General features: G+C 73.6%; 49 protein-coding genes. 25 read left to right on the forward strand and 24 right to left on the reverse strand.

The window, feature by feature from the left end; all coding sequences use genetic code 11:
* The first annotated feature begins 117 nt into the window (after window positions 1-117).
* Window positions 118-1,146, forward strand: a complete 1,029-nt coding sequence (locus tag HF519_RS11835) for an alpha/beta fold hydrolase (protein ID WP_169412965.1) — start codon at window positions 118-120, stop codon at window positions 1,144-1,146.
* Window positions 1,147-1,246: 100 nt separating this feature from the next.
* Window positions 1,247-1,891 carry a class I SAM-dependent methyltransferase gene (locus tag HF519_RS11840; protein ID WP_169412966.1) on the forward strand — a complete coding sequence of 215 codons (645 nt, stop codon included), beginning with the start codon at window positions 1,247-1,249 and terminating at the stop codon, window positions 1,889-1,891.
* Window positions 1,892-1,954: 63 nt separating this feature from the next.
* Here HF519_RS11840 and nthB read toward each other — a convergent pair whose 3' ends face one another.
* On the reverse strand, window positions 1,955-2,614 hold the full coding sequence (gene nthB, locus HF519_RS11845) for a nitrile hydratase subunit beta (RefSeq protein WP_169412967.1): 660 nt from the start codon (window positions 2,612-2,614) through the stop codon (window positions 1,955-1,957).
* Window positions 2,611-3,222 carry a nitrile hydratase subunit alpha gene (gene nthA, locus HF519_RS11850; RefSeq protein WP_312860057.1) on the reverse strand — a complete coding sequence of 204 codons (612 nt, stop codon included), beginning with the start codon at window positions 3,220-3,222 and terminating at the stop codon, window positions 2,611-2,613. Before nthA ends, nthB begins: the two co-directional genes overlap by 4 nt.
* Window positions 3,223-3,283: 61 nt before the next feature.
* Here nthA and HF519_RS11855 point away from each other — a divergent pair, with 61 nt between their 5' ends.
* On the forward strand, window positions 3,284-4,261 hold the full coding sequence (locus HF519_RS11855; protein ID WP_169413008.1) for a pyridoxal-phosphate dependent enzyme: 978 nt from the start codon (window positions 3,284-3,286) through the stop codon (window positions 4,259-4,261).
* 251 nt (window positions 4,262-4,512) lie between these two features.
* Here HF519_RS11855 and HF519_RS11860 read toward each other — a convergent pair whose 3' ends face one another.
* Both HF519_RS11860 and HF519_RS11870 read right to left on the reverse strand, forming a co-directional pair.
* Window positions 4,513-4,869 carry a DUF5335 family protein gene (locus tag HF519_RS11860; RefSeq protein WP_169412968.1) on the reverse strand — a complete coding sequence of 119 codons (357 nt, stop codon included), beginning with the start codon at window positions 4,867-4,869 and terminating at the stop codon, window positions 4,513-4,515.
* Between the two features lie 706 nt (window positions 4,870-5,575).
* On the reverse strand, window positions 5,576-5,803 hold the full coding sequence (locus HF519_RS11870) for a hypothetical protein (RefSeq protein WP_169412969.1): 228 nt from the start codon (window positions 5,801-5,803) through the stop codon (window positions 5,576-5,578).
* 97 nt (window positions 5,804-5,900) lie between these two features.
* On the opposite strand from HF519_RS11870, the gene HF519_RS11875 reads away from it, so the two are divergent.
* Both HF519_RS11875 and HF519_RS11880 read left to right on the forward strand, forming a co-directional pair.
* On the forward strand, window positions 5,901-6,575 hold the full coding sequence (locus HF519_RS11875; protein WP_312860058.1) for a UdgX family uracil-DNA binding protein: 675 nt from the start codon (window positions 5,901-5,903) through the stop codon (window positions 6,573-6,575).
* Window positions 6,576-6,958: 383 nt separating this feature from the next.
* Complete coding sequence (locus HF519_RS11880; protein ID WP_169412971.1) at window positions 6,959-7,381, forward strand: STAS domain-containing protein; 423 nt, start codon at window positions 6,959-6,961, stop codon at window positions 7,379-7,381.
* An 84-nt stretch (window positions 7,382-7,465) separates the two neighbouring features.
* Here HF519_RS11880 and HF519_RS11885 read toward each other — a convergent pair whose 3' ends face one another.
* The 4 genes from HF519_RS11885 to HF519_RS11900 all read right to left on the reverse strand — a co-directional run bounded on the left by HF519_RS11885 (window position 7,466) and on the right by HF519_RS11900 (window position 10,462).
* Window positions 7,466-8,521, reverse strand: a complete 1,056-nt coding sequence (locus HF519_RS11885; protein ID WP_169412972.1) for an iron-containing redox enzyme family protein — start codon at window positions 8,519-8,521, stop codon at window positions 7,466-7,468.
* Window positions 8,454-8,735: a CDGSH iron-sulfur domain-containing protein gene (locus HF519_RS32835; protein WP_169412973.1), complete on the reverse strand. Its 282-nt coding sequence runs from the start codon at window positions 8,733-8,735 to the stop codon at window positions 8,454-8,456. The genes HF519_RS11885 and HF519_RS32835 overlap by 68 nt, the downstream gene beginning before the upstream one ends.
* The gene (locus HF519_RS11895) at window positions 8,725-9,378 is read right to left on the reverse strand and encodes a HemK2/MTQ2 family protein methyltransferase (RefSeq protein WP_211169906.1); all 654 of its coding nucleotides are present in this window, start codon (window positions 9,376-9,378) and stop codon (window positions 8,725-8,727) included. The genes HF519_RS32835 and HF519_RS11895 overlap by 11 nt, the downstream gene beginning before the upstream one ends.
* 115 nt (window positions 9,379-9,493) lie before the next feature.
* Entirely contained in the window at window positions 9,494-10,462 is a 969-nt protein-coding gene (locus HF519_RS11900; protein WP_169412974.1) for a DUF8129 domain-containing protein, read from the reverse strand.
* 1,086 nt (window positions 10,463-11,548) lie between these two features.
* Here HF519_RS11900 and HF519_RS11905 point away from each other — a divergent pair.
* Window positions 11,549-11,881: a DUF2795 domain-containing protein gene (locus tag HF519_RS11905; protein WP_169412975.1), complete on the forward strand. Its 333-nt coding sequence runs from the start codon at window positions 11,549-11,551 to the stop codon at window positions 11,879-11,881.
* A 43-nt stretch (window positions 11,882-11,924) separates the two neighbouring features.
* On the opposite strand, the gene HF519_RS11910 is transcribed toward HF519_RS11905, so the two are convergent.
* Both HF519_RS11910 and HF519_RS11915 read right to left on the reverse strand, forming a co-directional pair.
* Window positions 11,925-13,274, reverse strand: coding sequence for a phosphoribosyltransferase family protein (locus HF519_RS11910; RefSeq protein WP_169412976.1), 1,350 nt, complete (start codon window positions 13,272-13,274; stop codon window positions 11,925-11,927).
* 424 nt (window positions 13,275-13,698) lie between these two features.
* On the reverse strand, window positions 13,699-14,322 hold the full coding sequence (locus HF519_RS11915; RefSeq protein ID WP_211169907.1) for a DsbA family protein: 624 nt from the start codon (window positions 14,320-14,322) through the stop codon (window positions 13,699-13,701).
* Window positions 14,323-14,615: 293 nt separating this feature from the next.
* On the opposite strand from HF519_RS11915, the gene HF519_RS11920 reads away from it, so the two are divergent.
* The 3 genes from HF519_RS11920 (at window position 14,616) to HF519_RS11930 (ending at window position 16,280) form a co-directional block, all read left to right on the forward strand.
* Window positions 14,616-15,146: a ferritin-like domain-containing protein gene (locus HF519_RS11920; protein ID WP_169412977.1), complete on the forward strand. Its 531-nt coding sequence runs from the start codon at window positions 14,616-14,618 to the stop codon at window positions 15,144-15,146.
* An 81-nt stretch (window positions 15,147-15,227) separates the two neighbouring features.
* A complete protein-coding gene (locus tag HF519_RS11925; protein WP_169412978.1) occupies window positions 15,228-15,950 on the forward strand; it encodes a hypothetical protein in 723 nt (240 codons plus the stop codon).
* A gap of 54 nt (window positions 15,951-16,004) precedes the next feature.
* Window positions 16,005-16,280: a hypothetical protein gene (locus HF519_RS11930; RefSeq protein WP_169412979.1), complete on the forward strand. Its 276-nt coding sequence runs from the start codon at window positions 16,005-16,007 to the stop codon at window positions 16,278-16,280.
* Window positions 16,281-16,720: 440 nt separating this feature from the next.
* On the opposite strand, the gene HF519_RS11935 is transcribed toward HF519_RS11930, so the two are convergent.
* Window positions 16,721-17,536, reverse strand: coding sequence for an aldo/keto reductase (locus HF519_RS11935; RefSeq protein WP_169412980.1), 816 nt, complete (start codon window positions 17,534-17,536; stop codon window positions 16,721-16,723).
* A 712-nt stretch (window positions 17,537-18,248) separates the two neighbouring features.
* On the opposite strand from HF519_RS11935, the gene HF519_RS11940 reads away from it, so the two are divergent.
* The 4 genes from HF519_RS11940 (at window position 18,249) to HF519_RS11955 (ending at window position 20,731) form a co-directional block, all read left to right on the forward strand.
* Window positions 18,249-18,437, forward strand: a complete 189-nt coding sequence (locus HF519_RS11940; protein ID WP_169412981.1) for a hypothetical protein — start codon at window positions 18,249-18,251, stop codon at window positions 18,435-18,437.
* Window positions 18,438-18,720: 283 nt separating this feature from the next.
* Window positions 18,721-19,419 carry a hypothetical protein gene (locus HF519_RS11945; protein WP_169412982.1) on the forward strand — a complete coding sequence of 233 codons (699 nt, stop codon included), beginning with the start codon at window positions 18,721-18,723 and terminating at the stop codon, window positions 19,417-19,419.
* A 95-nt stretch (window positions 19,420-19,514) separates the two neighbouring features.
* A complete protein-coding gene (locus HF519_RS11950) occupies window positions 19,515-19,997 on the forward strand; it encodes a DUF7144 family membrane protein (RefSeq protein ID WP_211169908.1) in 483 nt (160 codons plus the stop codon).
* A gap of 239 nt (window positions 19,998-20,236) precedes the next feature.
* Complete coding sequence (locus tag HF519_RS11955) at window positions 20,237-20,731, forward strand: DUF1269 domain-containing protein (RefSeq protein WP_169412983.1); 495 nt, start codon at window positions 20,237-20,239, stop codon at window positions 20,729-20,731.
* A 10-nt stretch (window positions 20,732-20,741) separates the two neighbouring features.
* On the opposite strand, the gene HF519_RS11960 is transcribed toward HF519_RS11955, so the two are convergent.
* From HF519_RS11960 to HF519_RS11970, 3 genes are all read right to left on the reverse strand, one after another.
* A complete protein-coding gene (locus HF519_RS11960; RefSeq protein ID WP_169412984.1) occupies window positions 20,742-21,320 on the reverse strand; it encodes a potassium channel family protein in 579 nt (192 codons plus the stop codon).
* Window positions 21,321-21,329: 9 nt separating this feature from the next.
* Entirely contained in the window at window positions 21,330-22,685 is a 1,356-nt protein-coding gene (locus tag HF519_RS11965; protein ID WP_312860059.1) for a diacylglycerol/lipid kinase family protein, read from the reverse strand.
* A gap of 172 nt (window positions 22,686-22,857) precedes the next feature.
* Window positions 22,858-24,204: a chloride channel protein gene (locus HF519_RS11970; protein ID WP_169412986.1), complete on the reverse strand. Its 1,347-nt coding sequence runs from the start codon at window positions 24,202-24,204 to the stop codon at window positions 22,858-22,860.
* Window positions 24,205-24,378: 174 nt separating this feature from the next.
* Between HF519_RS11970 and HF519_RS11975 the strand changes: the two genes are divergently transcribed.
* Window positions 24,379-25,821 (forward strand): DUF2252 domain-containing protein, encoded by a 1,443-nt coding sequence (locus HF519_RS11975; protein ID WP_169412987.1) that lies wholly within the window; start codon window positions 24,379-24,381, stop codon window positions 25,819-25,821.
* A gap of 92 nt (window positions 25,822-25,913) precedes the next feature.
* Window positions 25,914-27,092, forward strand: coding sequence for an AI-2E family transporter (locus tag HF519_RS11980; RefSeq protein ID WP_169413012.1), 1,179 nt, complete (start codon window positions 25,914-25,916; stop codon window positions 27,090-27,092).
* Between the two features lie 16 nt (window positions 27,093-27,108).
* Here the strand turns inward: HF519_RS11980 and HF519_RS11985 are convergent, their stop codons facing one another.
* Both HF519_RS11985 and HF519_RS11990 read right to left on the reverse strand, forming a co-directional pair.
* Entirely contained in the window at window positions 27,109-29,730 is a 2,622-nt protein-coding gene (locus HF519_RS11985; protein WP_169412988.1) for a winged helix-turn-helix domain-containing protein, read from the reverse strand.
* A gap of 84 nt (window positions 29,731-29,814) precedes the next feature.
* On the reverse strand, window positions 29,815-31,461 hold the full coding sequence (locus HF519_RS11990) for an MFS transporter (protein WP_169412989.1): 1,647 nt from the start codon (window positions 31,459-31,461) through the stop codon (window positions 29,815-29,817).
* 161 nt (window positions 31,462-31,622) lie between these two features.
* On the opposite strand from HF519_RS11990, the gene HF519_RS11995 reads away from it, so the two are divergent.
* Window positions 31,623-31,994 carry a hypothetical protein gene (locus HF519_RS11995; RefSeq protein WP_169412990.1) on the forward strand — a complete coding sequence of 124 codons (372 nt, stop codon included), beginning with the start codon at window positions 31,623-31,625 and terminating at the stop codon, window positions 31,992-31,994.
* Window positions 31,995-32,096: 102 nt separating this feature from the next.
* Here the strand turns inward: HF519_RS11995 and HF519_RS12000 are convergent, their stop codons facing one another.
* Genes HF519_RS12000 through HF519_RS12010 form a run of 3 tightly spaced genes read right to left on the reverse strand, consistent with a single transcriptional unit; the run spans window position 32,097 to window position 33,655 of the window.
* The gene (locus HF519_RS12000; protein WP_169412991.1) at window positions 32,097-32,864 is read right to left on the reverse strand and encodes a DUF2267 domain-containing protein; all 768 of its coding nucleotides are present in this window, start codon (window positions 32,862-32,864) and stop codon (window positions 32,097-32,099) included.
* A 34-nt stretch (window positions 32,865-32,898) separates the two neighbouring features.
* A complete protein-coding gene (locus tag HF519_RS12005) occupies window positions 32,899-33,270 on the reverse strand; it encodes a PRC-barrel domain containing protein (RefSeq protein ID WP_169412992.1) in 372 nt (123 codons plus the stop codon).
* Between the two features lie 7 nt (window positions 33,271-33,277).
* Window positions 33,278-33,655, reverse strand: coding sequence for a DUF2267 domain-containing protein (locus tag HF519_RS12010; RefSeq protein WP_169412993.1), 378 nt, complete (start codon window positions 33,653-33,655; stop codon window positions 33,278-33,280).
* A 196-nt stretch (window positions 33,656-33,851) separates the two neighbouring features.
* On the opposite strand from HF519_RS12010, the gene HF519_RS12015 reads away from it, so the two are divergent.
* The gene (locus HF519_RS12015) at window positions 33,852-34,262 is read left to right on the forward strand and encodes a YccF domain-containing protein (RefSeq protein ID WP_169412994.1); all 411 of its coding nucleotides are present in this window, start codon (window positions 33,852-33,854) and stop codon (window positions 34,260-34,262) included.
* Between the two features lie 184 nt (window positions 34,263-34,446).
* On the opposite strand, the gene HF519_RS12020 is transcribed toward HF519_RS12015, so the two are convergent.
* A complete protein-coding gene (locus HF519_RS12020) occupies window positions 34,447-35,460 on the reverse strand; it encodes a glycosyltransferase family protein (protein ID WP_169412995.1) in 1,014 nt (337 codons plus the stop codon).
* 112 nt (window positions 35,461-35,572) lie between these two features.
* Here HF519_RS12020 and HF519_RS12025 point away from each other — a divergent pair, with 112 nt between their 5' ends.
* From HF519_RS12025 to HF519_RS12045, 5 genes are all read left to right on the forward strand, one after another.
* Window positions 35,573-35,896, forward strand: a complete 324-nt coding sequence (locus HF519_RS12025) for a WcbI family polysaccharide biosynthesis putative acetyltransferase (protein WP_169412996.1) — start codon at window positions 35,573-35,575, stop codon at window positions 35,894-35,896.
* A gap of 196 nt (window positions 35,897-36,092) precedes the next feature.
* Window positions 36,093-37,157 carry a glycosyltransferase gene (locus tag HF519_RS12030; protein ID WP_211169909.1) on the forward strand — a complete coding sequence of 355 codons (1,065 nt, stop codon included), beginning with the start codon at window positions 36,093-36,095 and terminating at the stop codon, window positions 37,155-37,157.
* 7 nt (window positions 37,158-37,164) lie between these two features.
* Window positions 37,165-38,193: a glycosyltransferase gene (locus tag HF519_RS12035; protein ID WP_312860060.1), complete on the forward strand. Its 1,029-nt coding sequence runs from the start codon at window positions 37,165-37,167 to the stop codon at window positions 38,191-38,193.
* Window positions 38,190-39,011: a glycosyltransferase family 2 protein gene (locus HF519_RS12040; protein ID WP_169412998.1), complete on the forward strand. Its 822-nt coding sequence runs from the start codon at window positions 38,190-38,192 to the stop codon at window positions 39,009-39,011. The genes HF519_RS12035 and HF519_RS12040 overlap by 4 nt, the downstream gene beginning before the upstream one ends.
* Before the next feature lie 247 nt (window positions 39,012-39,258).
* The gene (locus tag HF519_RS12045) at window positions 39,259-39,438 is read left to right on the forward strand and encodes a hypothetical protein (RefSeq protein ID WP_169412999.1); all 180 of its coding nucleotides are present in this window, start codon (window positions 39,259-39,261) and stop codon (window positions 39,436-39,438) included.
* 15 nt (window positions 39,439-39,453) lie between these two features.
* On the opposite strand, the gene HF519_RS12050 is transcribed toward HF519_RS12045, so the two are convergent.
* From HF519_RS12050 to HF519_RS12060, 3 genes are all read right to left on the reverse strand, one after another.
* Window positions 39,454-40,170, reverse strand: coding sequence for a type 1 glutamine amidotransferase domain-containing protein (locus HF519_RS12050; protein WP_169413000.1), 717 nt, complete (start codon window positions 40,168-40,170; stop codon window positions 39,454-39,456).
* 127 nt (window positions 40,171-40,297) lie between these two features.
* Window positions 40,298-40,894 (reverse strand): O-acetyl-ADP-ribose deacetylase, encoded by a 597-nt coding sequence (locus tag HF519_RS12055; RefSeq protein ID WP_169413001.1) that lies wholly within the window; start codon window positions 40,892-40,894, stop codon window positions 40,298-40,300.
* Window positions 40,891-41,670 carry a 5-formyltetrahydrofolate cyclo-ligase gene (locus HF519_RS12060; protein ID WP_169413002.1) on the reverse strand — a complete coding sequence of 260 codons (780 nt, stop codon included), beginning with the start codon at window positions 41,668-41,670 and terminating at the stop codon, window positions 40,891-40,893. Before HF519_RS12060 ends, HF519_RS12055 begins: the two co-directional genes overlap by 4 nt.
* 185 nt (window positions 41,671-41,855) lie before the next feature.
* On the opposite strand from HF519_RS12060, the gene HF519_RS12065 reads away from it, so the two are divergent.
* A complete protein-coding gene (locus HF519_RS12065; protein ID WP_169413003.1) occupies window positions 41,856-42,863 on the forward strand; it encodes a LacI family DNA-binding transcriptional regulator in 1,008 nt (335 codons plus the stop codon).
* 346 nt (window positions 42,864-43,209) lie between these two features.
* Here HF519_RS12065 and HF519_RS12070 read toward each other — a convergent pair whose 3' ends face one another.
* Window positions 43,210-44,844 (reverse strand): catalase, encoded by a 1,635-nt coding sequence (locus HF519_RS12070; RefSeq protein ID WP_169413004.1) that lies wholly within the window; start codon window positions 44,842-44,844, stop codon window positions 43,210-43,212.
* Window positions 44,845-44,983: 139 nt separating this feature from the next.
* Between HF519_RS12070 and HF519_RS12075 the strand changes: the two genes are divergently transcribed.
* Window positions 44,984-45,667 carry a hypothetical protein gene (locus HF519_RS12075; protein ID WP_169413005.1) on the forward strand — a complete coding sequence of 228 codons (684 nt, stop codon included), beginning with the start codon at window positions 44,984-44,986 and terminating at the stop codon, window positions 45,665-45,667.
* An 8-nt stretch (window positions 45,668-45,675) separates the two neighbouring features.
* The gene (locus HF519_RS12080; RefSeq protein WP_169413006.1) at window positions 45,676-46,623 is read left to right on the forward strand and encodes a LysR family transcriptional regulator; all 948 of its coding nucleotides are present in this window, start codon (window positions 45,676-45,678) and stop codon (window positions 46,621-46,623) included.
* Window positions 46,624-46,737: the final 114 nt, after the last annotated feature.

The raw sequence follows: 46,737 nt of genomic DNA on the forward strand, positions 1-46,737 counted from the left end.
CCCCCGACCCGACGACCCACGAGTAGTACCCGCCCCTTCGGGGCATACCCGTCATGTCGCCGCGTCCGCATGGCGATGCGCGGCGCGCCGCGCCCGGTGTGTGGAGAGGCCGGTCGGATGGCAGCAGTGCTGGTGGACGATCGCGAGGGCCGCGTGCCCGTGCTGCCAGGGCCGCGGCGGGTCGGGTTCGGCCCGCGCCGGCGCCCCGTGCCGGTGGCCCGCCGGGAGATCCGGTTGCACGGCCAGCGGGTGACCTACCTGGAGAGCGGCGCGCCCGGCGCGGGCCCGGTGGTGGTGCTGTTGCACGGGCTGGCGGGCAGCTCGGCGACCTGGTCGACGGTGATGCCGCTGCTGGGCCGGCACGCCCACGTCATCGCGCCCGACCTGCTGGGCCACGGCGAATCCGCCAAGCCCCCGTCCGGCGACTACTCGCTGGGCGCCTATGCGACCGGCCTGCGGGACCTGCTGCTCGCGCTGGAACTCGACCGCGCCAGCATCGTCGGGCACTCCCTCGGCGGCGGCGTCGCGATGCAGTTCGCCTACCAGTTCCCCGAGCTCACCGAGCGGCTCGCGCTGGTCGCCAGCGGCGGACTCGGCCGCGAGGTGACCCCGGCTCTGCGCGCGGCCAGTCTGCCCGGCACGGCCGCTGTCCTGCGCATGCTCACCGCACTCACCCCGGGCTGGGTCGGACGGTTCGCCTACCGCGCGGCCCGCGCGGTGCCGGTCATCCCGACGGCCGATCTGGACGAACTGGCGCGGGCCCTGGCCTCGCTGGCCGACAGCGGAGCACGCGGGGCGTTCGTGCAGACCACCCGCACCGCCCTGACCCTCGCCGGGCAGCGGCTCGGCGGTACCGACCGGCTGTACCTGCTGGCCGGCACGCCCGTCCTGCTGGTCGGGGGCGGGAACGACTCCTGCATCCCGGTCGAGCACACGGTGGCGGCCCATGAGCGCCTTCCCGGAAGCCGGCTCGAGGTGTTCGACGGGGCCGGGCACTTCCCGCACATGGAGCACCCGCAGCGCTTCGCCCGGGTGCTGCGCGACTTCCTCCGGACGACGGAGGCGGCACCGCCCGACCCGGAGGCCCTGCGCCTGCGCCTGCGCACCGGCGACGGGGGCGACGCGCGGGGGGCAGCGACCTCCTGACCGACCTCCTGACCGACCTCCTGACCGACCTCCTGACCCGTTCGGACCCGCAGTACTGTGAGCGACGGACGCGGCCTCCCGGGTCCGGAACGGATGGCACATGCCCGCGGCACCGGCGGACTTCATCCGGGCACACACCCGGCTCGACGTGCCGCCGTGCGTCCCCGAGATCCGACTCCACCTCGCCGACGACGTCGTCGCGCTCTGGGAGCAGACCGAGGCCGAGCTGCGCCGCAGCGGTCTCCCCCCGCCGTTCTGGGGGGCGGCCTGGGCCGGGGGCCAGGCACTCGCCCGCTACCTCCTCGACTCCCCGGAGACCGTCCGTGGCCGCACCGTGTTCGACTTCGCCTCCGGTTGCGGGCTCGCCGCGATCGCCGCGGCGAAGGCCGGCGCGGCCTCCGTCACCGCCAACGAGATCGACGAGTACGCGATCGCCGCGATCGGGCTGAACACCGCGGCGAACGACGTCACTCTGTCCTGCGTGCACGGCGACGTGCTCGACCGGGACCCGCCGGACGCGGCTGTCGTGCTCGCGGGGGACATCTGCTACGACAAGGCGATGGTGGACCGCGTGCTGCCGTTCCTGGAGCGGCTCCGGGAGCGCGGCTCCGAGGTGTTCGTCGGGGATCCGGGCCGGGCGTACCTGCCGAAGGACCGGTTCGAGGCGCTGGCCGTCTACGACGTCCCGGTCCCCGAGATGGAGGGCGTCGAGGTCCGGCGTACCACCGTGTGGCGAGTGCCCTGACGGACCACCCGGCGACCGCCCCCTCCCGCGTGGGGCCTGGATCCGGCTGCGCCCGCCGGCTCGTCAGGCGGCGTCGAGGTAGTTCTCCCACGCGTCGATGGAGACCGTGAGGGTCGGGTCGGCGTCGGGTCCCCACAGCTCGTGGCCGGAGAACCGGACCGTGTAGAGCCACTGCGGCGCTTCGCCGTCCCCGTGCGCGCTGGTGTCGGGGAAGACGAACGCGCCGCGGACCTCCTCGACCACCCCGTGCTTGTCGCGGGCGTAGCGGGGCAGGCGGGTGTGCCCGGCCGGATGCCGGTTGCCGGTGCGCACGCGATCGCCGACCGCGAAGCGCGCCGGGGCGTCCGCCGGCCGGTCGTAGGGAGAGCCCGCCGCGAGCGCCGCCGGGGTGTCGGCCGCGCGCAGGACGCGTCCCACGGGCCTGCCCGGTTCGAGGGACCGTCCGGCGGTCAGCTCCTCCTCGGAGACGAGACCGTGGGAGACGAGCAGCCGTTCCAGGCCCTTCGTCCAGATCTCGTAGTAGCTGGAGGAGAGGTAGTCGGCGGGGTGCAGGCTCTCCCTCGCGTGCCGGCCCGCGTCGATCGACCAGGCGCCGGTCGCACCGGCGGCCAGCGTCAGCGCCAGGGCGCGCTTCTCCCAGTCGGCGTGGAAGCGCACGTCCTCCGGCTCCGGCACCACCGGGCCGAACCCCATGACGCCGCCCAGGTCCTGGGCCCCGTTCACCGGGTCACCCGCGCCGGCTGCCCGGCCAGCCCTGCGCCGATCATGGAGTCGCGGGTGACGAGGTCGGCGAGCTCGGCCTCGGTGAGGTCCTCGGTGTCGTCGGGCCGCATCGGAACGACGAGGTAGCGGACCTCCGCGGTGGAGTCCCACACCCGGATCCGGGTCGACGGGTCGAGGGTGACGCCGAAGTCGGCGAGCACGCCGCGGGGGTCGATCACGGCACGGGACCGGTAGGCCGGCGACTTGTACCAGACCGGCGGCAGCCCGAGGACCGGCCACGGGTAGCACGAGCACAGCGTGCAGACCACGAGGTTGTGCTCCTCGGGGGTGTTCTCCACCGCCACCATGTGCTCGCCCTGCCGGCCCGTGAAGCCGAGAGCGGCGATCGCGGCGGTGGCGTCGCGGCGGAGCCAGACGCGGTAGTCGGGGTCCACCCACGACCTGGCCACGACGGCGGCGCCGTTGCGCGGCCCGACGACCGAGGAGTAGGTCTCGATGATCACGTCGAGGGCGGCGGGATCGACATAGCCCTTCTCGACGAGGATCGACTCGAGAGCCGCGACGCGGTGCTCGATGGCAAGGTCGGATTCCGGGCGGTCACCGTGCACGATCGGGACCCTACCGCCCCTTCACGCAGGAACGGAGAGATCGGTGACGCTGCCCGAGTCGATGCCCAGCAGCCCCGGCCCCGGCGGTACGGTCACGGTCCACGACGTCACCGATGCCGCCGCGCGGATCCGCGGCGTGGCCCACCGCACGCCCGTGGTCCGCTCGCGGACGCTCGAGGGTCTCCTCGGCGCCGAGGTCCACCTCAAGTGCGAGAACCTCCAGCGGATCGGCGCGTTCAAGTTCCGCGGTGCCTACAACGCGATGTCCCGGCTCTCGCCCGCGCAGCTGCGACGGGGGGTCGTCACCTACTCGTCCGGCAACCACGCCCAGGCCGTCGCGCTCGCCGCCCGGGTGCTGGGCAGCACCGCGGTCATCGTGATGCCGGAGGACTCGCCGCCGCTGAAGCTCGCGGCCACCCGCGGCTACGGCGCTGAGGTCGTCACCTACGACCGCTACACCGGTGACCGCGTCGCCATCGGGGAGCGCATCGCCGCGGAGCGCGGTCTCGCGGTCGTGCCGCCCTACGACCACCCGCACGTCATCGCCGGGCAGGGGACGGCGGGGCTGGAGCTGGTGCAGGACGCCGGACCGCTCGACGCGATGGTGGTGCCGGTCGGCGGCGGGGGGCTGATGGCGGGCTGCGCCACCGCCGCGACCGCGTCCGACCCCCGCATCCGCATGATCGGTGTCGAACCCGCGGACGGGGACGACACCCGGCGCTCCCTGGCGGCCGGGCACCGGATCCGCATCCCCGTCCCCCGGACCATCGCCGACGGGCAGGCCGCCGAGACCCCGGGCGAGCTGACGTTCGCCATCAACCAGAAGCTGGTCGCCGACGTCGTGGTCGTGAGCGACGACGAGATCCGTGCGGCCATGGTGTGGGCGTTCGAGCGGCTGAAGCTCGTGCTCGAGCCCAGCGGGGCGACCCCGCTCGCGGCGTTGCTGGCCGGTCGTCTCGACCCGGTGCCGCGGCGCATCGGCGTCGTGCTCTCCGGCGGCAACATCGGTCCGGCCCAGTTCGCGGCGCTGCTGTCCTGAACCGGGCCGCCCCACGCCGTCCAGGTGGTGAACGTCGCCCGGGCGCGCAGTCGCCGGGTCTGCTCGCGGCGCCGGGGTGCCCATGGGGCGGCCGGGAACACTCGCAGCTCTCGGGCTGCTGGACCCCGACGGCCTCCCGGTCACCGGTGTCGAGCAGGCCCGCACGCTCATCGGCCTGGTCCCGCCGCAGCGCTGAGCCGCACGGGCGAAGGTGTCCCGGCGGCGCCGGGGATCCGCCCGGCGGCGGACCGTCAGGCCGGGACGGTCTGGTGGAAGAACGTCACCAGCGTCGTCGTCCCGTCCGGTTCGACCACGCGGAACGCCGGCGGCAGCGAAGGGTCGTCGGCGACGTTGATCTCCTTGGGATGCCAGACCATGTGCCGCAGGATCGGCTCGTCGGGAGAGTCCTGGCCGACGGCGACGATCACGACGTCGTCCTTGTGGTCGTAGTTCGCATAGGCGAAGGGCTTCTGCTCCGCCTCGTGCTGGTGGCCGAGAGTCGGGTCCACCAGCTCGATGGTGACCTTGTCACCCAGATGCTCCGCGGTCAGCTGGTCGAGGGTGCGTCGCCAATCGTCGTGGGCGGACTTCGCGCCTGACTCGCTCATTCGAGTTCTCGCCTCCCGCTGAGTGTTTGTCGGTAGCGCCCTCGTACCCAGGGGGCCGCCGGGGAAACGCGGCCGGGCCGACGGGCCCGGGGTAGGAGTGGCAGGCGCGGGCCTCAGCGCGGATGAGGCCCTCCTCGATCGCCTTGATCTGCAGCGCCAGGAACTGCGGGTAGTGCCGCGACCGGTGCAGGTTGCCGCTCTTGAACCGGAAACCCGGGTGCCCGGATCGGCGCCAGGTCGTGCGCAGCTCACCCTCGTCGTCGATGCCCCGGACGGGGCGCACCGGTCTGCGACGGTGCCGCCGAGCGGCGCCCGGGCGCTCTCCAGGCCGCTACCGTCGTCGCCCTGGCCGAGCTTGAGACCCGCCTTCTCCAGGCCGTCGAGGGGTCAGTGCGGAGGCCGTCGGCCGAGTGGCCGGGAGGGTGTGGGGCCGGTCCGTTCGCATTGCCGGCAACCGTGCTCGTGCATGCCCGCCCACTGCTGACGGTCGCTGCCTCGTTGCAGCCGCCGGGTTGCGGGCTCGGTCCAGGGGAGGCGAACGGATCAAGGGTTGCGGCAGGGTGCATCTCGTCCGGAATGCCGGGGACGCGTGGAGACGCGGAGCATCCGCCCGACCGGCGGTGCCCCTTCGCGCAGGCAGCCCACCCTGCAGGGACCGTCGTGTCTCCGCAGACGAAGGCACTCGCCGCGTCGTCACGGACCGGCGCTACCGGTCGCGGTCGTCCTGCCTCGCCCGTGCCTCGGCGCCGGTCTCCTCGGCATAGCCGACGTCCTGGCCCGAAACCCGGCCGACGAACTCGTCGTTCTCCGTGGTGCCGGTCGTGGTGCCTTCGTCGGGGTCGTCCGACGCCGGGCGGCCGCCGGTGTCGCGGCTCGCGGCGACGGCCTCGTCGTCGGCGACGTCGGACTCCGACTCGGATTGGGAACGGGACACAGGTCCTCCAGGTTCGGGTGACGGTCGTCGCGGCGCTCGGCCGCCACTGTGGACATGCCCGCTGCCGTGCCGCCGGAAACGCCGGCCGCAGTGCGCCGTGGTTGGCCGGCACCGCCGTGGGGAACGCCGCCCACGACCGAACGAGGAGGCTGCGATGGGCACCGCGACCGCGGCGGACCTGACCGATCTGGACGAACTGCGCCGCGCGGTGTCCCGGTGCACCGCATGCGACCTCTACCGCGACGCCGAGCAGGCGGTCGTCGGGACCGGGCCGCCGTCGGCGCGGCTGATGCTGATCGGCGAGCAGCCCGGCGACCGCGAGGACCGCGAGGGAGCACCGTTCGTCGGGCCGGCCGGCCGGGTCCTGGACCGGGCGCTGGCCGCGGCCGGCATCCGCCGCGAGGACGTGTACCTGACCAATGTCGTGAAGCACTTCGCGCACGAGCAGCGGGGCAAGCGGCGCATCCACCGCAAGCCGAACGCCGCCGAGATCCGCGCCTGCCGGCCCTGGCTGGACGCGGAGCTGCGGCTGGTGCGCCCGGACGTCATCGGCCTGCTGGGGGCGACGGCGGCCCAGGCGCTGCTCGGCCGCTCGTTCCGGATCACCGAACAGCGCGGCGAGGTCCTGGAGTGGGAGGGCCACGAGGCGGTGGCGACCCTGCACCCGTCGGCTGTGCTGCGGACACCGAAGGAGCGCCGCGACGAGGTGTTCGACGGGCTCGTCGCCGACCTGCGGGTGCTGGCGCACCGGCTGGCCGGTGCCGGCGGGTGAGGCGCCGGCAGCTTCACCCGTCACGGAGCGGTGTGGGGCCCCAGGGGGTGGTCGACCTGTCGGACGTGTCGATCTGGCCAGCGCGGGGGTCCGGCTGCTCCACGAGCTGAAGGCCCGCCAGGGGGCGTCTGGTCGCGGTCGAGTGGCTGTCCGGCCCGCACCGTGCTGGAACTCACCGGGCTGGAACTCACGGGCCGGCGGACCTGCTGGATCGGCCGGGGGATCCTGAGCGCCCGCGCCTCGCCACGGGTTGCCGATGTCGCACCGGTGCGTCATGGTCTGTGCACCAGCCGCCTCGTTGAGCAGCCAGCCGGTGCGGTTCTCACCTCTCGCGGCGTCCATTCCCTGCACGGCGGACGCCGGCGACGGCCGAGGAGACGCCTGTGAGCGATTCGACGATGCTGCACCACGGCACCGACGGGCCACTCGAGGTCCGGGTCCACATCCCGTCCCCGGCGGTGGCCGTGGTGCGCCCCTTCGGTGAACTGGACCTGCTCACCGCGCCGCTGTTCGTGGAACGGGTCGAGTTCCAGCTGACGTGCCACGCGCACACGATCATCGACATGCGCGACGTCACGTTCATCGGTTCCTGCGGGGTGCGGGCGCTGCTGGAGGTCCACGAGTCCGCACGGGCCGCGGGGGTCCGGCTGTACGTGACCAGCACCGACACCCGGCCGACCGCTCGTATCCTCGAGCTCACCGGGTTGTCCGAGCTGCTGCCGCTGGTCACGACGAGCACCGACGAGCTGGTCGCCGGCCTCGTCCGCACCTGGCGGCCCCGCGTCGGGGCCGAACCGAACGGGTAGGCCGCAGACACGGTTACGGCGTGCCCGGGTGCTCCGTGATCGAGGTCCCGCCGGTTCGACGAGCAGCCGGCGGGACCGCCTGTTTCACGCTCGGGCCGGCAGCGGGTGGCGCAGCACGGAGCGGTCCCGTGCCCAGTGGTCGAGTAACAGCGCGGACAGCCGGTCGGCGAGCAGGTTGCTCGCCTCGATGCCGAACACGATGTCGGCGGCCAGGGCCGGTTCGGCCGCCAGCAACGGTGCGATGACCCCGCGACGGACCAGTTGCTCGTGCACAGCGTCGGCTTCGACGTGTTCGGCGTAGAACTCGCTCGCCGCCGGGCCCCCGCCGAGCCTGCGGATGGCCCGGACCAGCCGGTCCGATCCGGGGGAGGAGGTCAGCTCCACCGTGGCGAACTGGCCCACGAGCGCCCCGCGCAGTGCCCGGTGCAGCCCACACAGCGACATCAGGTTGACCTCGGCGAGGACCTCTGCAGGAGCGTGGTCGAGATAGGCGCCGTAGCGCGCGTCGAGGCCGAGCTCCTGCATCATCGCGGCGAACAGGTGGGCGTGCATCCGGTCCGGGTCACCGGCCCCGTACTCGTCGTGCTCCACGCTGACCAGCGCCGCCTTGGCCGGCCCGGACAGCCGGGCGATGACCAGGGCCTGCGGGTCGGCCTCCTTGAGGTGGTACAGCGAGCGGAGCGCGACGTACTCGCGCAACTGCCACAGCTCGCCGTCGCGGCGTAGATGATGGGAGACCCCCCACGCGTCGGCCGGTTCCACGAGCAGCCCGGCGATGGCGGCCTCGACGTCGGCGTCGATCCCGCGCCCCGGCACGTCCCGGCGCAGCGCGGCCAGGAAACGTTGCTCCAGCGCCCGGCGCAGGCCGAGTAGTTCCGGGTCCCACTCCCGGTCGTCGGCGACGCCCGCGAACCCGCGGTAGTGCAGCTCGTAGCAGCAGTAGAGCGCGAGCTGCAGGTCCTCGCCGTAGGGCTCGGCCGAGCCGGCGTCGACCGGCACCGCCGGCGCTCCCCGCAGCGCGTCGAGGACCGCGGCGGACAGCGGGCCCCGCGGCCCCGGCAGCGCCGGGGGCTCAGCCGGCGGGCTCGGTTCGCGGGACGGCGCCGCAATCGGTAGGGCGGTCGGCGGAACGGTCGGCATCCTGCTCCTCGGATCGGGCCCGCCGCGCGCGGCGGCGGTGGCTGGTGTCGCAGATCGGGTACCGGCGGCTGCGCCGGCAGGTGCACAGCGCGGTCACCGGGCGGTCGGAGCGGACCCGGCGCCCGTCGGGCAGCACCAGGTCGACGGGCCCGTACAGCAGCACGGGGCCCTCCTCGGTCGGCTCCACCCGGCGCCGGGCCGGCTCACCCGGCACGGCGGCCCTCGACGACGACGATCTCCTCGTCCCGCTGCCCGGGCCGGACGAGGCCCTGGGCCTCCAGCAGCTCGGCCCGCGCCCGCATCACCGGGCCGAACGGGATCGTGGCCCGGCCGACGACGCGGGCGTCCAGGCCGCCCTCGCGCAACGCGGCCATCGTCCGATCCTCCTCGCACACCTCCGAGTGCACGATGAGCACCACGCCGTCCTCGGTGAGGGCCCCCGGGACGTCCGCGCAGATCCGGTCCAGGATCGCCCTGCCGTCGCGGCCCGCGTCCCAGCACCTGGCCATCCGGTGCCGGGGCAGCGCGTTGCTCAGCGCGGGCACGTAGGGCGGGTTGGCGAGCACCAGGTCGAAGCGCCCTTCGCGGACGGGCCCGAACAGGTCGCCGCGGCGGACCGTGATCGGCATCCGGTGCAGCCGGCTGTTCAACCAGGTCGCGGCGACCGAGCGCAGCGACAGATCGACCGCGGTCACCGACGCGGCCCCTGCGCTCGCGGCGGCGAGTGCCAGTGCACCGGTCCCGGTGCCGATATCAAGGACGCGACGGCCCGTTGCGTAGTCGCCTCGGTGCATCACGTCGGTCAGCAGAGCAGTGTCCCCGTCGACCCGGTACACCCCGGGCGGCCGCAGCAGCATCACGAGTCCTTAATGCCCAATGGTGATCGCGGGGAAACGGCGCTCGCACGGCCCGCCGCCACGGACCCCCTACGCGGGTGGTCCGCACAGGGCCGCCGGGCGGTCCGACGAGGACTCAGTTGACGCCCACCGCCTCCTTGGCCAGCGCGGCGTGCCTGGTCTGCGCGGCCGACACGACACCGGAGCGGTTCTTGTGCGTCTCCTCGTAGCGCAGCACGGCGTTGATGTCGTCGGTGCGTTCCAGCTTCTTGATCCGCGCGATGACGTCCTGTGCCGACAGGGCGGCATAACCGCGGATCGGCAGCTCGCCGGCCGTCAGGCCGCCGAGGCCACGACGGGTCTCGTGGACGGCGGAGGCGGTGTCGCGGGCGCCGTCTCGGCGGGCGACGGACTCCGCACGCTGCAGGGCCGCATCCCGTCCGGCGAAGAGAACCTCACGGGTGCCCGAGCCCAGCCGCAGGACGCGACTGGCGTACTCGCCGACCTTGTCCCGGGCCTCCTGCCCGGTCTGGTTCACCGTGTGCAGGGCCCGGTTGACGCTCTCGACGGCGACCCGGGCCGGGAGGTTGACCGCGCGCGTGACGCCGCCGGCGACCCGCTGCAGCGGTGTCGGCCGCAGGGCGGTCGGCCCGCCGAGGGCCTCCTCGGCCAGGACGGTGGTCAGCCAGTCGACGGTGGCGGTGTGCGCGGTGACCAGCCGCTCGGCCAGCTTCCGGACGCCCGCCTCGCCGGCCGCATCGGCGAGCACGCCGAGGTAGCGGGCCCGGTCGAGCAGCTGGTGCTCCAGCGCGAGGTCGGACAGCAGCGCCTCGTCGACCGGCTGGGCCTGCTCGACGGTGCTCTTGACCAGGGCGCCGGCGCGGCCGAGCACCGGGCTGACGACGTCGGGCACGGCGCCGAGGTCGCGGAGCTGGCGGCCGATGGCGTCGGCGCGCTCGTCGGCGTTGCGGGAGTTCTGCTGCAGTTCGCCCCGGACGGCGTCCGTGCGGGCCTGGGCGACGCGGACCCGGGCGATCTGGGCCTCGGCCTGGGTGAGGTGCCCCAGTGCACGGAGTTGGGCGATCAGGGTCGCGGTGTTCGCCATGGTGGCGATCAGTCCTCTCTCGGTCGGCAATGGACGGTGCCGGACACCGAGGGGTGCCCGTCCCGGTGGGGGGCTCACGCGCCGATGTGAGCGCGCTCTCGCCCGCCGGCCGCGGTCGCGACGGTGGTCCTCCATGGACGGGCCGGCGGTCGCTTCCCCGGTGCCTGCGGATCAGGGGTTGAAACCGACGGCAGACATCACGTTCGGCGCATCGAACGAAGAGGACTGATGGCAGCGCATCCCACCCGCGTCCTGTTCGGGAGGCCCGCGTCGAGCGTGACCGGCTGATCGACCGGTACCGCGCCGCCCCGGACGAGACCGGCCTGGTGGTACCGATGATGACCACCAACCTGTCCCGGGGTGGCCGCGAGGGCACGTGCTCGCGGTCATCGGGAACTCGAGCACGGCGACATCGTCGGGGTCACCCGGAGGCCGGCGGCGCGTTCGAGGACTATGGCGGCGACGCCGGGGCGGCGCTGTCGGTCCCGTCCGAACCGCTCGCCGGTGAGCCGGGCATAGAGCGCACGCCGCCGCGCAGGAACTCGTGGCGAGCGCCCTGCTGCGCGAGGGCCACACGCACGACGACCTGCCGGCGATGACGCTGGGCGAGGTCCCGCAGACCCGGAGCTGGCCCGCCTGCTCCGGCGCCGGGCCGATCTGAGCCTGCCGGCGGGTTCGAGCGGACCGTCCGGCAGGGCGCCACGACGCTGAGCCGCATGCCGCAGCGCTGAGCCGGGGCCGCGGATCAGCCCCGGGCCCCGGCCTCCGCGTGCTCCCGGTCCGCGGCGCCGTCCCCGTTCCCGGTGCCGGCCGGTTCGGTGGTCGTGTCCGCGGTGCGGGTTCGGGACGGCACGGGATCTCCTTCGGCCGTGCCAGCACAGTCGCGCCGGCCACCCTCCTCGGGTTCCCGGTGACAGCAGTGTCCCGCCGTTGCGCACCCGGATGGCCGGGCCAAGGGGCCCGTGTCTCTCGGTGGGCCCGGCCGGTCTTCCCGGCCTCTTCCCGGCCTGCCAGTGCGAGGCCGCGGTCCGCGGCTCACGCTCGCAGGTCCACGCCCGGGAGCCGCGCCGCGCCCAGCATGGGTGCATGGCGGCCTACACCACCTACCGGGCCCTGAAGCAGGCGCTGGAAGACGCCGACTATCCGGCGACGAAGGAGCAGCTGATCGAGACCGCGGAGCGCAACGGGGCGGACGAGATGACGCTCAAGGCGCTGCGGGCGATCCCGCCCGTCGACTACCGCAGCTTCCTCGAGGTGGAGGCGTCGGTCGAGATCCGCGACGAGGACCCGGAGCTGGAGGCGGCGCTCAAGGCGGAGCGGCGCCGACTGCACACCCACCCCGGGCTCAGCGAGCGGACGAAGGATGTTCCCCCGCCCAACCCGATCGTCGAGGAGCTGGGGGAGAACAGGGGTAGCTGACAGGGGGCACGCACTGCCCCGGGCCGGTCGGTGCGCCGGACCGTCAGGGCCTCGCCATCGTCCGCCGGACCGCGGGCGCGAGGTGCCGGACGAACCAGTCGGCGGCCAGCCCGGCCACGGCGTCGAGCGCTCCCGGCTCCTCGAACAGGTGGGAGGCGCCGGGCACCACGGTCAGCTGGTGCGGGCAGCGCAGCAGCCGTGCCGCCCGGCGGTTGAGGTCGAGCACGACCCGGTCCCGGCCACCGACGGCGAGCAGCGTCGGGGCCCGCACGCCGGTCAGCCGGGCGGCGGCGAGGTCGGGCCGGCCGCCGCGGGACACCACCGCGTCGACGTCGGCGTCGGGTTCGGCGGCCGCCCATAGCGCTGCGGCCGCGCCGGTGCCGGCACCGAACCAACCGATCCGCGCCTCCGCGGCCGCCGGCTGCGCACGCAGCCAGCGGGTGCTGCCGGCGAGACGCTCGGCGGACAGGGCGACGTCGAACGCCGCGGAGCGGTGCCGAACCTCATCCGGGGCGAGCAGGTCGAACAACAGCGTGCCGAACCCGGCCCGCTGCAGGGCCGCGGCGACCGCCCGGTTGCGCGGGCTGGCCCGGCTGCTTCCGGTGCCGTGTGCGAACACCACGACGCCGGGGGCGTCCGCGGGCACGGTCAGGTGCCCCGCGAGCGACACCGTGCCGAGCTCGATCTCCACCTCGGTGTCGGTGTCGGTGCCGGCGCCCGAGGCCGACGGGCCCACGGGCGGGTCGGAGGTGTCCGGTTCGGGGCGGCCCGCCTCCAGGCACGCGACGACCTCGGCGTGCGGGGTGGGGGAGAAGTCGCGATACCACTTCCCGATGCCCTCGAACGGCCGCGGCGTCGCCACGCACACCAGCTCGTCCGCGGTGTCGTTCAACCGGCGGGTCCAGTCCATGGGTGCCACCGGGACGGCCAGGACCAACCGCTCGGCGCCGCGGGCCCGGGCGACCAGGCACGCGGCCCGCGCCGTCGCCCCGGTGGCGACCCCGTCGTCGACCAGCACCGCCGTCCGCCCGGCGACCGGGATCGGTGGGCGATCGCCGCGGAACCGGCGGACCCGCCGATGCAGCTCGGCCCGTTCACGATCCTCGATCGCGGCCAGCTCGGCCCGGCCGACGCGAGCGAGCCGGACGGTGCGGGCGTCGATGACGCGGGCTCCCTCCTCCCCGATCGCCCCCATGGCCAGTTCGGGCTGGAAGGGGACACCCAGCTTGCGCACGACGATCACGTCGAGCGGGGCCCCGATCGCGCGGGCCACCTGCAGCGCGACGGGAACGCCGCCACGAGGCAGGCCGAGCACCAGGACGTCCTGGCCCCGCAGGTGCGTCAGCTGCCCGGCCAGCTGCCGCCCGGCGTCGATCCGGTCGTCGAAGAGCATGGGCCACCTCCCGCCACCCCGGAAGCACTCTGACCCGTCGGGTGAGGGCTGACCAGGGGCAAGGGTCCCCAGCATCGGCCCCGGCGGTGCCGGGATCGCCGTGACACGACGGAGGCGACGGGTGCCCCGGCGACGTGGACGTGGTGACCCGGGACCCGCTCCCGGTCAGGGAGAGCCGGGCGTCGCGGAAGAGCAGGTGAGCGGCTCGACGACCGCACCGCTGCAGTCCGACATCATCTCTCCGGCCTGGTACGGCGGACGAGCACGGCACCGGGATCCTGCACTCGCCTCCGCCTGGACCGCCCTGAGGACGCGGCGGCGATCCGGACCCGGAACCGGTACGCGGCGCTCCACGCCGCACGGCTGCACCGCGACGAGATCCTCCACCGGGAGACGCACGCCACCGCAGACGACCGGTAGGCCCTCAGGCGAGGATGGACCGGACGGCGGCGACGATCGGCTCCGGTCGTGCCGGGACCGGGACGCCCGCCACGAACACGCTCGGGGTGCCCGCGACGCCGCGCTGCACGGCCCGCTCGGTCACATAGGGCGGCCAGGGCAGGTAGGTGCCGTTGCGGATCGTCTCGGCGAAGGCCGGGTCGGTGATCCCGATCGCCTGCCCGAGGGCGATGAGCTGGTCGTCGGTGAGCCCGGGTCCACCCTCGGGTGGCTGGTTCGCGAACAGCGTGCGCGCGTACTCGCGGAACATCCCGGCGTCCGCCGCCGCCCCCGACGCCGCGGCGGCGCGGGTCGAGTACCGGGTTGTGGACACCGCGTCGAGGAAGTCCATCGGGTGGGTGACCAGCGCGATCGCGTGACCGGCCAACAACTGGTCCAGCGTGTCGCCGGCCAGCTGCTCGAACTGCCGGCAGAACGGGCACTGGAAGTCGACGTAGGCGTCGACCACGACCGGGCCGTCGCCGACGACGACACCGTCTCCGGACGGGGTCGCCCCACGCGGCACCGGCACCGATGGGCCAGGACTCGCACCGGGCGCCGCGGCGGCCAGGCCCAGGACCGGCAGCGCCAGCATCCAGGTCCAGTACACGCGGGTCGGCCTCGTGGTCGCCGGATGTCCGGGCATCGCTCGCCTGGCCATAACGTCCTCGTCGTCCTCTCCAGGGGGTCTCCGGCACGACCGCAGCCGGTTTTCGACGGCGGGATCGCCGATGCTGGTGGCCGGGCCGCCCTGGTCACCTCGGTCTGACAGCGCCAGATGCGTCGGGGCAGTTCGTCACGGGGGGACGGAGCGACGGAGCGGCCGGGGCGGCCAGGGTCGTCGGCGTCGGTGACTCCGCGACGCCGCGACGGCCGGACGACGCACCGACCCGAAGGAGCGCCATGGCCGACTTCCTCACCGATGTGCAGACCCTTCGCGAGCGGGCGCGTGCCGAGATGGACAAGGGACCCGTGACCGTCGCCTACGACGCCGACGTGGACCGGGTCATCTCGGTCCTCAACGAGGCGCTCGCCACCGAGATCGTGTGCGTGCTGCGGTACAAGCAGCACCACTACGCGGCCACCGGGCTCAACGCGGAGCCGGTGGCGGAGGAGTTCGCCGAGCACGCGTCGGAGGAGCAGGATCACGCCGACCGGATCGCTGAGCGGATCTCCCAGCTGGGTGGCAAGCCCGACATGAACCCGGCGACGCTGACCGGTAGGGCGCATTCGGAGTACACCACCGCCGAGCACCTCATCGACATGATCAAGGAGAACCTCGTCGCGGAACGGGTGGCGATCGCGTCCTACACCGAGATCATCAAATGGCTCGGGGACTCCGACGTCACGACCCGGCGGATCTTCGAGGAGATCCTCGCCGTCGAGGAGGAGCACGCCGACGACATGATCACCTTCCTGCAGCAGATGACCTAGACGGGCCGGGCCGGAGTTCTGCTCCGGGCATTCGTGACGAGCGCGGATCCGACGCGGCATCCGCACGGTGGGGGCGCAACCATGACCGATGCGGTGCCGGACGTGGATGTCCGCGACTACGACGTCGGTGTCTTCCAGCGGCTGAACAACTTCCAGATCGCAAAGGGCCATCTCGACGGTGACCGGGACTACGTGACCGAACTCGGCGACGTGATCTGTCATCACGGAATGCACGAGGTCGTCGGGGTGACATTGCTGCACAAGCATTTCGAGATCGCCGACGACGAACTGGTGGTGCGTGAGTTCGTCGACAACGTCTCCTACATGAAACCCTGGAACGTCGACACGCTGCCGCGGTTGCTTCCGTACCTGTGGAAGGCCGAGGTCACCGACGAGCGCGCCGACTACTTCCCGCTCGAGTTCTGCGCGTACCCCCCGGAGATCCGGCCCGAGGCGGAGCGGGATCTGCAGCGGCTACGCGGCTCGTCGGCCTTCCTGGCCGCGTTCGCCGCGAAACTCGACGAACTCGGGTTGCGCGAGGTCTTCGGGCTCGCTCACCTGCGTTCCCGCGACGGACTGGTCCTGGCGGAGGGCGAGACGCTGCTGGAGACCACCGACGAGGAACGACGGATCCTCACGTTGCGGCCCGCGCGGGCGGCCGAGGTCGAGGGACTGGACACCACCCAGACGTTGTGGATCTATCGGCCGGCGATGTCCCGAACAGGGGCGGCCATCAACGGAGCATGCTGTGGCGCGCATTGTGCCGGGCATTGCCGGGCCCATTGCACCGGTCACCTCTATTGAGGTCGACGTCGGCCTGACAACTGAGCACGACATAGTGCGGACGGAGGACACGGAATGACGCAGGGTGGACGAGGACGAGCACGCGCGCGGACCACGCAGAGCGAACAGCAGGCGTCCCAGTCACAGAGCACCGGCGGAGAATCCACCGAGTTGCGGGACTTCAAGACCCGGGCGCGGGCGCTGCCCGAGGACGAGCGCGCTGCCGCGTTCCAGAGTGACGAGTTCCGGCAACTCGTCGCGGCCGCCGCGGTTCCCGCCGTGGTCGCCGAGGCCGAATGTGCGAGCCACTGCTTCTCGCACTGCGGCAGCCACTGCTTCGGTCACGGCTGAGACGGGTTGCGACGCCGGCGACGTGTCGGGTGCGGTGTATCCGGCCCGCGCACGTCCCTCGCCCGCCGGAGCCGGCGGGCCCGCGCGAGCCGATAGCCCGCACCTCTTGTTGCGCGCGCGATCGCGGAGTAGAACTCTGCTACGGAGCTTCGACAGGCCAAGGCCGGATCGGCGGAGAAGGTCCGTCCTCCCCGTCGATGTTCCCAGCACGAGGAGCATCGGGTACCCACGCGGAGCACGCCGCGACAAGGCTCAGCGCCGCGGGCCTGCGTCCGCAGACGACTCTCGTATGCGGCCGCCGAGACCGACCAACGCGGCGCAGTGTGCACGCTTGGTAGCCCGATCACTCGTGCGGTGCGGACGCCGTCCTCATCGCGGGGCGGCGTCCGTTCTGGGAGGGCCCGTTCCACGAGGGCGTCCGGCCGGGTCGCCCTCACCGGTCAGCGCCTGCGCCGCAGGGCGGCGAGCCGGGCCACGGTCTCGCGCTCCTCAGGTCCGAACCACGGCGGCGATCCGGCTGCGACGTTCTCCCGGACCCGCCCGGGCCGGGAGGTGGCCGGGATGGCCACCTGGCAACGGGGATCGCTGAGAACCCATTTGAGCAGGACCTGCGCCCAGGTCCGGACTCCGAAGTCCTGCAGGAAACCGATGGCCTCGTCGCCCGGGTCGGCCTCCAGCAGCTCGCCCTGGCCGAACGGGCGCATCACGATGACGCCGAGACCGAGGTCCGCGGCGAGCGGCAGGATCCGTTTCTCGACCTCCCGCTCGAACGGGTTGTACGGGATCTGCACGGTGGAGACCTGCTCAGCCTTGAGCACCGTCTCCAACTCCCCGAAGGCCGCTGCCGACCAGTGCGTCGCGCCGATCAGGTCGATCTTTCCGGCCTCCCGGGCCTCCGCCAGCGTGCGCAGATGATCCTGCCAGGCCACCAGGTTGTGGATCTGCATGACCTCCACGCGGCCGCCGAAGTAGGCCAGGGCCCGCTCGAGTTGGCGGCGGCCCTCCTCGGCGGAGTCGGTCCAGATCTTGTCGGCCACCACGACGTCCGGTCGCCGGTCGCCGAGCGCGTCGGCGAGCAGTTTCTCGGCGCGGCCGTACATGGGCGAGGAGTCGACGAACTGCACCCCGGCGTCCAGCGCGGTGGTGATGACCGGGATGTGCTCGCCGGCTCTCGCCGCGTCCTCCAGCCGCCGCCAGGTGCCCAGCCCTACGACCGGGATCTCCCGCTCCCATGCGCCCAGGCGTCGTTGTTCCACCACGAGAGGATGACGTTTCCGGGGACCGCCAAACTCCGGGAGGAGGCGGCCCCGGTCGCAGGAATGGGGCTGACCCGCAGGTCGGAGCGCTCATAGTTTCCCGATCACATCGCCGGACACCGTCGGCGCAGCCCCCGGTCGAGACCTCCACGCCGCGTTCGCGCTGCTCGCGTCCGACGCCGCCGAGATCGAGGTGCTGCCGCCGGCGGGGCAGGCCTCGATGGACCCGGCCGCGGCCGGCCCGGCCGTTCTGCAGTGTCACCGTGACCGCCTTCCCCGACCTGCTGCTCACCGTGCACCGCACGGTCGAGGTCGGTGACGGGGTGGTGCCGGGAGCAGCTGCGGGCGATCGGGTTCAGCTTCCAACCGGTCAGCGATCGAGTGCCAGCAGCAGATCGGCGAGCTCCTCCGGACGGTTCTCCGCGACCAGGTGGCTGGTGGCGATCTCGTGGTGGTTCCGGGCCGGGGAGGTGCGTGCGCGCAACGCGGGGGCCTCGAACGCCGCGCCGTTCGGGCCGGCGGTGGCCCGGATGCAGGTCAGGCGCAGCGGACCTCGTGGTCCGCGGCGCGCAGCAGCGCCCGGAGCTTGCGGAAGCCGTAGGAGCCACCCCATGCGCCGTGCACCAGGACGAAGGTCGACATGGGCGTCGGTCCGTCCACCACGGACGTCCGGCACTGTCGACGAGGGGCGATCGATGCCAGGCTCTGAACCATGAGCGACGAGCAATGGTTCTACTGCCTGAATCACCACACGGTCGAGCCGGCTGAGGGCTGCCGCGCCGCCGACCGGCTCGGTCCCTATCCCGACAAGGAGACCGCCGCCCGGGCGCTGGAGATCGCGCGCGAGCGCACCGAGGCCGCCGACCGCTACGACCGGGAGTGGGACGAGCAGGAGGAGTGAAGCCGGAGGACCTCGGCGGTTCGGGAATTCGCGGGAGCGAACTCGTCCAGGTCTCTTCCGTGATCACCGCGGATCCGGCGCGGAACTGTCGGTGTCCGCACGTATGTTCGAGTCATGCAGACGGGATCGGTGCCGGAGGTCGTGGCTGCGATGCCGCGGAGACCGCGATCACCGACGTCGAGCGCCCCTTCGGGGGCACGCTCGAGGAGGCCCGCGAGGCCGTCGAGGAGGCCGGGACCGTCTCGACACGACCGCGGCCGGGACCCGCCGCCAGGACCGGGCCGTGGACGAGCTGGCCCGCCGGATCGTGCTGTGGGCCGGGGCCGACCGGTTCGCGGGGGTCAAGCCGGAGGTCCGCGACCGGTTCCGGGTCGCCGACGTCGTGACGGAGCTGGAGCCCGTCGCGGCCGGGCTCGCCGACGACCTCGACGTGTTCGCGGCCAACCTGCGCGAGCGGCTCGCCGAGCTCGAGGAGCACGAGTCGGTCGTCGTCACGGCGATGACCGGGATGGTCCGCCAGGCGCTCAGGTCGCTGGCCCGGGCGCAGGCGCTGTCGGAGCTACCCGACACGCTGGGGGACTGGGCCGGGCAACGGTTCCTCGAGGTCGGCCCGCAGCCGTCGACGACGTTCGCGCTGGAACGGGTGTCGGTTGAGCGCATGCGCAAGTGGTCGGGCGGGGAGGACATGCAGCGCAAGGTCGCCGTGGCCAACGGCGTCCAGCTGATCTTCCTGACCGGCGTCGGCGACATGAAGGCGGTCGGCATGAATGCGGTCGGCCGGTTTCCCGACGTCATCCGCATGCGCAACATGACGAACCGCAACCGCGAGTACGTGCGGGCCGCCGACCGGACCCTCGCGTCCGACGATCCCGCCGGCGTCGTCGACGCCACCCGGGTGGCGCGACGACCCGGTGCTGACCCTGCTCCAAGGCTCCGCCGACCCGGTTCCGTCGGGGCCCGGCCTCTCATCCCCCGCGGGTGAGGCAGGGCCCGGCGGAACGGCGCAGGCTTCGTCCGTGCCCGGTCCCGCCTGACGTGGGGCCGGTATACGGGTGGTACGGAGAGGGGTACGGACCGATGACCGATTCCGCAAGAACCGCGCCGGTGGGCTCCGGGACGCGCGCCGGCACCGCGTCGTCCGCAGCGTCGAGGGCCGCTCCGGCGCCGACCGCCTGGACGGGATGGGCCGTCTTCGCCGCGGTCTTGATGATCATGGTCGGCGTCTTCCACGCGATCGCCGGCCTCGTGGCCCTGTTCCGGGAGACGGTCTACCTGGTCCCGGAGACCAATCTCGTGGTGAGCGTCAGCTACAACAGCTGGGGCTGGCTGCACCTGATCGGGGGTGTCCTGCTCGCGGTGGCCGGCTTCGCGTTGCTCGCCGGGCAGACCTGGGCGCGCGTCGTCGCGGTCGTCCTCGCCGGCCTGAGCGCCGTCGTCAACATCGGCTTCCTGGCCGCGCAGCCCTTCTGGTCCTCGATCATGATCGCGCTCGACGTGCTCGTGATCTACGCGTTGACGGTGCACGGCGGTGAACTGAAGAGCCGCGCCGCCGGCTACTGAGCCGCCGACGGCGCGCCCGGGCGCGGACCCGCGACCGGTCGGACCGTTCGCGGGTCGGTCACGTCCGGCGCCGTTTCGTCGAGCCCGCCCGGTCGGCCGGGCGGCGATCCCGGCCGCGATCGCCCCCGCACCGCCGGTCCGACGGGCTCATCCACCGCGGGTGATGCCGGGTGTCGGCCCGGATCAGCACAGTCCCCGTATCGAGAGACCCGCACGCTGTCGACTGCTGGAGGTAAGGCATGGCCACCCTGACGGTGTGGAAGTTCCCGACGGCACAGGGCGCGGACAACGCCCTGAACATCCTGGAGCGGCTGCAGAAGGAGGAGCTGATCCAGGTCAACGACGCCGCCGTGGTGCGCTGGCCGGAGGGCCGGAAGAGGCCGAAGACCGAACAGCTGCACAACCTGGCGGGGGTCGGAGCGCTCGGCGGCAGCTTCTGGGGGCTGCTGTTCGGGCTGATCTTCTTCGTTCCGCTGCTCGGCCTCGCCGTCGGCGCCGCCGTGGGTGCGCTGACCGGCTCGATGTCCGACGTCGGCATCGACGACGACTTCGTCAGGGACGTCCGGGAGAAGGTCACCCCCGGAACCTCGGCCCTGTTCGCCCTCACCTCGCACGCCGTCACGGACAAGGTGCTGGAAGCCTTCCGCGGCACCGACGCCGAACTCGTGCACACCAACCTGTCCGGCGCCCAGGAGCAGCAGCTCCGGGAGGCCTTCGCCGAGGCCGAAGCCTGATCGGCGGGACCTACCCACCACCGGCTGGCCCGGGACCGCCGTCCGGGGGCCGGCCGGCGGCGTCGAGGCGGCTGCGGCCCGCCTGCACCGCGCCGAGCACGGCCCGCAGCAGCAGCCCGACGACGACCAGGTTGGCGACCATTTGGAAGGTCGTGACCACACGCGCCACCTGGGACGCCGGGGCGATGTCGCCGAACCCGACGGTGGCGAAGACGGTCACGGTGAAATAGAGGGTGTCGGTACGGGTGAGCGGCTGGGTGAAGGACGACGGCTCGGTCTGCGCGAGCAGGTAGTAGGCCGCGGCGAACAGCAGCAGGTACAGCGGGACGGCCGTGGCGAGGGTCTCCACGGCCCGCAGCCCGGGGTAGCTGGCCCGCACGATCGACCGGACCTGCCACACCCCGAACGCACCGACCACGATCAGGCCGATCAGCAGCTGGACCAGCGTCGTCACGGTGGCGGTCTCGTCGAGGGGCAGCAGGTAGTAGACGACGACCAGCGCGGTGGTACTGCTCAGCGACCGCGCCAGCGCCCACCCGATCAGCTTCCGGCGGCCCGGCGTGACGGCGCCGATGAACGGTACGGCCATGACCATCCCTCAGCCCACACCCTCGGTGTCCTCGCTCCCCACCGGCTCAGCGCGCTGTTCGGCCCGGCCGCGGGCCGCGGGGGACCGGCCGGCCGCGATCCCGGCCAGCGCCAGCAGACCCTGCCCGGGCCCCTCGGGCTGCATCGCGGACGGTGAGGCCCCAGGATGGTGCGGAGCAAGACGCACACGGAGCACCTGCGGCCGGATGCCGAACCGGATCGGCGGGGCGAGGACCACCGCCTCACCGTCGATGCCGAGCGGGACCGGGTGGTCGGAGTCGACCTCGAACACCGGTGCCGACCAGTGCGTCCACCGGCCGGGCCCGGAGCCGGACCCGGCCTCGCGGGCCGGCACGACGGCGATCCCGAGCATCCCGTCGTCGATCCGCGGGCGGGTGCCCGACCCGATCGAGCCGCCGAGCCGGTACTGGTTGTTTGAGACCAGGATGACGGCGGCCGAGCGGTGCGCCAGCCCGTCCGGCCCGCGCCAGCGCAGGTCCAGCTCCGAACCGCTCGGTCCGAGGACGGCCGGTGCGGTGCCGAGCAGCGTGCGGACCTTCGCGTTCCGGTACCCGGCGCTCTGCACGGCCTCCGCGTAGAGCCCCATCGACACGTTGTTGACGAACACCCGCCCGTTGACCTCGCCGAGGTCGACCAGTTGCTCGCCACCGTCGACGAAGGCGTCCAGGGCGCCGACGACGTCGTTGCGGTCCACCCCGAGGTCGAGGGCGAAGTGGTTGCGGGTGCCGGCCGGGATGCACGCGTAGGGCAGCCCGTGCTGCGCGGCCACCGCCGCGACGATGGCCTGCGAGCCGTCCCCACCGGCCATCGCGAGGCCGTCGGCCCCCTGCGCCACCGCGGTGCGGACGAGTTCCTCGAGGTCGTCGCCGGGGTGCAGTTCGACCGTCCGCATCCCGCGGTTCGCCGCCTCGGCGGCCAGTCCCACCTGGGTCGCCTTCCCGCCACCCGATCGCGGGTTCACGAACAGGACCGGCCGGTCCGGCCGGGGCGCGGCGGGCCGGTGCACGTGCACCCGGAACGCCACCCGTCCCGCGGCGTGCCAGATCGCGATGCCCGCGACGATCACCAGCAGGTACGGCCACCCGTCGTTCCTGATCAGGAGCAGTGCGGTGGCGGCGAGGGCGAGCACCGCCACGGTCAGCCCGGTGATGCGCTGCCAGCCGCGGCGCACGACGCCGAACCACGCCGCCACCAGCGCGATCGCGACACACCCCAGCACGCCCAGGCCCTCCGGGAACCGGATGATCCCCACGACGACGGCGGTCACGATCGCGGCGAGCGCCGCAAGCAGCGCAACCGCGGCCGCGACCCGTTGCCGGCCGGTGGGACCGGCGGGAGTGCTCACGGCGTCTCCCCGATCGGCGTTGCGCGCCCCGTCTCGCCCGACCATGAGAGTCCTCCTTGCGGTCGCCGGCGGGTCAGCATCCGCCGCGGCCGCGGGGTGCAGCGTCATCCGCCCGGGGTGATTCCCGGGAGCTGCCGGTGTGACGGCACGACGCCGCGCATCCCGGGCGGCGTCACCGCCGAGGAGCACGTCCGGGAGCGGGCTCAGCAGCCGGCTGCGTCGCCGCCGACCGGTCGAGCGGTGCGAGGCGCGCCGTGACGACGTGCGCGACGACGACGCCGACGATCACCAGCGGCATGACCGCGAGCCCGTCGGCCCCGAGCAGCAGGGTGGCCAGCAGCACCGAGGTCAGCGGCAGCCGTAGCATCGCGGCGCACATCGCCCCGATCCCGACGGCCACGCCGGCGGCGAGCGGCAACCCCGGCAGGTGGGACAGGGCGACGCCGCCCGCCGCGCCCAGGAACATCGCCGGGAACACCGGGCCGCCCCGGAAGGCCGCCAGCGAGGCGCTGTAGGCGAGGCCCTTGCAGACGAGCAGCAGCAGGAGTGCACCGACGGTGTAGCCGCCCTGCCCGGCGATCAGCGGGGCCAGCTGGTCCTGCCCGGAGAACAGTACGTCCGACCAGTTCTTGCCGGTGACGCCCGCGTACAGGACCGCACAACCCGCCACGAACACGCCCACGACAGGGGTGAGCAGCAGGATCCGCCGCTCGATGTGCGGGCGCGCCAGCCGGGCGAGCCGCGAGATCGCGGTCCCGGCGACCGCGGCGGCGGCGCCGATGGCGATCGCCCAGCCGAACATGACAACGTCGGGACGGGCGAACGGCGGCAGATCGGGCAGCGCCAGCGAGAACGTGCCCAGTCCGGTGAGCGAGCCCAGCCCGATGAAGATCAGCGAGCCGACACCCGCGGCCAGCAGCCCCGGGAGCAGGACGAGCTGGAGGGCGGCCCCGCCGATCCCGGCCGCCTCCATCAGCAGGAACGCGCCGAGCAGCGGCGACCCCAGTAGCGTGCTGATGGACGCGAAGCTGCCCGCCGCCGCGACGACGTGGGTGGACGCCGCCGCGGCGCCCCGCCGGACCAGCCGGATCACCAGCACCGCGAGTCCGCCGCCCAGAGCGATCAGCGGTGCCTCCGGCCCGAGCACGGCGCCGGCGACCAGGGTCACGAAGGCGGCCGCCGCGACACCGGGCAGCTCGCCGGGCTCGGGCGCACCGCCGGAGCGGAAGCCATCGGCGGGGGAGTGCCCGCCCCTGCCGGGCAGGTAGCGGATGACGGACCCGACCAGCGCCCCGCCGACCAGCAACGGCACGACGGGCCACCACAGCGGCGCCGGGCCGAGGCCCAGGGCGCCGGGCAGGGTGGCGTACACCCAGCGCTGTCCGGCGGACACCAGCGCCAGGAAGCCGTATGCCACGGCCGAGATCGGGATGCCGAGGACCGCCGCGAGGACGAGTAGCTGCAGGTAACCGCGACTGCGCAGGAGCGCGCCGGGATCGGCGGGTCCGGCTGCGTGCATCTCGACCTCCTCGCCCGCGCCGACAGGGTGGCCGCCGCGCCGCACGAGCGCCATCACCCGGCCCGGATGATGCGACCGGTGCGGCCGGTGGGGGAGGGTGGCCGATCCCGACGAGGCGGGGAGCCACGGAGGAGCCTCGGGAGAGCCTCGGGAGAGCCACGGAGGTGCCCTGGGATGACCGAGCAGGCGACCACCCGCCGGCGGACTCGGAAGATCGAGGTCCGGCCGCACCTGACCCCGCAGGAGCGCGCCGCACTGGGCCGGCGCGCGCGATCGACGGTGCCCCGCAGCAGCCACGCGGTGTACGACCCGGGACCGTCCCGGCCCGACCCGGTGGCGTTGTTGGAGAGCCAATCGGCAGCCCGGGTGCCGGAGCTGGTCCCGATCCGTTACGGCCGGATGGCGGTCTCTCCGTTCACCTTCTACCGGGGCGCCGCGTTGGTGATGGCGAGCGACCTGTCGGGCACCCCGCTCTCGGGTCTCGTCGTCCAGCTCTGCGGGGACGCGCACCTGTCCAACTTCGGCGCGTTCGGCTCCCCGGAGCGGCGGCTGCTGTTCGACCTCAACGACTTCGACGAGACCCTCCCCGGGCCGTGGGAGTGGGATGTCAAGCGCCTCGCCGCGAGCATCGAGATCGCCGGCCGGGACAACGGCCTCGCCACCAAGGAACGCCGTACCGTCGTCCAGGCCTGCGTTGCGTCCTACCGGCGCGCGATGCGCGACTTCGCCGGCCGGCGCCACCTCGACGTCTGGTACGCCCGGGCGGACTTGGCGCAGCTGCAGGCGCAGCTGGGCAGCCGGCTGCGGCCCCGCGGGCGGCGGCGGTTGTCGCAGGAGATGGCGAAGGCCCGGACCCGCGACAACGTGCAGGCCATGGCCAAGCTCACCGCGGAGGCCGACGGCGGGCCCCGGATCATCGCCGACCCGCCGCTCATCGTCCCGGTCACCGACCTGTTCCCCGGAGAGGCGGAGCGCAGTCGGCTGGAGAGCCAGATCTACGGGCTGCTGGACGGCTACCGGCGCTCGCTGCAGCACGACCGGCGGGCGCTCGTCGAGCAGTACCGTCCGGTGGACCTGGCACGCAAGGTGGTCGGCGTGGGCAGTGTCGGCACCCGGTGCTGGATCGTGCTGATGCTCGGCCGCGACGAGCAGGACCCGCTGTTCCTGCAGGTCAAGGAGGCCGTGCCCGCCGTGCTCGAGGGATTCCTGGGGGCGGGCGGGTTCGACAACGCCGGGCACCGGGTCGTCACCGGGCAGCGGCTGATGCAGGCCGCGAGCGACATCTTCCTGGGTTGGCAGCGCATCGACGGGCCCGACGGGAAGACCCGCGACTACTACGTCCGCCAACTGCGGGACTGGAAGCTGTCGGTGGAGATCGGTGAGATGCTCCCGGCCGGCCTGCGCACCTACGGCGAACTGTGCGGCTGGACGCTGGCCCGGGCGCACGCGCGGACCGGTGACCGCATCGCCATCGCCGCCTACCTCGGTAGCGGGGACGCGTTCGACCGGGCCGTCGCGACCTTCTCGCAGGCCTACGCCGACCAGAACGACCGCGACCACGGTCGGTTCGTCGATGCGATCAAGGACGGCCGGATCACCGCGCAGAGCGACCTGTAGTCCGATCCCGGCGCTGCCGGGACCACCCGGACCGCCCGTCGTGGGTGAGGCCCGACGGCACCGGTGCGAATACCGTCCGCCGGATGGCCACCATGACCACGCCGGGCCCCGCCACCGTCGGTGACACGGTACCGGTCGTCCCCCTGTCCCCCCTACCACGTGGGCTGGTCATCCTGCTGGGCGCGGCCGCCGCTGTGGTGGTCGTCGGCGGCATGAAGGCCACGGCCTGGTTGATCGGACCGGTGTTCCTGGCGTTGGTCATCGTCATCGCGGTCAGTCCGCTCCAGGCGTGGGCGCGACGTCACGGCTGGCCGGGGTGGCTGTCGACCCTGACCTTGGTCGTCGCGGTCTACGCCGTGATCCTGGCGCTGGTGCTCGTCGTCGTGATCTCGGTCGCCCAGCTGGCCACCCTGTTGCCGACCTACGCGGACCAGGCGGAGGCGCTGCTCAGAGGCGTCACCGCCCAGCTGCAGAAGCTGGGTGTCGATCCGGCGCACGCGCGGGCGACGGCGGGCTCGGCCGACCTCAACCGGCTGGCCGGGATCGTCGGGTCGCTGCTCTCGAGCGTGTCGGGTGTGCTGACCAGCGTGGTGTTCCTGCTGGCGCTGCTGCTGTTCCTCAGCGTGGAGACCAGCGGGATGCCGGCCCGGCTCGCCGCGATCGCCCGCGACCGGGCGCCGGTCGCCGCCGCCCTCGTGGACTTCGCCCGCGGCACCCGCAGCTACTTCGTGGTCAGCACGGTCTTCGGCCTGATCGTCGCGGTGCTCGACACCGTCGCGCTGGCACTGCTGGGAGTCCCGCTGCCGGTGCTGTGGGGCCTGCTGGCGTTCATCACCAACTACATCCCCAACGTCGGGTTCGTCATCGGTGTCATCCCGCCCGCGCTGCTCGCGTTGCTCTCCGGCGGCTGGCAGCTCATGGTGTGGGTGATCGTGGTCTACTGCGTGCTGAACTTCGTGGTGCAGTCATTGATCCAGCCCCGGTTCGTCGGCGACTCGGTCGGCCTGTCGACCACGATGACCTTCGTCGCGCTCGTGTTCTGGGCCTGGGTGCTCGGCGGGCTCGGCGCCCTGCTCGCCATCCCGATGACCCTGCTGGTCAAGGCGGTGCTGGTGGACACCGACCCGCAGGCGGCGTGGGTTGATGCGCTGGTGCGCGCCCCGCGCCGGGCTCAGGCGACGGAGCCTCCGACACCGGCCGGCGACGAGGAACCGGCACCGGTGGCGCCGGCCGCGCCGCCCCTCGCCGGTGCCGAGGCGACCGAGCGGTGACGGACCGGCCGAGCGGTCAGCGCGAGACGAGCGGCAGCAGCCGTTGTTCGTAGGCGGCCACCACGGCACTGCGCCGGCTGCTCACCCCGAGCTTGGCGTAGATGGCCCGGATGTGCGACTTCACCGTGTTGATCGAGATGGCGAGGTCGGCGGCGATCTCGTCGAGCGAGAGCAGGGAGGGCAGCAGCGACAGCACCGTCAGCTCGCGGTCGCTGAGCACCGTCCCCGGCCGGTCCGGTGCCGGCCACGGCGCGGCGATCGCCCGGGCGGCGAACGGCTCCAGGGTCCCGAAGCTGCCGAGCGCGTGCACGAGCAGCTCGCGCACCTCGGGCCCGGCGAGGGCGAACGGGCGCAGTGCGTCGATCGGCTCGGCCTGGTCGAGCGCGGCGTGCAGGGCCCGTCGGGCGGCCGGGCGGTCACCGGCGAGGGCGGCCAGCCGGCTCTCCAGCACCAGCGCCTCGACGACCGTGTGCGGCAGCAGCGGTTCCATCGCGCCGGTGAGCAGCGGGCCCATCCGTTCCCGGGCTGCACCGTGGTTCCCGGCCGCGGCCTCGACCCACGCTCGCATGAGCAGCATCTCGCCGGGGATCCCGAGCCGCTCGCTCACCCAGCTCAGGACGGTCGACGCGGCCGCGGCGTGACCCAGCAGCAACGCGGCGCGATGCTCGAGCAGCGCCGCGGCGGCGGCCTGCTCGGGAGCGACGTACACGACGCCGAGATCGAGCCGGGCCTGCTGCATCTCGCGGAGCCCGGCGGCCTGCTCACCGAGATCGAACAGGGCGGCGCCCCGGAGCACGCCGACGGCATGGCCCAGCGCGGGTCCGGCGGGCCCGTCCGGTCCCGCTGCCTGCGCGGAGTGGCGGAGGGCCAGGGCGGGTTCGGCCCGGTACAGCGCCGCGTCACCGAGCATGAGGTGGGCGGCCCGCGACCAGACCGAGTCCTGCCAGCCGTGCGCGCCCGCGATGACGGCCGCCTTCTCGCCGGCCGCGGCCATCGCCCGGTAGTCGCCGTCCAGCCCGGCGACGGCGCCGATCTGGGCCTGGCACTGCAGCTCCAGGTAACCGAAACCGCGCGAACGGGCCAGCTCGAGGGCCGCAGCGAGCTCGGCCCGCACGTCGGTGCGGCCGCCGACCGACAGCAGGCAGGCCGAGGCCCGGGTCAGGTGGGCCAGGGCCGCGACGGCGGGATCGGTGGCCGAGACGCCGTCGAGCTCCTGGGCCGCATCCTTCGCCCGGCTCAACTCACCGGAGGAGACCGCGACATCGAAGTCGGCGACGATCCGCAGCACGACCAGCTCCGCGGGACCGTCGTCGGGCCAGCGGGCATCGGCGACGAGGAGGTCGTGGTGCGCTGCGGTCAGCTCGCCGGCCTCGAGGTGGACCAGCGCGGAGGTCAGGGCCGCCCACGGGTCCTGGTCGGATGATGTGTCCGCGAGCCGGTCGAGCGCGCGCCGCAGCGGCCGGTGGTCACCCGACAGCAGCAGCGGTACGCCGAACCGGTGCAGCATCTCCCGCAGGCGGGCGGCGCCACCGCCCCGGGCGGCGTGCTCGAGGGCCCGCACCGGCTGTTCGCGGTCGGCCCACCAGTCGGCGGCCCGCCCGTCCAGGTCGGCCACGAGGGTGGGGCGTTGCCGGTCCATGTACGCCCGCAGGTACGACCGCAGCAGGGTCCGGGTGCGGTAGACGTCGGAGCGGGGTGGAGGGCCCCGGACGACGAGCGAGGTCGACCGGGCGAGCGCGTCCAGCAGTTCGCCCGCGTCGTCGCGCCCGGTCAGCTCGGCCGCCAGTTCCGGGGAGAGCCCGTCACAGACGCTGGTGACGCTCAGCAGGTGCTGCTCGTCGGGCGTGAGGTGGGACAGCACCTCGCCCACCAGGTAGTCGGCCAGCGGCCGATCGTCGGCGGCGAAGGTGGAGACGAAGGAGGCGGTGTCAGCGGCCTGCTGCATCGACAGCGCCGCCAGCCGGAGCCCGGCCGCCCAGCCGTCGCACAGCGCGTTCAGCGTGTCGATCTGTTCGGGACGAGCGGCCACGCCGGCCGCCGTGAGCAGCGCGGCGGTCTCGGCCCACGAGAAGCGCAGGTCGTCGGCCCGCAGCTCGGACAACCGGCCCTCCAGGTGGAGCTTGGGCAGCGCGAGCGGTGGGTCGCGCCGGCCGGCCATCACGATGTGCAGGTTCGCCGGCCGGTGGCGCAGCAGGGTGCGCAGCCCGCGCAGCGCCCGCGCCTCGACGATCTCGTCGACGTCGTCCAGCACCAGGCGCAGCTCCATCGCGGCCGCCCCGACCGCCTCGACGATGTCCCCCATGAACTCGGGACGGTCCCCAGGCCGCCCGGACGCGTCCTCGTACAGCGGGCTGTCGGCGGGCACGCCCGGGCAGCCGGCCAGCGCGGCCAGCAGACCGGACCGGAGCCGGGTCGGATCGTTGTCGTCCTCGTCGAGGCAGAGCCATCGGGTGTACCGGCTGTCGGATGCCAGCGTCCACTCCGCCAGCGCGGTCGTCTTCCCGAACCCGGCGGGGGCGCTGAGCAGCATCACGTCGGCCCGGTCCGCCCGGTCGAGCAGGGAGAGCACCCGGGGCCGGCTCACGAAGCCGGTCGGCAGCGGTGGCACCGCCGTCTTCGACGGCGACATGTGCGGCATGCCGACGAACACCTCCGCTCCGGCGCCCTTCCGGCCGTCGAGATCCCCCGGGTCGCCGAAGCTAGCTCCGGCCCGGCTTCACGATCAGAGACTTTGGTCCTGAACCCGGGCGGGGGTCGTCACCGGGGGCGACGGCGCCGTGCCCACGGGTTCGGGGGCCGGCGGCCGGGCGCTCGGCAGCCCACGGGTGGCGAGGAAGCTGAGCAGCGCGATCGCCGCCGCCGCGAGCAGCGCGACCTTGAGCCCCTGCAACTGAGCCACGGCGTAGGTGCCCACCAGCGCGTCGACCTCCGCCGGAGACACCTGTGCCGCGGTCAGGGCTGCCCGCACCTGCTCGGTGGACAGGAAGTTGATGCCCGCGTCGAGCGCGGTCCCGACCTGCGCCCGGACGGCGTCGGAGATCCGCGGGTCGGCCGCGAGCCCGGCCTGAGCGGCCTTGGTGAGTGCGGTGATGAGGATCGAGCCGATGAGCGCGGTGCCGAGCGAGGAACCGAAGTTCTGAGCGGTGTACTGCAGGCCGCCGACCTCGCTGCGGTCGGCCTCCCCGACGCTGGACTGGGCGACGTTGCCGAGCTGCCCGGCGAGCAGGCCCATCCCGATCCCGAGCACGGCCATCGCGAGCCCGAACGACAGGTCGTCGAGTTCCGGGCGCACCGCCGCGGTCAGCCACAGCGTCGCGACGAAGAGCACGAGCAGTCCGACCCGGACCACCTGCCGCGGACTCGCGATCCGGCCCAGGGCGGGGGCGCTCATCGACGTCAGCAGCATCGTGACCGAGACCGGAAGCAGTCGCAGGCCGGTCTCGAAGGCGTTGAGTCCCTGCACCACCTGCAGGTAGAGCGGGATCGTGAAGAACAGGCCGAGCAGGATCAGGTTCTGCGAGGTCAGGGTGTACAACGCGGACCGCAGGGGTGGGATGTCGAACAGCTCCCACCGGATCAGCGGGTCGCGGCCCCGGGTCTCCCGATGCCGTTGCCAGCGGCGGAACAGCGCGAGCACCACGAGCCCCGCCGCGATGACGAACGGTGTCGGCGAGAAGCCGAGCACGGTGATCGGTGGGTTGCGCGGCTGCAGCCAGCCCCACGTCGAGCTCTGCAGCACACCGAGCACGACGAGTGCGAGGCCGACGACCGACAGGGCGGCCCCGACGACGTCGAAGCCGCGGTGCGGGGCGGTCGCGGGCACCTCCTTGATCCAGCCGAGCACCGCGAGGATCGCGACCACGACCACCACCTCGCCGGCGAAGACCAGCCGCCAGGTCAGGTAGGTCGTCACCCAGCCGCCGAGCAACGGGCCGACGGCGATCCCCGCCCCGGCCAGCCCGCCGATCACCCCGTAGGCGACGGCCCGGTCGCGGCCGGTGTAGTTCCCGCCGACGAGCGCGGCCAGCGCCGGCAGCACCAGCGCCCCGCCGAGCCCCTCGATGATGGACCAGCCGAGGACCAGCACGCCCAGCGTCGGGGCGATCGCGGTCAGCGCCGAGCCCACCCCGTAGACCACGAGCCCGACACCGAAGGCGCGGCGCCGCCCGAGCAGGTCGCCCACCTTCCCGCCGGTGATCAGGAACGCGGCCATGACCAGCGTGTAGACGGTGATGACGCCCTGGATCGCGGTGACGGTGGTGTCGAAGTCCGCGACCAGCTGACTGATCGAGACGTTCATGACCGACGTGTCGAGCACGACGAGGAACTGCGCGGCGCCGAGGGCGATCAGCGGCTTCCACCGGTTCATCGGCGACCTCCCGGAGCCCCGCGCGGCGGCGCCGCCCGGGGTGCCCGGCATCCTTTCGGCGCCCGGGACAGCGTCCATCACCCCACAGGGGTGACACGGCCCCGGGTGCTGGTCCCGCGGGGCCGTGTCACGCGCGGCCGCCGCGGCGGTAGAGCTGGGGGATGACGGTCAGGCTGAACCACTCCGCGTTCGAGCTCGCGCGACGCCGGGTCTCGGCGGGCGCGTACGTCATCGACGGGCGGGACATGTGGGACGCGCATCGGCCCTTGATCTGCCAGGAGAACGACTTCGTCGCCCTGCACGGCTACGACGAGTACGCGTCGTGGCACCTCGGGATCGACGACGAGCACGGCGAGGAGACGAAGGAGCGCTACGAGTTCCCCTACGGCGATTTCGAGCGGGTCCATCGGTGCGGGGTGCTCGCGGCCGAGTCGCGGGCGGGGCAGCACAGATACCTGGACATCGAGCTGGCGACGGCTCACCTGCACGGGATGCTCGACGCGCTGGGCACCGAGCACCACGCCCACCGGTAGTTCGTCCTGCTCAGCGTGCCTCACGCGCGAGGGCCTCGATCTGATGCCGGTGATCCTGGGCCGTGCCGCGGTGGGGCCCCGTCGTCCCGGAGGACCTGCGGATCACGCCCGGTGGTGCGCGCGCGCCACCCCCACGAGCGGCCGGTAGTCCTCGGGTAGCTGCACGGTCACGTCGAAGAACTCGTCGCCGACGTCCTGGCGCAGGACGGCGAACACCGCAGGGATCTCGCGGGCCGCCTGCTCGACGGACACCCCGGCGCGGTCCGCGACCCGGAACGCGAAGTCCTGCACCGTCATCCGCGGCTCCGGGTGGGTCTTGCCGCGGTGCAGCGCATCGTGCAGCGCCAGCGGCAGGTAGGCGGCGAGGTCGTCGGCGTCACCGGGCGCGATCCGTTCCGCGAGCGTCTCCAGCACCGCCCCGGTGATCCGGCGAGCCTCTTCCGTCGTGGTCCCGGCGCGCTCGGCCACCCGGCTCAGGAACGCCTCGAGCGGGTCGAGCACCGACCGGCCGGTCAGCAGCGGCTCGTAGTCCCCGCCCAGCTGCGCCCGGACATCGGCGAACTCGTCGGGCCCGACCGCCATCCGGGTCACGCTGAACACGGCCGCGGCGTGCTTCTCCGCGGTCTGCGGATCGGTGCCCTCCCGCTCGGCGACCCGGCGGATGAACTCCTCCGGGGTGAATCCCCGCGGGCCGGTGGTGTGCACGTAGCCCTGTAGCTCTGGTGGGAGCCGCCCCAGGAGGTCGGCGGCCTCCCCCCTGGACAGGTGCTCGGACAAGGTGGCCAGCGTGGCCTGAACGGCCCGTTCCGCGGCCGCGCGGTCCAGCTTCGTCATCTGCTGGACGAGCGTCATGAACCGCTCGTAGTCCATCACCGGTTCCTCCCTCCGGCAGGATCGCCGGTCCTCATCGGGTCGTGATCCGGTCCCAGACCCGCCGCAACCGGGCCTCCAACGGCCTCTCCGCCGGAACGCTGCCCTCCCTGCCGGACCGTTGCCGCCGCGGTTCCGGCGGCGGGTGCAGGTCGTCGCGCTCCACCGCGAGCAGCACGCCCCGCTCGTGGAGCTCGGCCACCTGGTCGGCGTGGGCGTAGAGGTGCCGGCCGGGCAGCGGGGTGGTGTGCACGATCAGGCCCAGGAACAGGTCGGCCGGTTCGTCCGCCAGGACCTGGTCCACGACGCCGATGCACTCCGCGTGCCGGTCGTACACCGCGGTCCCCTCGGCGAGGACGAGGTAGGCGATGGGCCGACCCAGGTCGGGGTCGGTGCCGGCACCCATCCCCGGGTCAGCCCGTGGTCTCGACGAGTTGGGCGAACTCCTTGCCCAGCTGGCTCATCACGTCGTGCCATTCGGTACTGGTCACGGTGTCCCGGATGGCGGCGAGCACGGCGACGATCCCCGCCGAGGCCTTCTCCCGGTCCACCCCGGCCCGATCCGCGACGCGACGCCGGAACTCGTCGACCCCGAAGCCGTCGGCCTTCTCGTCCGTCGGCAGCAGGTCCTCGTAGAACGACCGCGGGAGCTGCGCAGCCAGGTCCCTGGCCTCGCCGCCGGTCAGCCGCTCGGAGAGCGTCCGCATCGTCGCGTGGGCGATCGCCTCGGCCTCGACACGCGACAGTCCGGCGCGCTCGGCGACCTTCTGGATGAAGCTCTCGTGCGACATCAGGCTCCCTCCGCGGGTGTTGTCCGGCCACCTTCGCCCGCTGCGGCGCCCGGCGGCGTCGACCTGGCCCGGCCAACTCGGCGCCGCCGGCTCGGCACGGCAGGACAGGTCGGCGGCACTACCCGGCGGGGGTGAGGCGCCCGCAGGTGAAGGAGGGCAGGCTGATCCGACCGGAACCGGTGGAGGATCGGTGATCATGCGTACCCTGCTCAACGTCATCTGGCTGCTGCTCTGCGGGATCTGGCTGGCACTCGCCTACGTCGTCGCCGGGATCATCTGCTGCCTGCTGATCGTCACCATCCCGTTCGGCCTGGCCGCGTTCCGCATCGCCGACTTCTCGCTGTGGCCCTTCGGCCGTCAGCTGGCGAAGCGCTCCGACGCCGGGGCGCCGTCGACGATCGGCAACGTCATCTGGATCATCTTCGCGGGCTGGTGGCTCGCCCTCGCGCACCTGGCCACGGCGATCGCGCTGGCGGTGACGATCATCGGCATCCCGCTGGCGATCGCGAACCTGAAGCTCATCCCCGTCTCGCTGGTGCCGCTGGGCCGTGTCATCGTTCCCGTCGGCTCGCGGCAGGACCCCTGGCGGCCCGTCGCGGTGAGCTGAGCGGCGTCGGCCGCGGCCGCGATGTCCGGGCCGTAGAAGGCGTCGGTGAACTGGGCGTGGTTCAGCTCGGCGCCGACAGCCTCGTCGACGCGGTGTACCCCGTGCACCGCCGCCGGCCGCGCGACCTCGGTGGCGTGCCGGACGACGCCGTGGTGCGCCGAGCCGGGCGCATGGACGAGGATCCTCACACGGCCTCCAGGGCCGCGGCGTAGATCTCGGCGTGGGCCCGCGCGAGCCCGGCGCGTTGGGCGGCGCGTTCCGCGGGGTCCGCGCGCCAGGTCGGGCGGTGGGCGTACGCCGTCCGGACTGCGGCGGTCAACGAGGCCGCGTCGAGCCCCGACTCGTCGTGGCCGTAGCTCAGGCAGGGGCCCTGCTCGGCATAGAAGCCGCAGGTCGGCGCGATCACCGCGGTGCCGAGGTCGCGGCAGGCCTCCAGCCAGCCCGAATGGGTGCCGAACCGGTAGGGGAGCACGGAGGCGTCCACACCGGACAGGTAGTCCCACAGCGCGTCGTCGCAGAACCGCGGGTGCACCCGGACGTCCAGGTCGGCCACCGCGGCCGCGAACGCCCGGCCGCGCTCGTCGTCGTGCGCGTCGATCTGCAGCACGGCGCCGGGGAGGTCGGCCACCGCGGTCGCGAGCACCCGGGCGACCGGCACCGGGTCGGCGTTCGCGCGCACGCTCTTGGCGTGCAGGCCGACGACGAACCCGTCACGAACCGGTCGTGGCGCGGCCAGCCGCTCCGGGCCGACGACGTGCGGGTGCGGGAGCACCGCGGCGTCGCGGCCCCACCGGGCCCGGATGGCTGCCGCGGCGCCGGGGGTGAGCGTGATCAGCGCATCGGCCGCCGGAACCAGGACGTCGAGCGCGGCCTCGTGTTGTGCGGGGTCGTGGTGGTGGGGGTTGCGCAGGTCGTGCACGGTCAGCATGAGTGGGCGTCGGAGCGCGCGCAGCACGGCCACCAGCGCGCGCAGCTGGGCCGGGGACCGGTCGTCGAAGCCGAAGTGCAGGTGGAAGGCGTCGAACTCGTCCGCGTGCGCGGCGACCCACGACGCCTCCAGCATCGGCGGGGGCCACCACTGCCCGGGTGGTGCGCCCGGCACCGGCGGATCGGGGAGCCGGACGACCCCGGTGGCACCGGCCGGGTCGGTGAGGTGGTCGACGTACACGTGGCCGCTCGGCACGGACGCGATCCGCACGCGGGCTCCTCCCTCTCCGGCTCGGCACGCTGCCCGCCGGCGCCGGAATGCCCGCTCTGCGCCGGTCCCAACCATCTCGACGGGATCGCGCGGTTGCGGGCACGACGCCCGGATGGATGCGGGGCGCCGGGCGCACTACGGCGAGTTCTACGACGGGCCGGGGCCCACCGACCGGCCGCTCGCCGTGGTGCACGGCAACTGCCAGGCCGAGTCGATGCGCGTGCTGCTCGCCGGTTCGCCGACCTTCTCCTGCCCCACGGTCCGGGTACCACGGGTGCAGGAGCCGCGCGCCGACTGGCTCGTCGACGGCACGGCGGTGCCCGCCGAGCTGGTGCGTGCCGCGCAGCTGGACCGGTATGCCGCGCACCCGGAGTGGATCACCGCCGGGCTGCGCCGGCTCGCCGACCGCAGGGTCCTGCTCGGATTGCGCCCGTGAGCGTGGCCGGCGCCTTGAGACCGTGCCTCCTCCCGCCGGTACGTCGGCTGGGCCCGACAGCGCACCGAGGTGGTACGCATGGTTGCGCCGTGACCGGAATGGGCACATCGCCGTATGCCCCGTCAGTCATCCATTTGCGCGATGTGAGGCCGATCGTCCCCATGTCCACCACATGCGCGCACTTCCCGATGCCACAGTGAGCCGGCCGCTGCGCATCGCTGTCGTCGCCTCGGCCCGTTACCCGATCCGTCAGCCCTTCCCCGGCGGTCTGGAGGCGCACACCTGGCAGCTCGCGCACCAGCTGCGCGGCCGTGGCCACCGGGTCCAGGTCTTCGCCGGCCCGGGTTCCGACGTGGGCCTCGGCGTGCGCGAGCTGCCGATCCGGCCACCGATCTCCGACCGGGCTCGCCGCGATGTCAGCATGCCGCCGGAGTCGTTCCTCAGCGAGCACCACGCCTACCTCACGCTGATGCTCGAACTGGCCGACAACACCGAGGGCTACGACCTGGTGCACAACAACTCGCTGCACTACCTGCCGGTCGCGATGGCGCCCAGCCTGCCGATGCCGGTGGTCACGACGCTGCACACGCCGCCGACCCCGTGGCTGGAGTCGGCCGTGCGGGCGCGGCCGTCGTGTCCTGTGCAGTTCGCGGCGGTCAGCCGCTTCACCGCGGCCCAGTGGTCGGAGTCCGTGCCGGGGGCGAGGGTCGTGCACAACGGCGTCGACACCGCGTTCTGGATGCCCGGACCCGGTGGCGGCGTGCCCGTGTGGTCGGGCCGGATCGTCGCGGAGAAGGGGCCCGAGGACGCCATCCTCGCGGCGCGCCGGGCCGGAACGGGACTGCGGCTCGCCGGTCCGATCCCGGACGCGGACTACTTCCGCGAGCGGGTCGAGCCGCTGCTCGGTGACGGCGTCGACCATGTCGGCCACCTCGACCACGGCGAGCTCGTCGAGCTCGTCGGGTCGGCCGCCGTCGCGGTGGTCTCACCGTGCTGGGACGAGCCCTACGGGCTGGTCGTTGCCGAAGCGCTGGCCTGCGGGACCCCGGTGGCCGGGTACGCGCGGGGCGCGCTGCCCGAGCTGCTCGACTCCCGCTGCGGCGTGCTCGCCGCGCCCGGTGACATCGACGGGCTGGCCGTGGCCATCACCGCCGCGGCGCGGCTGGACCGGGGCGAAGCCCGCCGCCGGGCGGAACGGGTGTGCTCGATCGAGGCGATGGTCGACGGGTACGAGGACCTCTACCTGGACCTGGCGGTGTGACCGCGAGGTGATCGGCTACTACGTGCACCACCACGGCAGCGGGCACGTGCACCGGGCCGCCGTCATCGCCGGTGCCGCCCGAATGCCCGTCGTCGGGTTCTCCGGCCGGGGCGCCCCGCCCGGCTGGACCGGACGGTGGATCCGGCTGCCCGGCGACGAACTGGCGGCCGGTGCGGATCCCGCGCCGTTCGACGTCACCGCCCGTGGGGTGCTGCACTGGGCGCCGCGGCACCACGACGGGATGCGGACCCGGATGGGCCTGATCTCCGAGTTCCTGGCCCGCGGGGACGTGCGGCTGCTCGTCACCGACGTCTCGGTGGAGGTCGCGCTGCTGGCGCGGCTGCTCGGGGTCCCGGTCGTCGTGATGGCCCAGCCCGGCGACCGCACCGACCGCCCGCACCGGCTCGCCTACGACCTGGCCGAGCGACTGCTCGCGCCGTGGCCGGCCCGCCCCGCCCCGGACTGGCCGCAGGCGTGGCGGGACAAGACCGTGCACCTCGGTGCGATCTCCCGTTTCGACGGCCGGGCGGTGCCGGTTCCGGGACCGGGTGGCCCGCGGCGGGTGCTCGCGCTGTGGGGCTCGGGTGGGCTCGACGTCACCGCCGACCAGGTGCACGCGGCGGCGGCGGCCACGCCCGGCTGGTGCTGGGACGTCGTCGGCCCCCCGCCGCCGGCGGCCCGCGACACCGCCACCGTGCGCTGGCGGGGCTGGCTCGCCGATCCCTGGCCTGCACTGTCCGAGGCCGACGTGGTGGTCACCCACGCCGGGCAGAACGCGCTGGCCGAGGTGGCTGCGGCCCGCCGTCCCGCGGTCGTCGTCCCGCAGGAGCGCCCGCACGGCGAGCAGCGCGCCACCGCGGCCGCGCTCGGCCGGGCGCACATCGCCACGGTCGCCGCCCGCTGGCCCGATCCCGACCGGTGGCCGGGTCTGCTGGAGCGGACGCTGCGCCGCGGTGGCGGATCCTGGGCCGCCTGGTCCACCGGTACCGGCGGGCAGCGGGCCGCGGCGCTGCTCGAGGAGCTGGCCGCCGGGTGAGGACCGCCGTCGTCACCATCACCCACCGGCGCGACGCCCACCTGCACCGGCAACGGCTCGGGCTGGCCGCCGCCGCGCCCGATCTGCACGTCGTCGTCGCGATGGGGAGGGAGCCGGCGCTGCCCGACGTGCCGGGCGCGCCGCCGACGACCCTCGTGACCGTCCCGGTCCCCGCCGGCGGGCTCCCGCTGGCCGCCGCCCGCAACGCCGGCGTCGGCGCGGCCCGGTCGGCGGGCGCGGACCTGCTCGTGCTGCTCGACGTCGACTGCATCCCCGACCCGGCCCTGCTGTCGCGCTATGCCGACGCGGCGGCCGGTCTGCGGGGTACCGGCCCGGCGCTGCTCTGCGGGCCGGTCGGGTACCTGCCGCCACCCCCGGCAGGTGGCTACCCGGCCGACCGCCTGCGCGATCTGGCCGTCCCGCATCCCGCCCGCCCGGTGCCCGGGGACGGCGAGGTGCGGGCGGAGGACCGCTTCGAGCTGTTCTGGTCGCTGTCGTTCGCGATCACCGGCTGCGACTGGGAGGCGCTCGGCGGCTTCTGCGAGGACTACACCGGCTACGGCGGCGAGGACACCGACTTCGCGATGACCGCCGCCGCGGCCGGGGCCCGGATGTTCTGGGTGGGTGGTGCCTGGGCCTATCACCAGCACCATCCGAGCACCCGGGCCGCGCCGGGCCAGGTCGCGGCGATCGTGCGCAACGCGCACACGTTCCACCGGCGCTGGGGCTGGTGGCCCATGTCGGGCTGGCTCGCCGAACTGGCCGAGGCGGGGGCCGTCGAGTTCGATCCGCACCGGGACGTACTGCGCCTGCGATGACCGCAGGGCCGCCGCCCCGGATGACGCCGCCGGGGGAACCTCGCAGGTCGAGCGGGGGAGGAGGGCCGCTGGCCCGGGCCGCGGACCCGGCGCCCGGAGATCATCCGGTGCCGGTGACCCGGCGTAACCCCGGGCACACGTGCTGGATCCGCTGGTGTCGCGCTGCGTAACCTTTCGTCGCCAGCGTGCCGGGTTCCGGGTGCTCCCCGTTTTCCGGCCGGCCCGCGTGCATGTCCGAGGAGTATTCGTGACTGTCCGTTACCCCATGGTGCCCGTCCCCTGCGGGCATTGCCGTGCGACCCGGTTGGCCGGCGAGGTGCATCACCAGCCCCGCTGCCCCGTGGACCACCGGAACTACGCGTTCTTCGCGCACCCCGATCTGATGGAGCTCGACCTGCACCTCGCGGCGTTCTACCCCGAGAGCTAGCGTCGCGGGAACCGCTCAGCGCTGCAACGCGCCCAGCATCTCGACGGCCCGCTTCGCCGCGTCCTCCGACGAGGCCGGGTTCTGGCCGGTGAGCAGATCACCGTCGACGACGACGTACGGCTGCCACGGCGGGCCGGCCTCGAAGATCGCGCCGCGTTCGCGAAGCCGGTCCTCGAGCAGCCACGGCGCCCGGTCGGCGAGGCCGGCCTGGCGTTCCTCCTCGTCGGTGAACGCGGTGAGCCGGCTGCCGGCGAACAGCCAGCTGCCGTCCTCCCGGTTGCCGGCCAGCAGCCCGGCCGGCCCGTGACAGATCGCGGCGACGAGCCGGTGGCTGTTCCACAGATCGGCGAGGACGCTGCCGAGCGCGGCGTTGGTGGGCAGGTCCTCCATCGGCGCGTGCCCACCGGGGATGAACACGGCGTCGTAGTCGCCGGAGCGGCCGGCGGCGTCTTCCAGCGGCAGCGGGTGCGCCAGTTCGTCGTCGATCGACTCGAGATAGCTGCGCAACTCGGCGGCGCGCTCCTCCCCGCCGGCCCGGTCGGGGCTGAGGCTCACCTGGTCCACCGTCGGCCGGACCCCGCCCGGGGTGGAGATCTGCACGTCGAGGCCGGCCTTGCGGAACGTCCGATGCGGTACCGCGAACTCCTCGGCCCAGTAGCCGGTCGGGTGCCGGGTGCCGTCGGAGAGCGTCCAGTGGTCGCTGCCCGACAGCACCATCAGGATCCGTGCCATGCCCACCTCCCGCAGCTCGCGGGGCCGCTCGGCCCGCGAACTCCCAGGCTCGCGCGCAACACCGCGCCCGGCCCCGGCCCCGCGGAACGAAACCCCGCGCCGCCGCTGGCCCTGCGGGGACCGGTGCTCAGCTGCCGTGGGCGCGGGCGAAGGCGTCCTCGGCCTCGGCGTTGAAGGCCACGAAGCGGACCTGCGCGACCGAGGTCGGGGTGTCCCGGACGGTCTCGACGGCGATCCGGGCTGCGTCGTCCAACGGCCAGCCGTAGACCCCGGCCGACACGGCCGGGAAAGCCACGGTCCGGGCCCCCAGCTCGTCGGCGACCCGCAGCGACTCCCGGTAGCAGGAGGCGAGCAGCTCCGATCGGTCCTCGGACTTCGCGAAGACCGGGCCGACGGTGTGGATGACCCAGCGGGCCGGCATCCGCCCGGCGGTGGTGGCGACGGCCTGGCCGGTGGGCAGGCCGTCGGGGTAGCGGGTGCCGCGCAGCTCGCGGCACTCGGCGAGGATCTCCGGCCCGCCTCGGCGGTGGATCGCACCGTCCACGCCGCCACCACCGAGCAGCGTGGAGTTGGCCGCGTTCACCACCGCGTCGACGTCCTGCTCGGTGATGTCGCCGCGGACCAGGACAATCTCGATGCGCTCGATGCGCTCGATGCGCTCGATGCGCTCGATGCGCTCGATGCGCTCGATGCGCTCGATGCGCTCGGTGTGCTCGGTGCTCATCGGCCCATCGTGCCCTCCCGCAGCTTCGCCAGCAGCGGGATCGCGGCGATCTTCTCCTCGGTCAGCTCCGACCAGCGGATCCCGCCCCCGGGCCGGTCCGCGCGACGGCCCCGGCAGTCGATGATCCGCTCGGGGGTGACGATCAGGTCGACGGGCGCGTCGTGCGCCGCGGTCGGGATCGCGCCCGGCGGACGGACCTGCAGCTCGTGCACTGTCGTCGCGACGACGGTGTCCGGGCCGATCAGCCCGGCCGCCGCGGCGAGCGCGAACTCCAGATCGGCGAACCCTCCGCCCTTGCCCAGCCGCGCACCGTCCTCGCCGACCGCCACGCACCCGGTGACGACGAGGTCGACCGGGCTGAGGTCGGCGACCGCGACGCGCCGGGCCGAGCGGGTGGCGTTCTTGATGGACACGGCACGGCGCGGGGGATCGGCGAGGTGGTCGGGGTCGAGCAGGAAGAACGGGTCGGGTTCGGCGAGCTTGGGCACGGCCATGTACAGGGTCTTGCCGTCCTCCAGGGCACGCTGGCGGACCGGTAGCTGCGCGGAGTCCGGGTTGGACTTCACGTGCCCGGCCCGCTCCCACTCCGGTGTCTCGCGCAGCCGTTGCGCGGCCGCCTCGGCGCCGCGGAAGTTCGAGATCCGGTTGCGCGCGCCCGGGAAGCGGGCGACCCCGGCCTCGGTCAGGGCCGTCCAGACCTCGTCCCGCAGCGCGGCCTTGGCGGCCAGGAGCTGCGGGTCGCCGCCCGCATCGTGATCATGCCGTCTACCTGCCATCAGGAGACGAGTATGACGATCAGCGCCAGCGGGCCGGCCACCCCCTCGGCCCGCTGCCGGCCGTGATACGTGCTTAAAACGCTTTAATCTCCGGTACCATCCGAGTCGTCTCCGGCATTTGTCAAGACATGGGTCGCAGGAGGGTTCGGCGGGGGCCCGCGGGAGGGTGAGCTCTTCTGAGCGAGATGGTGGAGCCGGGCCGGCGGCCCCGGCTGGAAGACGTCGCCGCGGCGGTCGGGCTGTCGACGGCATCGGTGTCGCTGGTCCTGCGGGGCGCGCCCGGCCCGAGCGCGAAGACCCGTGAGCGCGTGCTCGACGCTGCCGCCCGGCTGGGTTACCGGCCCGACCGGGCGGCGAGCCTGCTGGCTCGCCGGCGCAGCCGGCTGATCGGCGTGGTGATGGATGTGCGCAGCACGTTCCACGCCGAGCTCGTCGAGGACGTGCACGACGTCGCCGAGCGGCACGGCTACGACCTGGTCCTGAGCACGCGGACCCGCACACGCGACGAGCGGCGCGCGATCGAGACCCTGGTCGATTCCCGCTGCGAGGCGCTCGTCCTGCTCGGCCCGGAGACGCCCGCCCCCCGGCTCGCGGCGCTGGACCGGCAGCTGCCGGTGGTGGCCGTCGGGCGCCGGTTCCCGGCGGCCGGCCTGGACGTCGTCCGGGTGGCCGACGACGAGGGCGTCGGGCAGGCGGTCGCGCACCTGACCGAGCTCGGCCACCGGGACATCGCCTACGTCGACGGTGGCCCCGGCACGATCGCGACCGACCGCAGGCGCGGCTACCAGCACGCCATGCGACGTGCCCGGCTCGTCGACCGTGCCCGGGTCGTACCCGGCGATCACACCGAGGAGGCCGGATCGCGAGCCGCCCGGGCCCTGCTCGACGCCGGGGAGCTGCCGACCGCGGTCGTCACCTTCAACGACCGCTGCGCGGTGGGCCTGCTCGACACGTTCAGCCGGGCCGGGGTGGACGTTCCCGGCATGGTGTCGGTGGCCGGTTACGACGACAGCCCGCTGTCGCGGCTCGCGCACGTCGAACTCACCACCGTCGGTCAGGACACCCGGGGGCTCACCGAGCACGCCGTGGCCGCCGTCGTCGAGCGGCTCGACGGCGGTCGCGCCGAGCACCGCGAGGTGGTGCTCACCGCGCACCTCGTGGTGCGCCGGACGACCGGCCCGCCCCGCGGCTGACTCATCGGTGAGTCGCGATCGCCGCGCCGCGGGGCCGTGGTGCGAACCCGGCGGCGCGGTACACGTCGTCGATGAGTTCGGCCGTCGCCACCGCGTCGTCCACGTCGACCGGCAGCGGAGCACCGTCGCGTAGGTGCTCGGGCCGGCCGCTGCGCCGCCGTTTCGCCCGCGTGCGCCCCGGGTAACCGGGCACACAGACGTCAGCGGCGGGAGCCCGGGCGTCCCCGGGGAGCCCCCGGGGACGCCCGCCGGCCCGCTCCCTGACGCGCCCGGTGCGGCGTGGGCGCGGCCGTCCCCGGAGCCTGACTCGGCGGCCTGGCTCCGGGGACGGTCGAACCGACGACGCTCAGGCGGCCACCTTGCGGTGCTCGTCGGGCACGCAGTGGGTCATCTTCCTGCCCGTGACGTCGCGCGGGCCGTTCTTGCCCAGGTTCGCCAGCCGCTGCTGTTCGGCCTCGGACAGCTCCTGCTTGGGCAACGGCTCCAGGTCACGCACGTCGTCGAGGCCGATGTTCAGGCCTTCGCCGACACGCTGGCCCAGTTCGTCCTCGGCCATGTAGAAGTGCCAGACCATCCGGCGCTGCACCTCCGGGGTGGCCTCGGAGATCGCGGTGACGAAGTTGTGCACCAGGTCGTCGCGCTCCCACTGCTCCATGAGCAGGTACCGCTCGCCGGCCTGCTGGTAGTCGTTGGTCCGCGGGATCCGGGCGCGGGTCAGCCGGCCGCGGATCTCCGGTCCGATCTCGTCCGGCCCGCGCTGCTCGGCCTCGCGCAGCCCGCCCATGGTCGAGGGCTCGTAGTTGACGTGGGGGTTCTCCCCGCCGGTCTCGACGTAGTAGGTCATCGGACCGTCACGCAGGTTGGTGCGCACCTCCGTCCGGGCCCGGTTCACCGGGAGCTGCTGGTAGTTGGGGCCGACGCGGTAGCGCTGGGTGTCGCTGTAGGAGAACGTGCGGCCGACCAGCATCTTGTCGTCGGAGAAGTCGAGGCCGTCGACCAGCACGCCGGTGCCGAAGGCGGCCTGCTCGTTCTCCGCGAAGAAGTTGTCGACGTTGCGGTTGAGCTGCAGGGTCCCGACGAGTTTCGGCTCGAACTCCTCCTCGGGCCAGACCTTGGTGTCGTCGAGGGGATCCCAGTCGAGCTCGGGGTGCTCGTGGTCGTCCATCATCTGCACGAGCAGGTCCCACTCCGGGTACTCGCCGCGCTCGATGGCTCCGAACAGGTCGGCGCTGGCGTGCCCGAGTTCGGCGGCCTGGACCGCCGCGGCGTCGGCCTCGGTCATGCTGGCGACGCCCTGCCGGGGCATCCAGTGGTACTTGACCAGCCTCGTGTCGCCCGCGGCATTGACCCACCGGTAGGTGTTCACCCCGAACCCCTGCATGTGCCGGTAGTCGGCCGGGATCCCGCGGGGGCTGAACAAATTGACGATCATGTGCATCGACTCGGGGGTCTGGGACATGAAGTCGAAGATCCGGGCCGGTTCCTGATGGAACGTGATCGGGTCAGGCTTGAGTGCGTGCATGACGTCCGGGAACTTGAGCGCGTCCCGGATGAAGAAGACCCCGAGGTCGTTGCCGACGAGATCCCAGTTGCCGTCCTCGGTGTAGAACTTCACGGCGAACCCGCGCGGGTCGCGGGCCGATTCCGAGGAGTCGCGGCCACCGATGACCGTGGAGAACCGGACGGCGACGTCGGTCTGCTTGCCCGGTTCGCTGAACAGCTTCGCCCGGGTGTACCGCTCGATCGGCTCGTCACCCCACTTGCCGGTGGCCGTGAAGTGGCCGTAGGACAGGAATCCGCGGGCGTGCACGACCCGCTCCGGGATCCGTTCCCGGTCGAAGTGGGTGATCTTCTCGATGAAGTGGTACTGCTCCAGGGTCGCCGGACCGCGGGGACCGACAGTGCGCTGGTTCTGGTTGTCATGGATCGGATGGCCCTGACGGTTGGTCAGCGGGGGCGCCTGGCCGCTGGGCTCACTCATTGCTTTCTCCCTCTGGACGTCGTGTGACCGGTCGGGTGCCCCCGCAGGCGGTGGGCAAACGGCACGGTGGAGGTGTAGCGCGCGGCGGGAAGGGGACCCCGGTGCGGCTCTGCCGCCATCGGGTCGCCTGGAGGTCGCCATGTCCCCGCGCCGGACCGCCTCACGCCTCACAGTCGCGCTGCTCGGCACGCTCGGTGCCGTCGGGCTGTTGGGCCTCTCCCCGGCGGTGGTCGTGCTGGCCCTGCTGGCGGCGTCACTGTGCGGCCTGGCGGCGTACGGCTGGGGGCAGTTCCGGGCAGGCTGGCCCGACGAGTCCTCGGCGTACATCCGGACCAGTTCCTGGCGGGCGGCGGGCGTGGGCCTGCTCGCCGTGCTCGGGCTGAACGGCCTGATCGGTCTGCTCGGAGCGGCCACCGTCCCGGTGCTCCTGGTCGGCGCCGCGGCGGCCATCACGACCATGGCGCTGCGCGGGGCCGCCCGCGACCGTCGGCCGCCCGCCGCGAATCCGGGGCCACCGCCGCCACCGCCGCCGGAGCACCCCGGCCGGCCGGAGCCGGACCGGTCGTCCGCCCCGCCCCCGCAACCGGAGCGGACATCGTGCCCGGTGCCGACGCTGTCCACCGAGATGTTGTGCTGGGAATGGCGGCGCAGCTACGTCGAGGTGTGCCGCGCGACGGACCCGGCCCACCTGAGCCGGCTCGTCCTGCTGCGCGCCGCGTACCTCGACGAGCTGGAGCGCCGTGATCCGGAGGGTTTCCGGAAATGGCTCGACAGCGGGGCCCGGGCCGCCGGGGATCCCGCGCGGTTCGTCGCCGGCGGCTGAACCGGCCGATGGAACTACGGCAGCTCCGCTACTTCGTCACGGTGGCGCAGGAACGACATTTCGGCCGGGCGGCCCACGCCCTGCACCTCGCGACCCCGTCGCTGTCGCAGCAGATCCGGGCCCTGGAGCGGGAGCTGCAGGTGGTGCTGCTGGAGCGCGGCCCGCGCGGGGTGGAGCTCACTCCGGCCGGTGAGGTGCTGCTCGAGCACGCCCGGGTGCTGCTCGGCCGGGCCGAGCACGCCCGCGAGGCGGTTCACTCCGCCGTGCCCGGTACCTGCCGGGTCGCCCTGCGGTTGGCCCCGGGGGTGCCGGGGGCGATCGGTTCCACGTTGCGCGGACTCGGCGTCCTGGCCCCGGAGGTGGAGGTGGACGCGGCCGTGTCGCACGACCGCGACGCCGTCGCGGCGGTGCAGCAGGACCGTGCCGACGCCGCCGTCGTGTGGGGCGGGGAGGACAGCCACGGGCTCGCCGTCCGGACGCTGTGCCGGATCCCGGTGCGGATCGTGGTGCCGCCCGGGCACCGGCTCGCGCTGGCCAACCCGGTCCCGGTGGCCCGGGTGGCCGAGGAGGAGACGGTGCTCTACCCCTCGTACCTGGCCTCGGCCCTGCGGCAACGCTGGACCGGCGACCTGAGCCCGCACGGGCACCGGGTGCGAGTGCGGCGGATGTCCGACCCGGCCGCGGAGGGACCGGCAGCGCTGTTCCGGGCGGTGCGGGCGGGCCGGGGGGTGGCCCTGGTGACGACGTCACAGGAGACGGACTTCGCGGGCGCGCTCGTCGTGGTCCGGCCGCTGATCCCACCGCTGGACATCGCACTGCACCTGGTGTGGCGGGAACCCCCCGAAGCCGCGCTGCACCGGCTCATCGCGCACCTCGTCACGGCCTGCGCGGGACGGGTGATCGCACAGAGCAGCACCCGGGACAGCACCCAGAGCAGCAATGGATACGCTCGGTGACAGATGCGCCTCCCCGGGTTTGGTCGGGCGCGCGATGGAGACCCGGGTACGTGACATCCGCCGACCGCCCGATGCCGGACCGGCCGCCCGGCACCGTCATGCCCGGGACCGACC

The organism is Pseudonocardia bannensis (genome assembly GCF_012911875.1).
GTDB classification, from domain to species: domain Bacteria; phylum Actinomycetota; class Actinomycetes; order Mycobacteriales; family Pseudonocardiaceae; genus Pseudonocardia; species Pseudonocardia bannensis.

What these genes read in the sequence shown, in the direction of transcription:
- HF519_RS11835 (WP_169412965.1), top strand. Translation starts at nt 118, where the DNA reads ATGGCAGCAGTGCTGGTGGACGATCGCGAGGGCCGCGTGCCCGTGCTG.
- HF519_RS11840 (WP_169412966.1), top strand. Translation starts at nt 1,247, where the DNA reads ATGCCCGCGGCACCGGCGGACTTCATCCGGGCACACACCCGGCTCGAC.
- HF519_RS11855 (WP_169413008.1), top strand. Translation starts at nt 3,284, where the DNA reads ATGCCCAGCAGCCCCGGCCCCGGCGGTACGGTCACGGTCCACGACGTC.
- HF519_RS11860 (WP_169412968.1), bottom strand. Translation starts at nt 4,869, where the DNA reads ATGAGCGAGTCAGGCGCGAAGTCCGCCCACGACGATTGGCGACGCACC.
- HF519_RS11885 (WP_169412972.1), bottom strand. Translation starts at nt 8,521, where the DNA reads ATGCCGACCGTTCCGCCGACCGCCCTACCGATTGCGGCGCCGTCCCGC.
- HF519_RS11895 (WP_211169906.1), bottom strand. Translation starts at nt 9,378, where the DNA reads ATGCTGCTGCGGCCGCCCGGGGTGTACCGGGTCGACGGGGACACTGCT.
- HF519_RS11900 (WP_169412974.1), bottom strand. Translation starts at nt 10,462, where the DNA reads ATGGCGAACACCGCGACCCTGATCGCCCAACTCCGTGCACTGGGGCAC.
- HF519_RS11905 (WP_169412975.1), top strand. Translation starts at nt 11,549, where the DNA reads ATGGCGGCCTACACCACCTACCGGGCCCTGAAGCAGGCGCTGGAAGAC.
- HF519_RS11910 (WP_169412976.1), bottom strand. Translation starts at nt 13,274, where the DNA reads ATGCTCTTCGACGACCGGATCGACGCCGGGCGGCAGCTGGCCGGGCAG.
- HF519_RS11920 (WP_169412977.1), top strand. Translation starts at nt 14,616, where the DNA reads ATGGCCGACTTCCTCACCGATGTGCAGACCCTTCGCGAGCGGGCGCGT.
- HF519_RS11925 (WP_169412978.1), top strand. Translation starts at nt 15,228, where the DNA reads ATGACCGATGCGGTGCCGGACGTGGATGTCCGCGACTACGACGTCGGT.
- HF519_RS11930 (WP_169412979.1), top strand. Translation starts at nt 16,005, where the DNA reads ATGACGCAGGGTGGACGAGGACGAGCACGCGCGCGGACCACGCAGAGC.
- HF519_RS11940 (WP_169412981.1), top strand. Translation starts at nt 18,249, where the DNA reads ATGAGCGACGAGCAATGGTTCTACTGCCTGAATCACCACACGGTCGAG.
- HF519_RS11950 (WP_211169908.1), top strand. Translation starts at nt 19,515, where the DNA reads ATGACCGATTCCGCAAGAACCGCGCCGGTGGGCTCCGGGACGCGCGCC.
- HF519_RS11955 (WP_169412983.1), top strand. Translation starts at nt 20,237, where the DNA reads ATGGCCACCCTGACGGTGTGGAAGTTCCCGACGGCACAGGGCGCGGAC.
- HF519_RS11960 (WP_169412984.1), bottom strand. Translation starts at nt 21,320, where the DNA reads ATGGCCGTACCGTTCATCGGCGCCGTCACGCCGGGCCGCCGGAAGCTG.
- HF519_RS11970 (WP_169412986.1), bottom strand. Translation starts at nt 24,204, where the DNA reads ATGCACGCAGCCGGACCCGCCGATCCCGGCGCGCTCCTGCGCAGTCGC.
- HF519_RS11975 (WP_169412987.1), top strand. Translation starts at nt 24,379, where the DNA reads ATGACCGAGCAGGCGACCACCCGCCGGCGGACTCGGAAGATCGAGGTC.
- HF519_RS11980 (WP_169413012.1), top strand. Translation starts at nt 25,914, where the DNA reads ATGACCACGCCGGGCCCCGCCACCGTCGGTGACACGGTACCGGTCGTC.
- HF519_RS11985 (WP_169412988.1), bottom strand. Translation starts at nt 29,730, where the DNA reads ATGCCGCACATGTCGCCGTCGAAGACGGCGGTGCCACCGCTGCCGACC.
- HF519_RS11990 (WP_169412989.1), bottom strand. Translation starts at nt 31,461, where the DNA reads ATGAACCGGTGGAAGCCGCTGATCGCCCTCGGCGCCGCGCAGTTCCTC.
- HF519_RS11995 (WP_169412990.1), top strand. Translation starts at nt 31,623, where the DNA reads ATGACGGTCAGGCTGAACCACTCCGCGTTCGAGCTCGCGCGACGCCGG.
- HF519_RS12000 (WP_169412991.1), bottom strand. Translation starts at nt 32,864, where the DNA reads ATGGACTACGAGCGGTTCATGACGCTCGTCCAGCAGATGACGAAGCTG.
- HF519_RS12005 (WP_169412992.1), bottom strand. Translation starts at nt 33,270, where the DNA reads ATGGGTGCCGGCACCGACCCCGACCTGGGTCGGCCCATCGCCTACCTC.
- HF519_RS12010 (WP_169412993.1), bottom strand. Translation starts at nt 33,655, where the DNA reads ATGTCGCACGAGAGCTTCATCCAGAAGGTCGCCGAGCGCGCCGGACTG.
- HF519_RS12015 (WP_169412994.1), top strand. Translation starts at nt 33,852, where the DNA reads ATGCGTACCCTGCTCAACGTCATCTGGCTGCTGCTCTGCGGGATCTGG.
- HF519_RS12025 (WP_169412996.1), top strand. Translation starts at nt 35,573, where the DNA reads ATGGATGCGGGGCGCCGGGCGCACTACGGCGAGTTCTACGACGGGCCG.
- HF519_RS12050 (WP_169413000.1), bottom strand. Translation starts at nt 40,170, where the DNA reads ATGGCACGGATCCTGATGGTGCTGTCGGGCAGCGACCACTGGACGCTC.
- HF519_RS12055 (WP_169413001.1), bottom strand. Translation starts at nt 40,894, where the DNA reads ATGAGCACCGAGCACACCGAGCGCATCGAGCGCATCGAGCGCATCGAG.
- HF519_RS12060 (WP_169413002.1), bottom strand. Translation starts at nt 41,670, where the DNA reads ATGGCAGGTAGACGGCATGATCACGATGCGGGCGGCGACCCGCAGCTC.
- HF519_RS12065 (WP_169413003.1), top strand. Translation starts at nt 41,856, where the DNA reads ATGGTGGAGCCGGGCCGGCGGCCCCGGCTGGAAGACGTCGCCGCGGCG.
- HF519_RS12070 (WP_169413004.1), bottom strand. Translation starts at nt 44,844, where the DNA reads ATGAGTGAGCCCAGCGGCCAGGCGCCCCCGCTGACCAACCGTCAGGGC.
- HF519_RS12075 (WP_169413005.1), top strand. Translation starts at nt 44,984, where the DNA reads ATGTCCCCGCGCCGGACCGCCTCACGCCTCACAGTCGCGCTGCTCGGC.
- HF519_RS12080 (WP_169413006.1), top strand. Translation starts at nt 45,676, where the DNA reads ATGGAACTACGGCAGCTCCGCTACTTCGTCACGGTGGCGCAGGAACGA.